The sequence below is a fragment of the Streptomyces sp. CB02959 genome, assembly GCF_002803155.1.
Classification (GTDB): domain Bacteria; phylum Actinomycetota; class Actinomycetes; order Streptomycetales; family Streptomycetaceae; genus Streptomyces.
In genome coordinates, this window is record NZ_NNBP01000045.1 from 1 (window position 1) to 53,881 (window position 53,881).

Here is a 53,881-nt window from a genome sequence, read left to right on the forward strand (position 1 = left end):
CCGCCGCAGTGCCGTCGAGCGATGCGTCAGCAAGTGGAAGCAGCACCGCGCAGTGGCCAGCAGGTACGACAAACGCGACTACATCTTCAACGGCACCCTCACCGTCGCAGCAATCGTCATCTGGCTCCGCGACACCGTCCAAGAGCCATCAGAAACGACCTAGGGCTGGAGGGCACCGTGCGCAGCGCCCAGGACCGAGCCCGCCTCGTTCGCGAGCTGTACCAGCACCTGGACCGCCTGGTCGACCTCACGCCGCACACCGCCGCGGCCCGTGAACTCCCGCGCGCCCGGGCGCGACCGATGAGTCCCTGGGTGCGCGGTGCCGCACAGCACCACGGCCGGCCCGCCGGGCCAGAGCACCGCGATGGAAGGGTCCGCCAGCATCTGCAGGGCTTCGGCGTCGGTGAGCAGGCGTTCAGCGGTCTCGGCCTGGGTGCAGTCGAGCCGGACCTCCTTGCTACGGCCGTGTTCGCGACGAAAGCCCAACGGTTGGCGACCACTTGCTGGAAAATACTTGTCGGGTTGGAAAGTTCTTGTCAGCATGATGGGCGTCGGAAACATGAACGACGAGGGGGGAATCGACATGGGGGAGTACGCCTCAAGCGATGCGGCTGCCACGCTGGCTCGCGCAGAGGAGCTGGGTTCCGTGGTCCGCAGAGGCACACGGTGGTTTGCCTGGTATCAGGTCGTGTTCGGCTGTGGTGCCGGACTGCAGTTGCTCATCGTCGGTCTGCTGAAACCGCCGTACGCGGCGTCGTTCAGTGGTGTGGTCTTCGGTGCCGTCATGGCGGGATTGGGGGTGTACGCGGGCCGACAGCCCGTCGTCCGACGGGGGTTCGGAAAGCGGATCGCCATCACGGTCGGCGCCTGGGCGCTGCTCTATGCGGCGGTGCTGGTGCCCGGCTTCATCTGTTTCCAGGGTGCCGCTGCCTGGTGGATGCCAGGTGCAGTGGCGGTCGCTCTGCCCGGCCTGATCGGCGGATACCTGGAGGCCCGACGATGACGGACCCGCACGACGCGATCACGGCACCGCCGGACGCCGACGCGGCGACCGGAGCCGCCGCACGCACCGGAAGCCACCCGCGCCACGGGCTGGACGAGGTCATCCACGCCCCGGTGCGCTTCTCCATCGTGGCGACCCTGGCAGCCGCCGAGAAAGCCGAGTTCGCGTTCGTACGCGATACGGTCGAGGTGAGCGACTCGGTCCTGTCACGGCAGGTCGCCACCCTGGAGAAGGCCGGCTATGTCGCGGTCACCAAGGGGTACGTCGGCAAGCGTCCGCGCACCTGGCTCGCCCTCACGGCAGATGGCCGGGCCGTGTTCGCCGACCACTGCCGCGCCCTGCGCGCCATAGCGGGCGGTGGCGACGGCTGACGCCGGTTGGGAGCCTCGCCATCGTGGCGAAGCTGAACGAACTCGCCGCCGAGGAGGGCGTTACCGCCGGCCAGTTGGCGCTGGCCTGGGTGCACCGGAGCGACGACGTCGTTCCGATTCCGGGCACCCGCCGCTGGGCGAACTACGCAAAGACCTCCTGGGCCGAGTACCTCGCAACGCTGCGGGCCGCCTCCAGCGGCCGGCTGGCGGGTGGCCGCGGGGCAGGGTGGGGGCGTGTGCGGCCGAGATGTCTCCACCCGCCGTCCACAGGATCTGGTCGACACATTCGGCGTCACCCGCAGGATCCTGACCAGGTTCTGGCTCCGGACTGGAATGTGGCCCCGACCAACGACGTATGGTCGGGGCTGGAACACATCGAGCGCGACGCCGACGAGGTCACCCGGCAACTGCAGCCTGGGTTGAGATGGTTGCCTGTGTCCGAACCGAAGTGGTCAAGCCCCAGTCCGGACACAGCACCTTCTGCAGTTACCCCAGCAATGGCTGCAGGTTGACGAGGGCGTCCTGGTACCGCTGTGCGGCCTGGGCGTTGAGGACCCAGTGCGCTGCGGCGTCGGTGAGTTCGCCGGCCAGGGTGGCGGACATGTCCTGTGCCTGGGCGTCCCAGAGATCCAGACGCTGCTTCTCCCGGTGCCACTCCTTCGCCATCGCGTCCAGGGCGGTCAGTGCGTCGTCGGTGCGCAGTGCCAGGCGTTCGATCTGGCCCTGGAGCGTGACGAACACTCCGACCTGGAGCTCATCGTTGGTCAGTTGCTTCAGTTCCCGGCCGTACTCCGCGATGTCCGCCGTTGCGGTGTCCATGGCGGCCTGGGCCTCGCGAAGGGAGGTGTCGATGCTCTCGAAGAGGGCGGGCTGGTTGACGGCCGTCTTGACGGTCTTGTACAGGTCCGGGATCTGCTGGGCCCCGTCGAACAGCTTGACGGCGTCGTCGGCCATCGCCTCGGGGTCCCACGCGGCGGTGGATTTGGCCAGTGACAGGCCGGCCTGGATGATGGTCTTGGCCGTGCCGAAGACGTCCTCGGCCGTGAGGGCCAGCTGGATGCCGGTGACCAGTGCTCCGGCGATCCCCTTGGCCGCACCCTGTGCGATCGTGGCGTTGGTCTCCTGGAGCCTGCGGTCCAGCGCGGCGAGGTTGTTGCGGATCGCGGCCATCTCGCCGTCGGGGCCGGTGTACTTCTCCTCCAGGGTCCGGGCGTGGGCGCCGAAGCGGGCGCGGTCGTCCTCGACCTGGTTCCTGAAGTCCGAGAGCCGGTTCTTCGAGGCGTCCGTGTGGCTCTGGAGCGAGGAGAGTGCCTGCCGCAGTTCGCTCAGCCCTTCACGGAACTCCGCCGCGGCTTCCTTGTCGCCTGCGGTGATGTTCCCGGCGAGTGTGATCAGGTCGGGCAGGTAGCTGGTGACGGCGTTGGTGTAGCCCGTGATGTCGGCCAGTGGCTGGAGGAGTGCCTCCTGGTACCTGCTGCTCCACAAGCCGGCGTGGTTGCGGGCGAGTGCCTGGCTCGCCGCCAGGTCGGGGACGAGGCCGAGGGCGAGGTCAGGCTGGGCGGTGATGCCGGTGGCCGCTGCGATGAGTACTTGGCAGGAGGCGAAGACCGCCTCGGTGGCGGAGGTGTCCACGTCCTTGGCGGCATTGTTGAGACCATGCCCGGGCACTGAAGTGGTCATCGTCATGAGTGAGCCCCTTCGGCGGTGGTCCCCAGCAGGTGGTCAAGCTGATTGCCGAGGTCGCGGAAGTTGTTTTTGATGACGTTGAGGCGCGCGGTGAGGAACGAGGGCGTGGCCGTCGCGCGGGTGACGGAGTCCAGGACGTTGTCCAGGATTCCCTGGGTCTGGCTCAGTGCGTTGCCGATCGCGACCAGGGCGTCCTCGGCGGCGGCGACGGATGCCACGAGCACGCCCAGGCGCTTGACCAGGGCCTTCAAGTAGCACTGCTCGGCGGCTATCTGCATGCTCTGGTTCATCAGCGAGCTGAAATCGGGTCCCGAGGCCAGCACATTGAGGTGCGTCAGAGCCTCCTGCAGTGCCTTGAGCTTGGCCAGTTGCTCCCCGATGTCGTGCCCGAGCTGCTTCTGCAGCTCCTCATCACTGGCGATCTTCGTGGAGATCGCGGTCATGTCCCCGTTGAAGGCCGCGACATCGGCGGCCAGGTCCCGGTCGAGGGTGTTGACCGCGTCATGTCCCCGGGACAGGCGGCTGCGCAGGTCCGCGAGAGCCGCCTTGGCGTCCTGCAGCTGTTGGACGAGTTGCGCCTTGGCAGACTGGGCACCCGTGCTGCCGGCCTTCACCGAGGCGGCGAGTTCCGCCAGGTGCGCAGCGGTGGTGTCCATGTAGGTGGCGGTGAAGGACCGGATCGCGTGCAGAGGCTCCTCGACGCTGTGCGAGGTCGAGTCCAGCCAGGTGCGTGCGTGCCCTTGGGCGTTCTTCACGTGGCTGGCGAGTTCCGGAGCGGCTGACGCCTCTTCCGGGGAGTTGGCGAGGATGTCCTTCGCCGCCTGTCCGACGGACGAGAGCAGTGAGGTCGGTGCGGTCATCGGATCAGGCCGCCTTGGCCAGGCCGTCACGCTGGACGGGCAGGGACGTCATCTGGGTGTCGATCAGGTCAGCGGTCTTGTGGACCTCTTCCCAGTCCGCCTTGGCGGTCTTGAGCTTGGCCTTCAGGAAGTGCTTGTCGGGAGTGACGTTGTCGTCGATGTAGTCGATGACGGTCTTGAACTTCGTCTGCAGAACGGTCCACGTGTTCGCCATGGCCGTGAGGCCCTGTGCCGCCAGCTCATTGGCATCCTTGAGCTTCTTGAACTGGTCTTCCACGGAATGCAGGACCGCGATCTCCGAAGTCAGGTCGGCGATCTGCCGGAGCGTGGCCGTCAGTTCGCGCTTTTTGTTCTCGTAGTCGACCGCACCCAAGATGTCCCCGGTCGCAGCACCGGCCACCACGAGGCCACCCGCGGTGATGACCGCGGTCGATCCGCCGGCGGTGGGGATCTCCAGCAGCGCACCCACGACGATCATGAGGCCGCCGACCACCGCGGCCGCCGTGCAGCCGGCGATGAGCGAGAGGTCCTTCGTCATGCCCTCGCTGAGCGCCTCCGCCTTCTTCTTGAGCTCGGCGATCTCCCCCTTGTCGCCCTCGTAGCTGGTATGGGCGTCGTTGGACAGGTCGACGAAGTGCCCGTGGTCGGTGTCCACATCCCCGCGGAACGTATTGAGGGCCTTCAGTGCGTCCTGCGCGTTCTGCTGGCGCTTCTCGATTTCGGACAGCAGGTCCTGGACGCCTTCGACGAACTCCGCACGCATACCTTCGGCGTGGATGTTCTCGGCGATATCCACCAGGTCGTCGTAGTAGCTGTCGAAGTTGTTGGCGAAGGCCAGCAGGTCGGTATTGGTCTGGATGAGCTTCTGCGACACGGTGTTCCGCCACGCCGTAGCGTGATCCTTGGCGGCGGTCTGGTACTGCTCAAGATGCTCGATCTTGTCGAGCTTCACGGTCGGCTGCTCCAGCACCATGGTGACGTATGCCTCGACCACGGCGCGGGCGGAAGCCGCGTCCTTGGCCTGCTGGTTGAGAACGTCACCGGCGCTGAACGCGCCCTCGTTTTCGCTGGCGATGAGCTGAGGCACTGCTGAGTCTCCCTATCTCGGGAAAGGCTGAACGGAAAGTGATCCGGAAGACGGTGGGCGCCATCGACACCACCGCACGGCAAGGGCATGACAAAGGGAAGGGAATGTGGGACGGCATCCCGGAACCGCATCCGGCCTCGCATACCCGCCGGTAGTTAAGCCTCCGGTTGACCCAGCCGAAGAACACGCGCACTGGTATCGGACACCAAATCCGGCCGGAACCGGCCAGCCGACCGACCTCCCCCACCCCGCCCGCCCCGTAACCGCCGGGCACTCGCCCCGGGGGCACCTCGCGCCGCTTCGGTCACCGGCCGAGTCGTGACCGAAAAGCGACAGGCGTCGACATGACTCAAGATCATCTGCCGGTGGAGGCGATGCGTAGGATCTCCACGCGCGGTCACGCGCCGAGAGCACGCTGACGACAGGCGCCGGCACAGAGCACCGGGACAGAGCCGCCTGGGGAAAGGTCCGTGCGTATCACCATCGGTGGCTGGTACGGATGCACAAGGTCCGGCAGCGGTACCCAAGCCGCCAGGAGCATCGGGTGATCTGGCGTGGGCTGGCGGGCGGAGACGAAGAAGGACGAGCCGCGGCTGCACCACTACCTCGTCGAGCAGAAGGGATTCACCACCTTCGCCCTGAAGATGAGCTGGTCGGCGGGGCTGCGGATCGACGACTACCTCCAGCACGGCAACGGCGACGTACGGCAGGTCGTGCACGAGACGATGGCAGGCTCCCCCTGGGACCGCGAGGAGTTCGTGACCCTCGTCCAGTGGATGCATGACCACAACCGCCAACACCCCCACCGACCCGTTCACTTCCTGGGCGACGACATCGGCGCGCCCAGCCTCTACGAGCCCGTCTTCGACGCGGTCACCGACTACGTCCGGCGGACCCATCCGGAGTCCCTGCCGCGCGTGAACGACCTCCTCACCGGGCTGCGCCCGCTCGACGACGCCATCGGCTACCTGAACCGACCGCTCGCGGAACGGCAGCAGAACGCAGTCAGGGCACGGCAGCTTCTCAAGCTGATGGAAAGCCAGGGCAGGCCGGGCGACGGCGACTTCGAGTTCGCCTTGCAGAACGCACGCGACATCGTCCAGACCTACACCTTCCTCATGTCAACGTCGACGACCAGGCCTCATTGACCGCCATGGAGCGCTACCGCGACCAGATGATGGCCGAGACCACGCTGTGGTGGCAGCGGCGCACCGGCGGCAGGATCCTGCTGTTGGCCGCCGACGGCCATGTCGGCTACACCGCCACCGACCCCACGACGTATCCGAAGACCCAGGGCTCGTTCCTCCATGACGCCCTGGGCGTGGACTACCTCTCCATCGGCACCACTTTCGACCGGGGATCCTTCCTCTCCAAGGACCAGGCGATCGGCGGCGACTGGAAGACGTTCAACGTCCCCCCTGCCGGTCCCGGCACGAACGAATACACGCTTGACCAGGTCCGGTACCGCGACTACTACACCGACCTGCGAAAGGTCCCGGCCACAGCCCGCAACTGGCTGGACATCTCGCGCCCCACGTACGACGTCGGCACGCAGTTCCCCAACAGCACGACGCCCGAGCTCGCCATCGGCCGGGCCTACGACGTCCTGTTCCACCTCCACACCGTCCGAGAGGCGAGCAAGCTGTAGTACCGGAGGCCGGCCGGCACGGCTACCGCGTCCAGGAGCCGGCCCGGCCTGAGGACGAGCCAGGTCCACCGGTCGGCGGCTTCGGGGCACGGTCCCACTGAACCGCCCAGTCTGGCCTCCGCCGCGCCGGCCTACCGTCCTCGACCGCGGGGTGCGCCCGCGAGGTGTCGAGCGGCACGGGGCGCCGGCATCGAACCCAGCCCGACGATGGCCCGTCCGGGGGATTGACCGCTCCCGGTCGGCGCGGGACGGTCAGGGCGCAACTGTGTGCAATTGATTCGACGCAGGAGGCAGCGATGAAGTTACGGTTCATCGGGATTGACCCGAGTACGGGAGGCGGTGGATCGCCGACGGTGTGGGTCGAGGAGGGGAGCGCGGATCTTGTCCTTCAGGGCCAGGAAGCCGAAGAGCTGCTGAAGTCCCAGGTAGCCGACACCGCGTGGGTGCCCGGCCACGACAGGGGCATCCCCGCGCATGAGACGGTGATCCGCATCCCCGCCCGCATGGTGCCGATTCTGAGGGAGGCATGTGATGTCGCAGAGCAACGTGCCGGACTTCGCTGAACTGCTGTCAGGAGCGCAGCGCACGGCCGTGCACCTGGAGATGCGCGACCAGTACGGTGTCGGGGACGAGGTCGAGGACATCGATCGGTTCACCCGCACCGGGGAGATCACCCTCGATCCCACCGCGTCCTTCTGGCCCGAGTGGCTCGGCATCGTGAAGGAGACCCTGGCCCGCGGCGTCGTCATGCGCCGGGCCCGCATCGTCTCCGAGCCCGTCACCGACTACATCCGGTGGGAGCACGCCGTCACCCCGCTGAACCTGGAAGGGGGCGAGCAAGTCCGCTGGCTCCCCAGGCGGCACGCCTCCGACATCCCCTTGCCGGGCAACGACTTCTGGCTGATCGACGACCGCCTGGCCGTCTTCCACTTCTTCACCGGCGACGGAGACTGGGCCGACCCCGGATTCGAGATCACACAGGACCCGGCCGCCGTGAACCTCTGCGCCACGGCCTTCGAGACGGTGTGGGAGCGCGGCATCCCGCACGAGAAGTACACCGTCTGACCACCATCTGATGACTGCCTCCCCGTCTTCCAGTGCCCAGGGAGCCCGTGAAGCTCTCGCGGTGCGCCTGCAGCACCTGCGCAAGGACGCCGGCCTCACCGGGAAGGAACTCGCCGCCCGGTGCGGCTGGCACCCCGCGAAGACCACCCGCATCCAAAAAGGCGAGGCGCCCCCCTCCGACACCGACATCCGCGCCTGGTGCGCGGCCTGCGGCGCGAGCGACCAGGTCGACGACCTGATCGCCACCGCCCGCGCCGTCGACTCGATGTACTTGGAGTGGCGCCGGCTGCACCGCACCGGGATGCGCAAGGTCCAAGAGGACTTCTACGCCCTGTACGAGCGGACCCGGGTGTGCCGGGCGTACGTGTCCAACGTCCCGCCCGGGTTCTTCCAGACGCCGGCGTTCGCCACCACCCTCATGGAACTGATCACCACCTTCCAGGGCACCCCCAACGACGTCTCCGAAGCAGTGGCCGCCCGCGTCGCGCGCAGCCGCTTCCTCTACGAGGGCGGCCGTCGCTTCGTCGTCCTGATGGAAGAGTCGGTCCTGCACTACCGCACCGCCGACCCCGACGTCATGGCAGGACAGCTACGCCACCTCCTGGCCGTCATGCCGCTGGCCTCCGTGTCCCTCGGCATCATCCCGTTCACCGCACCGCGCACCGTGTGGCCGCTGGAGGCGTTCTACCTCCACGACGACGTCCAGGCCGTGGTGGAGACGCTGACAGCGGAGATCAACGTCACCCAGCCGCGCGAGCTCGCCGACTACGCCAAGGCGTTCAACGGATTGAGGGCATCGGCCGTCTACGGCGACGCGGCCCGAGCCCGCATCCAGGCCGCGATCGACCACCTGGGCTGAATCTGCGCAACTACCCGCAATTTCGTTGAGTCCCGCACGACGGCCTGCGTAGCGTTGCAAGCCCCAACGCAGCCCCGAGAGGCGGGACCTGATGCGCGCACACGCCGATGACCGCGGCCCCAACCAGCCCGTCTACGGCGTCCCTTCCCCGGCCCTGCTGGCCCGCGCCCACCAGGGCTACGCCCGCTTCCTCAGCGCTCCCGGCGGCTGCCCTGACGCGGCCAGCAAAGAGACCTCCATGCCCAGCACCCACACGCTCCTGCACGATCCCAAGGGCCGTATCGAGGCGGAACTTCCTCTCGACCGCGGCCCCCACGAGGGCCTGGTCGAGGCCGTTCTCGCGTGGAACGGCGACGTAAGCCCGCAGGCGACGGACTGCGAGCAGATCGCGCTGCAGCTGACCGGTGCCGCCCGCGCGGTGGCCGACGACGTCCGCCGCGCCGCTGCCCTGCTGCCCGCCGAGCACCCGGCCCGCGCCCTCGCCGAGTACGTCCTGGAGGAGGCCGACCGACGGTTGGCCGCGGGGTTGGAGGGCACCTTGGGCTGTGCCCAGGGCCGCGCTCGCCTGGTTCGCGAGCTGTATGGGCGCCTGGACCGCCTTGCCGGTCTCACGCCGCACACTGCCACCGCTCCGTGAACTCCCGCGTGCCCCAAAGCCCTCTCCCGCCGGGCGGTTAGTGGCGGGTGCGCCAGGCGACGAACAGGCCGCCAACGGTCGTGGCAACCGCAGAGAGCCCTCCTGGGCCGAGGACAAGGTCGAGCACACCCGCTGCGATCAAAAGCGTGACCAGTGCGACCAGCTCAAGACGGGCCACCTGAGGGGGCCGGACGGGGGGGTGGTCATGGAGGTCTCCCTGCGGTTCGTGCGGCCGGCGTTCAGCCGCGGTCGGATCTGAATCCAGGCTCGTCCCGCAAGGAACGTGTCCGAGCAGAGTCAGATGCTCCTCGGTCGGATTCTGTGGGACTCCGCAGCGAATCCGCTGTTTGCGGCATACTTCTGACGATTTCTGACGACCGTGGGGGGACGCATGACGGGGGTGGCGCTGCCGAGGGAGGACGTCCTGCCACCGGGACGTCCTGCACAGCCCGTCAGTCGAGCTCTTCTGCGGCTGACCGACGTCGGCGCCGGGCCTGCTGTCGGCAGGCTCGGCGTCGCCCGGCGTCTAGGGAGTGTCGATGCGGACGACTCCGATGGACTCCGGTTCTGGCCCCAGCCCTTCGAGATCGTCGTCAGCGTCCTCGAAGCGTCGCACGGCCTCGGCGGCCTCGTGGTCGCTGGATTCGATGCAGAATTCGTTACCCTCCGGGTCAGCCAGCACCACCACCGCCAGCCCGCAACTCCGGTTCGTCCAACGCTTCTCGATGACTTTCGCGCCCAGGGCAGTGAGCCGGGCGACCTCAACTTCCAGTGCTCCGTCAACGGGGTTCAGCCACAGTCGCGTCCTGCTCCGCGGCCGCGCTGGGGCTCGTTCCTCCACCAGGTAGAGCCGCATCTCCTGGTCGCCGCGCGGAACGATGTTCACCCCGTCCATTCCAGGCCCGATGGGGGCGCCCAGGACGGCACTCCAGAATTCACCCAGCTTGAGCGGATCTGTGCACTCAAGCTCGACCACACGCATCGTCAGACCCATCTGCCGAATGTACGCCCGAACCCGCCCGCCCTGCTGGGAACACCAGCTCCCGGCCACCTGGACGCCCGGCCCGTGTCCACCGCGGTCAACAACGTGCGCAACAATGGCCCCACCTCCTGGACACGATCACCGACGCTCCCGACCGCACCGGCGCCTGAGCCGGAGCTCGTGTCGGTGGGCTGCCGGGGCGGATGTCTGCCGTGCATCGGGCGTACTGGTGGCCGCAGCCGGCGTGCCCAATAGGCGGTCGCGCGCTGCGGACGGGCACCTGAAACCGGCTGCCGGCCCCGACCGCCGCCCATCGCACCGCGGTCAACAGCGGCCCACTTTTTGGATGAGATCGCCGACGGCCACACCGACGCCTGATCGGATCCTGGGGCACAGCAGTCAGGGCTTGGCGTGCGCGGCCCGTACGCTCGCCTCCAGTGCCGCCATCAGATCCACCGGCGCCGGGGTCTCCGGCGGCTGCACCAGCTCTCTCTGGTCCGCCTTCGCCGCCACGAGCTGCTCCAGGGCGTGTGCGTACTCGTCGTGCAGCTCGCGCCCTTCGACGCCGGTCAGCTCCCTGATCAAGGCCTCGGCGAGTTCGAGCTCCCGATCGGTGACCGGCGCGGCCGGGGCTAGGTCGCCAGGCTCACGCAGCTCGTCCTGCCACAGCAGCGTCTGGACGATCAGCACTCCGTTGCGGGGCCTGAGCACGGCAAGCCTTTCGCGACTCCTGATGGCGATTTTGGCGATACCCACATATCCGGTGCGGGCGAGCGCCTCGACGAGTAGGGCGTAGGGCCTGTCGGCGCCCGCCCGTCGGGGCCGGCGAAGTAGGGCCGGCCGTAGCTGATCGGATCGATCTCCTGCCCAGGGACGAAGCCGAGGACCTCGACGACGCGCTTGGTCGGCAGCGGGAGGTGGGCCAGGTCGTCCTGGGTGAGCGGAACCATGCGACCATCCGGCATCGCATACCCCCGCCCCACCTCCCCGGCCGGGATCTCTCGCCCCTCGGCGCGGCAGAACCTCCGGTGCTCAACCCGGCTGGCATCCGCGGTGTGGATCTCGTGCAGGCGCACGGCGTGCTCTTCGGTAGCCGCGAACAGCCGGATCGGCAGCGCGACCATCCCGAACTGGATCAGCCCGGCCCACGTCGCTCTCACTCCTCCAGCCTCGACCGCTCCAGGACACGCCGCACCTCCACGGGCCGCTGAGCCGAACGGGGGAGATGTGGCGCGGACGAGCGCGACATCGTGGAGCGCCTGATGACCGCTGAGTTTCATGATCTGACAGGAGCGCCCCGCCGTGGCCGAGGACCCCATCGCACAGAACGAGGTCGCTGCTCATACCCGCCGCGTCGAGCAGGGGCAGGAGACGGCAGCCCGTGAATTCGGGATCGTCAAGTCCGACCTGACCGCCGTGCGGCTCTATAGGAGGGTGGTCGCCATGTCCGACCCCGACATCCCAGACTTCTCCGCGCTGGCCGGCGAGGGCGGCCAGGAGCAGTTGGCGCTGGATGCCATCCGAGCCGTGGTGGGCTGGTACACCACCCAAATCGTCGCCGAGCACCGGGCTGCGGTGCCTGACCAGGAGCGGATGGAGGAGCTGAAGGCCGCCCGGCAGGCAGCCCTGGCCGACCAGGCGCAGCTGGCGACCGCCGATGAAGAGGAGGCCGCCCGCGTCGCGGCCGCCTACGCGGCCCGGCTCAAGAAACTCACCAAGCCGTAGTCCCAGCCTCGGCGGGGAACCGGCAGCGGCCACAGTGGCGGGTGCGGCCGGTCGATCCGGGCCGGCTGCAGCCCGGCGGGCATCAGCGGCCGGGCAAGCGCGACGATCTCGTTCAGCTCGCGACGGTGCTGCGGCAGTGCCTTGCGCAGCGCGGTGTACAGCGCGATGAACTGGGCGGCTTCCTGCTCGGTGTACGGGCGGTGCCGCTCCGCCTGGAGCGCCCACACCGCTCGCCGGGCGTTGCCTTGTTCTTGGCGCAGCAGGGCTTGGCCGTCCCGACGGATCACGGTCACTGCCGCGAACGCGGGGTGGGAGGCGGCGCGCTCGACGACGTCCGGGAGGGCGTCGAAGCACGAGCTGTGGCCGCTCTTGGTGGTGAACCGGGCCGGGATGCCCAGTTGCAGGGCGCGGGCGTAGCGCAGTGCGGTCGCCAGACGGCTGTCGGCCTCCCTGACGGCCAGGGCGACGAGCTCGACGGGGTAGCCGTCCGCCGCGAACGGCAGCGCGCTGGTCAGGAGTTCCTGCGCGCTGCCCGGGGCGGCCTCGATGAGCACATCGCCGCGCCGGGCCCGTACGGTGGCCTCGGCCTTGGTGAACCAGGCGCGGTAGTCGGCGCGGATCGCCGCCCCCGCGCCCCGGGGATCGTTCCTGAGCAGGTGCAGGTAGTCGGGGTGTGCGGCTTTGAAGTCGTCGCCCACCAGCCTCGTGGTTCCCGGTCGCATCGCCCGGAGCACCACGTTCGCGGCCGTGGTCTTGCTCGCCCCGGGCTGCCCGACCACGTACACCGCGCGCGGATCCGTCCGGCGCACGATGCCGCCGAGGAGCGACGGCGCGATCAGCTCCTCGAAAATCCACCCATGCTCGGCCTGCGACAGCCGGTGGTAGTCGACTCCGGGCGCCGCGCGCCGGGGCTGGGCGATGCGGCGGACCGGCTCGGCGAGCGCGGCGGCGCGCTCGGTATCCCGCTGCACGGCCAGGCGCCGGTCCTCGCAGTCGCTTTCGCGGTGAAGCCGCCGGTCGGTGCAGGCCAGAGTTCGGCGAAAGACGGCTGTCTCCTGGGCACTCCACCACCGCAGCCGCTCCACCTGCACCGCCCGGTCGGCGGCCGTGCGCCGCCGCCACACCCCACCGGTGAGCTCGTTGTCGTAGAGGACGGTGCCGTCCCGGCGTACGACGGTGACGCGGTCGGCCAGCTGCTCGGCCTCGATGACCGCCAACGTCCGCAGCATCTCCTTCGCGCAGGTGTCGTGGTTGTCCCACGACACATAGCGGGGCTCCCTCAGGAAGCGGTCGGTGATCCCGAGCTGGCTCCATGCCTCAGCGGTCGCCACCGCCACCATCTCGAGTCGGCAGCCGGCCGCGCGGTACGCAGTCGCCGACGCGCGGAACTCGTCGGCATCGGCGAGGGCGGACTCCACCACCGCGTCATACCCACAGGCCCGGACCTGCTCTTCAACGGCCGCCTGCCAACGGCGGGTATCGGGGCGGACCTCGACTCCCGCGGTGCGGACGTCGGCGGCCAACAGCTCCGGGTATCGCCGGTGCGCGGCTTTGTACAGGTCCCTGCAGACGCGCGCTGCGCCGCCGCGGCGGTTCAGCGCCGCCTCGATGAGGTCGGCGATATCGGTCTTTCCGGCGCCCGGCTGGCCACCCACGATCACCACGACCGGGCGCTGCTGGGGCACCGCGCCGCGTACGGCGTCGGGGAGCACGTGATTGGCCAGGACCGAGTGGTGCCAGTCGTCGGCCGGATCCGGCATCGGCGGTGCGGGATGGGACGGCGAACGCACTGTTCCTCCACGAACAGGTCATGTGCAGCGCGGAATGGGGGAGCGGGCCGCACGTCAGAGGGGCGGTTAGGGGTTGTAGGGGTCGGTGATGGTGTGCGTGCGCCGCGCGATGGCCAGGACGTTCTGAGGGAAGCGAGGGCCGGCGATGTAGTGGCGGCCCTTGGTCTGCCCCACGGCAGTCAGCAACTCGCCCTTCGTCAGTGCCTGTAGGTCCCGCGTGGCCTGCTGGGTGTTGAGGGCCTCGGCCCTTTCGTAGCGCGAGCGACGTACCCGGCCCACCATCGCCACCTCATGCAGCGCGGTGATCTGCCGCTCAGTGATCCCGAGGCCGTCGGCGGCCTCCATCAGCTGCATCCAGCACTCGTTGGAGCGGTCGACACGGCGCTGCACCCGCTGGGTCTGCTGGTGGTAGGCGAGCAGATTGAACCGGATCCACGGCCCGGTGTCACGCTCGGGCGAGTAGACGGGGCCACCGACCTCGCGCAGCACCTTGTAGTACTCCCAGGTGTTGCCCGGCATGCCCAGCCACTCCTCGATAGAGGAGAACTCCGGCGCCAGCACACCCCCACGGGCGATCACCAGCGTCTGCAGGGAGCGGGACATCCGGCCGTTCCCGTCCGACCAGGGGTGGATCTTCACCAAGTTCAGGTGCGCCATCGCCGCCCGCACCAGTACGTGAGCATCGAGGTCCCCGCCGTTGAGCCAGTCCACCAGCTCCCCGGTCAGCTCCGGCAACAGTTCGACGTCCGGGCCCTCGTAGTCGGTGGCCAGCTCGTCCCCGGGGGCGGTGATGCGGATCGCGGTGCGCCGCCACTGGCCGGCCTTGCGCAGCGGATGGTGGTGGCCCTGCAGCATCCAGTGCAGCGCGTTGAGCAGTTCCTTGCTGTAGCGGAAGTCGCTCGCATCGCGCAGGGACTGGATGTAGGTCATGGCCTGCTGGTAGGCCAGCGTCTCGGCCTTGTTCTCCTCGCTGGCGTCCACCGCGTCGCGTTCGCCGTCCATCAGATCCGCGACGTCCTTGGCGTCGACCCGGTAGCCCTCGATGGTGTTGGACGCGGCGATCGCACTGGCCGTCAGCGCCTTGCGCAGGTCCTGCGTCCACTTCCTCGGCACCTGCTGCACCGCATGGCGCAGCTCATCGCGCAGGGAATCGATCTGATCCAGGACCCGACGGTCGGCGGCCTCGAGGCGAGGCGTCTGATACAGCATGAGTGAATGATACTTGACTCCTATCATTACCTCAATTGAAGATCCTCCGGGCGGCCTGCCATGCGGCTTCGGCACCACCGAGCAGTAGCTGACCGGGTCAGTCCTGGACCGGGCGGTCACCCAGCTCGCTGGCGTACCGCTGGTCCGCGGACACCTCGACTACGGCCTGCCCAACGTGCTCTTGGCCGGCGCCATCGACTGGCAGCATCACGACCTCGTGCCGTTGGGCTACGGCGTCGCGCTGGCCCTGGAGATCGTCCCGTTCAAGGACGGCACGAGAGGCGCCGGGGCCAGCGCAGAGCCTCGGCGCCGGTACCTGGAAGCGGTGGATGAGGTAGCTCGTACCGCCACCGGACAGCCCCTCAGTCAGCAACTGGTTCCTACCTCCTGGTCAAAAAGGCTGGTCGGGCGACGAGCGGTATTCGGCACCTTCCTGATCTGCGAGGACTGCTATCTCAAGGGCAGCCCTGACCCGGTCACTGGCCGGACGTGTTCGCAGGTGACTCGGCAGACGTCCAGGGCCTGGTGGATCGACCTGGTCGGCCGAGGAGCAGTCCTTGCCCCTGAGCCGTGCCTCGCCTGCGGGCTGGTGGTGGTGCGCCGGGCGGAGAAGTTGCTGCGGGGGGTGACGTGTTCACGGGCGTGCCGGACATCCCTCACGCGCAGGCGTAACGATGGGCGGGGGTCGGGCAGGCCGTGCGGCAGCTGCGGCCGGCCCGTGACGGCTGGGCGTGCGGATTCTGCATACTGCGACGCAGTGTGCCGTCAGCGGGCATACCGCCGCCGCGTCGCCGACCGCGCGACGGAAGCCGGCACCGACCGCGCGACGGACCGGTCGCGGAATGCTGACGGCGTTGACGCCCTTCGTCGTCCGGCTCGACCGGGGGCTTTCTCAGGCGCTCTACAAGGCGCTGTACCGCCTGTACGCCGCGCACGTGCGTGGCCATGACCCGGCGGAGCCCCTCGCGAAGCTGGCGTCCATGAACGCTGAGCGCGTCAAGATCCCGGACACCGACGACGGCCGCCGACTCCGGGACGCCCTCCGCGTCTCGCAACTGGCCGCGCGCCCGGCCGTGGCTGGCGTCGTGGGCACGGATACCGCGGCTGTCGGCGTCGCGAGCGTGGGGAAGTGGCGGGGCCGGGCGCTCGGGGCTATGCAGCGGCTGCTCGCGCCGCCGGGCTCGGCGGCCGCCCCGTCGCCCCGCCTCCACCGCGCTGTTTTCAGCTTCGCTGCCGCGCCGCCGCGCCGCGAATTCGAGGCCGTCGCGTCCGTCGCGCGGCGTCTGGTCTTCGATGTCGACCTGGACGAGGTACGCCTCCGCGACCTGGCTGCCTTCCTGGGCTGCTGCTGGCCCGTGTGGTCCTCGACGTCGCTGCGGCGGATGCCGCGTTGGCCTTTCGCTGGCCGAGGGGTTGTGGGCGTGGCTGCGGATCGTGGAGGTGGACCCGCAGTTGCACGTCCGGTTGTTCGCAGCTGGCCGTGTTCCTGCCCGGGTGCCGGCACCCGGGCATCCATCCGCTGGCGCCAGCGTTCGCGTTCCCGTGGCGCAGCTCCTGGAGCGACAGTGGGCTCGCCCGGCTGAACCGGACGGTGCGGCACCGCCTCTCCGGTCGGTTGCCTGGTTGCCTGGTTGCCTGGTTGCCGGCGGCCGGTCCGCGGCCGCGGACTGTTGTCGTTCGGGATCGACGGGCCTGGCTTCAGGTCTCCAGGACGAGCACGCCGGACACCGGCTGCTGACCGACCGGAGTGTGGCAGGGTGCCCCGGTTCGTGTGACTGCTGACGGCGCCAGCCGTTGCGCTGCTCTGAACCGGCTGGCGTTGACCGACCGTTGGGATCCGGCCCCTGGCTGCTGCCCGGCCGCTCGCCTCCCTTGGATGAGCGTAGCGGCCCCGGAGCGGCGGGGTTGGGTCGCTGTGTGGTCAGGGCCTCTCACGTCATGCTCATGTGCCCATCGTGACGATCAGCTTGCCGCGGGTGTGTTCTTGGACCAGTTCGCGGTATGCGCGTGGGCCGTCGTCCAGGCGGTAGCGGCGGCCGATCGCCGCGGGCAGCGTCCCGTCGTTCGCCTGTGCCGCCAGGTCGTCCAGGTCTCCGGGCCGGGCCGCACTGTAGATGGTGTCCATGGTGAGATCGTCACGTTCGTAGGTGCCCGGTTCCGGGGCGGGATAGGTCGCATTCATCACGCGGCCGCCGCGTCGTACCACTCGGCTGACGTCGATCAGCCGGTCGGCCGGCAGGGCGATGTTCACCACGGCGTCAACGCCGTCGGGGTAGCGCCGTGACACCTCGGCGACGATGTCGGTGGTGAGGTAGTCGATGACCTCGTCGGCGCCCAAGCCGCGGACATGGTCTTCGTCGTCGTCGGCGCGCGCGGTGGCGATGACGTGTGCCTTCGTGGCGGCCAGGAGGGGGACCACCACGCTGCCGACGCCTCCCGTCGCGCCGACGACCAGGACCGTTTCACCGGGCTGCACTTGCCCCTCCCGAAGCAGCGGCAACGCGGTCAGCCCGGCTATGGGCAGGGCGGCGGCCCGCTCGGCGTCAACCGTTGGCGGGCGATGCGCGAGCGCGGGGGTGTCGGCTTCGAGGACCGCGTACTCGGCCATCGCTCCCGTGGTCAGGGATACCGGGCTGGAGAAGACCGCGGCGAAGGGGGCGGTCGAACGGGGGAAGCCGGTCCCGAAGACGGCATCGCCCACGGCGAACCGGGAGACCCCTTCGCCGACCTCGGTGACCGTGCCGGCGAAGTCGCTGCCCGGCACATGCGGGAATGGTGCTGACCATCGACGCTTCCATGAGAGCGGTAGCCGACGCCTTCCACCGCCAGGAGGTCGAGCTCAACGTGGTTGCCGGGGGCGCCACCCGCGTCGTGCTCACGCTCGACACATGGCAGTGGCTGCTGCCGGCACTGGCCTTTCTCGACGCTGACTTCACCATCGAGGAACCCGAGGAGTTCCGGGCCGCGATGCGACACTTCGGCGCCCGTCTGAGCCGCGACCGAACTTGAGCGGCGCAGCGCTCCCAGTCAACGCCGTGATCACGGACAACGTGTGGCATCGGTACGGGATACCTGGCGTCCTCTTCCGCGTGGATTCTCGTCGGGAGCCACGGCGAATGGACTGACGAGCCACAGCATGAGACGCCAGTGCGTGACTCCTGCCGCCTCACGGCTTTTGAATGCCTCGGAAGCCACTCAGGGACCTGCTTCGAGTGCGGTGTTGATCTCGTTCCTGGTCGCGGTGCGGAGCGCACCGGGTTCGGCTTGCCAGGCCGGTTCGCTGCCCGTGAGGGGTACTACCAGGGTGTGGGAACCGTTCACGCACGTGTGCGGGTACGCCTCGGGGTCTGCGACCCGCCCGTCCGGATGCGTTCGGATCGTGTCCTGCGCCGTGTCGCCCCACCGCGAAAGCCCCATACGATGGGCCGCCCGCCGCGTCACGGCGGCGAGTTCGCCTTCAGCGACCGGTCCACCTGGGACATCCCGGACGCGCAGACCGTCACGCAGACCCGTCTGTATGGCACCGCCACCGCCCAGGCATGGGACCGCCTCCACCCACGGCTGACACACCGCTCCGCCTGGGTCGCCGAACTGGGAACCCTCCCCGTCATCGAGGGAACTGTCATCCACCTGCAGGTCGAGCACTTGCCCAGCGGCGCCATCCCGAAACCGGTGTGGCTCTGGTGGTCGGGCACCGACGCCACCCCCACTCAGGCCGACCTGCTCTGGCAGGTCTTCCTACGACGCTTCGACATCGAGCACACCTTTCGGCTGTTCAAGCAGACCCTCGGCTGGACCCGCCCGAAGATCCGCACCCCCGAAGCCGCCGACCCATGGACCTGGCTCATCCTGGCCGCATACACCCAACTACGTCTGGCCCGGCTGCACCGGCTCGGAGTCGCCCCCCGACCGCTGCCGTTCCATGAGCTCACCGCCGAAGCCCTCGGGGCGGCGATCACTGCCTGTGTGACCGAGCCGGCCCACCGGCAGCGAGCAGCCGAGCTCGCGCGCCGCATCACCGCGGAGGACGGCGCCGCCGCAGTGCTCGCCCACGTCGACGCCGCATGCGACGGCTGAGGACGACCGGTCCGATACCGCTCAGCTGGCCGGGGCGCCGACGAGCCGCACAGCAAGATGCACAACCGACGCCTCGGCGAAGACCCCGAACACGGCCTCCCCACCCGCTGCTACGCCCTCTCCGGCGACCGTCGGGCAGAGCCGTTGCCACCCGCTATGACAATCACGACTACACCTTCTTCGGCGTCATCACCGTCGCGACAGCCCTGATCATCTCCCTCCGCACATGGTCGCCCAGACACGTCCAAGCACGGCTGGCAGACTGGTGGCGCAAGCAGGGGAGGGATCGTCGTGTTGGGGTTGCTCGGTTTCCATGACGAGTTCGAAAGGCATCCCGGGCAGCCGAATGGTCCTGTGCGTAATGCTATTCGACCCGTCGGAGAAGCAGACGAGGCAGCACTGGCCTCCTACCTCGATGCCCGTCATGTGCGGCTTGACGTCATGGAAGGTGGCAATGACGTCATCACCGGAGCAGCCCACCGCCACGGCCGTGCCAGGAGGGCGGAGTCGGTCAGGTCAAATTCGAACTCGGCGACATCGCCGGATCGATCGAGTCGTTGGAGGAAGCCGACCGGATGCGCGAGCCTGCCTTCCGGCGGACCCGCGTGCGGTACAACTCGATGCTCGCGGAGCGAAAGCTGAGAGTCGGCCGCCTCGAAGAGGCTTGCCGGGACTGGCACAAGGTGCTGGATGACTGCCAGCACGTACAGAGCGGCCGGTGCGACGACCGGATCTCGGCGATGATGTCCGCCATCCGCCCCCACCTGCGCAACGGGCACGCGCGAGCCCTGTATGAGCGCGTTCGTCCCCTCGCTCCGGCGGCCTGACGCACCTCCTGTCCTGCCTGCCAACTCCGTTTCGAGGCCGAGCGTATGGTCGACGGCGCCGACCATACGTGCGGGCTGTCTGCGGTTTCGGGCAGTGTCAGGGGTGGGCAGCCTCGCGCGGCGACTTCGCCCGGATCGTTTCCGTCGGGGCGTGCAGCCATAGGTGCTGACCGTGCGCCGTGACCGTCAGACCGAAGGACTGGGTGTCCGGACGGCCGCGGGCGGCATACTCCGCCTCGACCTCTTTAGCCTCCGCCCACAGGTCCCGCGGGCCGTACACCGTGATCGTTCCACCGCCGGCTACGGCCGCCGAGCCGTCGTCGGCCTGAAGCCACACGGTCCGGACGCCTTGGTGGAACCCGTGCGTCATCCGTACGCCCGGCAGACGGACGCTGCCGAACAGGGCGAAGCCCAGCGGGTAGAGCCGCTCGGGATCGAGGCCGGTCTCGCGGCGCCGTGCCGTGGTGGTCCGGCGGCCCCAGCTTCGCCAGCCGGTGGGAGCGCATCGGCATGTAGGAAGCGCCGTGGAAGAAGCGGCCGACGAGGTCCCCGTTGTAAGTGACCGCCGAGGACGGTCTCCCGCCGCCCGAGCTACTCCCGCCCGGTTCCCACGAGATCCTGGCCGCCTTCGAGAAGGCCGACGGCGCACTCCGTGCGAAAGACGTCTGCCAGGCGCTGGACACCGGGAAGGAGCCCCGTCATGTCGACGGTATCCGGGCCAAGCTGAAACGCCTGGTGAGCCGGGGCATCCTCACCGAACCCGAGCCCGGCCTCTTCGCCCTGACGCGCTGTCCCCGACCCTACTGAAAAGTCAAGCGGCGCCCTGCGACCTGCGGACCATCACCACGGCGCACGTGCCCGGGCCCGGGCCGTCCAGCACAATCGGATCTGGGGCATCGTCTGCGCGGGGCTGCCGCGCGCAGTGCGCTCACCACACGGGCCTGAACGAAACGTCCTGATCCGGGTGAACCGCCGCGATGTAGGTCCGCAGGTCCCAGTCGAGGGCGGCCAGACGTTCGGCGCCGATGACGTCGGCCAACTGCCCCTCGACCGTCGCCCACAGCTCGTCGGCCAGTTCCAGGTACTCACGTCCGCGGGTGGTCAAAGTGAGCACCTGGGCCCGCTTGTCGGTGCTGTGCGGGCGCCGTTCGACGTAGCCCCAGTCCGTCAGCTCCGCGACCGCCTTCGAAGTCGCCTGCTTCGTCACCCCGAGATGGGCCGCGAGGTCGACGGTCGTCGCCTCCGGATGTGATGCCAGATACCGGAAGGTGTACCCGTGTGCCGGACGCAGCGGCTCCCGGCCCAGCTCGGCAAGCAAGGCGTGGAACCGGTCGGTCATCGCGCGGTACGCCACGGCCAGCAGCAGCGGTACCTGGCCTGGGCGCACTTCGGCGAAGTCGGGACTGGGTGGCATGACGGCTCCCCAAACAAAGTAGTCAATTCGGTTGACCGATTCCGGAATCGGCTCTATCTTCAGGTGGTCAAGCGAGTTGACTATATCTCTCTGGGAGAGTGACCATGCCCCTGACCCCCCTCGCCGACGCGCCCACATTCGAGCGCGACGGCTTCACCTTCCGCCCACTCGCCGTCCCCTCCCGCGGCAGCACCGAGCTGGCCATCTGGGCGCTGGAACTGGCACCCGGCGTCCACAGCGAGACCCACAGCATGGACCGCGAAGAAGTCTTCGTGGTCATCGAAGGCAAGGTCTCGGCGACTGTCGCGGGCAAGGACATACTCGCCGAGGCGGGCGACGCGATCATCGTGCCCACACACGCGACCCTGCAACTACGCAACGGCTGCCCACACCATCCCGCCAAGCTCACGGCCGTGACCAGCGCCGGCATGAAGGCAACCGCCGGCGGGGTCACCTTCGCGCCGCCGTGGGCCCAGTGAACCGGCAGCAGCGACCATGAACGACGTCACCGCCGTGGCCCAGCTGGTCCTCCACGAACGGCGGGCCCGCGACCGCGGTTGGTGGGACCTCATGCGTGAGTGCCTGGCCCCGGACGCCGCGATCCGTCTCAGCTGGTTCCGCGGACGGGGAGCGGCGTTCGTTGCCGCGTCCCAGGAGATGGCCGCGCGCGGTGACGCCGCCACCCACAGCCTCTCCTCGCCGACGGTCGACGTAGCCGGCGACCGCGCGGCCGTCGAGATCGGCGCGGCCATCCACCTGCGCAGCGACCTCCACGGCGTCGAAGTGGACCTCACCTCCCATGCGCGACTGCTGTACCGCACCGAACGCCGCGCCGGGCGCTGGCTGATCACCTCGCTCGACCCCGTGTACGAGTACGACAGCCTGGCCCCCAGCATCCCCGGCACGCCCGTGCGGCTCAACGCCGACGTTCTGGCACGAGCCCGACCCTCGTACCGCATGCTGACATGCCTGCTCGGCGCCAAGGACTACACCATTGCCGACGACCTCTGCGGCGACGACCGGCCCGAGCCGGTCCGGCAGCTGTACCGGACGCTGTTCGACTGGCTTCGCGCCGACACCAAGAAATGACCAAGATCCCGGAAGCCTTGGCGCATGGCAGGGCCCCTGCCGCCTTCGCAGTCAAAGCCACCAGCCGGGGACGGGCCCTGAGCGACCGGCGCCTCCACCTCCCCGAGCACTCCTGGTCCAATGACCCCGAACGCCGCACTGCGGCCGGGATACCCGAGACGGTGCAGTTCGCCACCAAGCCACGTCTGGCTGCGGAAATGATCGAGGCCGCGCTGGACGCCGGGATCACCGCCTCCTGGGTGACCGGCGACGAAGCCTACGGCCAGGACCCCCAGCTGCGCGCCGTCCTCCAGGCGCGCGGCATCGGCTATGTCCTGGCTGTCGCCTGCTCGACACGGGTGAGGATCAACCAAGGCCGTACGCCCGCCCGCGCCGATGCCCTCGCCGGCCGCCTGCCCGCCACGGTCTGGCACCGCCAAAGCGCCGGATACGGCGCGAAAGGCCCCCGGTACTACGACTGGGCCTGGGTCCACATCGACACCGGCAGCCATCGGCACCTGCTCATCCGACGCAATCGGTCTACCGGCGAACTCGCTTTCTACCTGTGCTGGTCCCCCGTAGAAGTGACCCTGTCCGAACTGGTCCGCGTCGCCGGTGCCGCTGGAGCGTCGAGGAGTGCTTCCAGGCCGCCAAGAACCAGGTCGGACTCGACCACTACCAGGTCCGCAACTGGACCTCATGGCACCGGCACATCACGCTTGCCATGCTCGCCCTGGCCTCCCTGACCGTCCTCGCCGCAGACGCGCCCCCCGAACCGCCCGCAGATACATACCACTTCGCCCGCAGCCGCCATCCGATCACGCTGACCGTCCCGGAAATCCGCCACCTACTCGCCGCCGTCTTCCACCCACCAGCCGTGACAGCGACCGAGCTGCTGCACTGGTCCAACTGGCACCGACGCCACCAAGCAACAGCCCGACGCAGCCACTACCGACGCCGAATCGCCAGCGAACCCGCTGGATAGATCACGAAGCGCACTGGAGTACCAGGTGATCGGGTCCGGGTCGCCGGGCGGGCGCGTGCGACCCGAGGCGGACGGACAGCTCCTGCTGGGGCATGACCCATTTCCGACCGCAAGCCGACGCGGCGCGGCCGGCACTGCGGCCAGGATCGTCGCCATGCCGATGTTCTCCGCCTTGCAGACCCTGCCCGATGTCCCGCGCTGGGCGCGCAACGCAGCGCGCCTGGCGGTCCTGACGCCGCTGCCGTCCAGCCTATGGCGGCTCCCGATGGCCTGGGGCTGGATGATGGGCTTCGGGCCGGAGGCCAAAAGGACGCTCCACGTGCCCGGCTGGGGGTCGCTCTACATCGTGGGCCTGACGGTGTTCTCGGAGGTCTTCGCCTTCCTGACGCTCGGCCTGGTGCAGTCCTGGGGCGAGGTCTGGCCGCGCTGGGTGCCGGGCCTGCGCGGCCGCCCAGTGCCGGTCCCGGCCGCAGTGATCCCCGCCCTGGTCGGAGCCGGCCTGGTCATGCTGTACTCCGTGGGCCTGATCCACAACATGTTCGTCAATCCGGACCCCGACGCTCCCCACGGCATCTCCGTCGTGGTCCTGAACCTCTGCTACGCGCCCGTCATCCTCTGGGGGCCGCTGCTACTGGCAGTCACCGTGCATTACTGGCGCCGCCGACGCCGGACGTGACCCGCCGGCCGCGGCCCGCACTCAGGCACGGTCGAAGCACACACATCACAAACTCGCGCTGGAGTACTGGTCCTCTGGTGGCCGGTATCGACACGGCCATGCCTGGCGCCTCCGTCAAGGACAGTTTCGCCGATCTCGACCTGACGGAGGACGGCTTCCAGGTGTTGTTCGAGGCACAGTGGATCCACCGCCCGGCCAGTCCGCCCGTCATCCCGTCGGATCTCGCCTGGGACGTGGCGGGCGACCCGGACACGCTGCGCGCCTGGGGAAGGTGTGACCGTGCCGGCTGACCGTGTCTACATCAATACCGGGCTCGTTCTCCCGCACCGCAAACGCCCCGGCCGAGCCCTGCTGCCCGGCGAGGAGGAGGACAACGCCGAACACCGACGGATCCGGGCACGTGTCGAGCACGCCTTCGCCCGCATGAAGTTATCCACGGGGCTCAACCACATCTCATCGCCACCGGCGGCACCGCCGCTTCGCTGAGCAATTCGAGCTCATCGGGGGACATGGGCGCGATGAGACTGCCGAAGTCTCCGCCCTGGACCGCATAGCGCTCCTATCCCAGGTCGCTCATCAGTTGAGCCCAGGCGCGGGCGGTGCGGTGGACGCCCCAGCCGCGCTCGTGGGTCGGGCCGGAGAAGGCGTGCCCGGGCAGTGAGGGCGCGACGGCGTGGAAGGCGTCGGCCGGGGTCGCCGCCGTGTGCGCGGGGATCGGCCAGCGGCCCGAGGACGGCCTGGAAGTCGGCGGTCGTGCTGGGCCACCCGCGCGTGACGGTCAAGGGGGTCGCGTCCGGCTCGGGGGAGCGGAGGTGCAGGACGTGGATGTTCTCCCGTCGATCTCGACGGTGGACTGCGGGTGCGCGTTCAGAGCTGCCTCGTGCGCCCGCCAGTCGTAGCCCTCGCGCCAGTGATCGGCCAGATCCCGCAGCCACGCCTTGCTGACGCCGTAGGACCCACCGGTCCCGGGCAGCTCATCGCAGCGCTTCACCTCACTTGACGATCTCCATCACCGCCATCATGCCTGCGTCCTCGTGGTTGAGGATGTGGCAGTGCAGGACGCTCTTGCCCGTGTAGGTGTTGAAACGGATCCGGATGACGAGCTGTCCCTTGGCGGGAACGCTCGCGGTGTCCTGCAGGCCATGGCCCTGGTGTGGACGGCCGTTGATGCTCATCAACTGGAACTTGTTGACGTGCACGTGGAAGGAGTGTTCCTCGTTGCTGTCGTTGCGTACGGTCCACTCCTCGACCGTGTTGAGCTTGGGCCGGATGTCCACCCGGTTCGGGTCGAATTGTTTGCCGTTGACATAGTACTTGCTCCCGTCGGCGTTCTCGGAGAACACGATGGTGCGCCGCGCGGCGATCGGGTCGTGGCTGAAGTCCAGTCTCGGGGCGAAGGACGAGGCCGGCAGCGGTGCCGGCCTCGTTGAGGGGCCCTCGGAGTCCAGGGTGGCCAAGGTCGCCTGCGGGAAGGAATTGCCGCCCGGACCGGTGTTGTAGGCGAGTGTCTGGAGCTGGGTTCGGCCTCGCGGACCGCCTTGGACCAGCACGTCGAAGCGGGTGCCGGCCGCCAGCAGGAGGGAGTCGGCCGTCCAGATGCGGTCGGAGGGAGCGCCGTCGTGGGCGATCACATGGAACTGCTGCCCCTGGAGGTGGACGTTGTAGTAGATGTTGGCGCTGATGTTGGCCAGCCGCCACAGTTGGGTCTCGCCCGGCCGGATGCGGATGACAGGGTTGATCTGGCCGTTCACGGTGCGGTTGGTGGGTGCGCTGATGTGCAGGCCCTGGGCCTTGACCGCGTCGCCTTGAAGCTGGAAGTCCTTGAGGCCGATGACGTGTTCGCTGATGTTCCGCAGGTCCGCCGGCAGATACTGCTGAAGCCCGTCGACGACGATGACGCCCGACAGGCCGCCGGCGACCTGCGGTGCGGAATCGGGGTGCGCGTGTGAGTGGTACCAGTAGGTGCCGGCCCGAAGGGTGTCCGGGAACCGGTAGGCGTAGTGGTGGGTCTCTCCGGGACGGATGTGGATGAAGACGTTGTCGGAGTCGCCGGACGGCGAGACATGAAGTCCGTGGACGTGCAGATTGGTGCCCTGGCTCAGCCTGTTCGTCATCGACAGGTAGAGCGTGTCCCGGGGGCGGATCCGCAGCGTGGGCGGCATGTACCGGCCGTTGTAGGTGAGGGCCCACAGCTTTCGGCCGGCCACGTCCACCTGCCGTCTCTCCACGACGAGGTCCACCCGCAGGACGCCGTTGCGGCTCACCATCTGCTCCGGCTCCCGCAGCGGGGCACCCGCGGGGAACGACGGCGTCTGCGAGGGGGAGGACGACCGCCGCGAAGACGACCCGCCGCCGGTGCAGCTGCTCACCAGTGCAATCACGGCGAGGATCAGGACGGTGGCACGGCGGAGCAGCCTGCGCGGACACCGCATCACGCCTCCACAGCCTGTCCCGACCCGACGCTTCGATCACCAGCAGTAAACCTACGGTGGAACCCGTACGCGATCCGGGCGAATCGTTCGCGTGAAGGCGCTCCTCCATGCCACCCGCGGCGGGAGCCTCAGCACCACGGCGGTTTCGACGATGCCGGGCAGAGGAGAGGTTGCGGACCAGGGCGCGATGTCCGCGAGATGAACTTCGGACTGAGCCGCGACCCGGGCACCCAGCGAGTGCACATCGAGGTGTCCGATGGAGGCCCTGCCGCCATGGACGGCGACTGGGCAGCCAGCTGCACCCCCGACGAACACGGCCGCGGACTGGAGATCGTCGATCAGCTCACCGCCGCGCACGGCGACCGTGAGGAACCCGAACGCGCTGTCCACTGGGCCGACGTCACCAGCGTGCCCTGACTCGACCGCGCGGCAGCAGGCTGCGCCGGATGACGGCACCAGCTGTCGCATGGAGCGGCGGCTGCCGTCGAGCACTGCGATTCTCATAAATGACGAGTTCTGAGAGGACTTCTGCGAGTGGCGAGCTGGGCGAATCCGGGCGGTTTACCCGTCGCCGGGCGCCTCTCTCAACTGGCCGTTTGTAAGAGACCCGAACCGAAACCGGCCTACCGCTCACCACGGTTCCGGTGTTCCCCCAGGCCGGAACAGGCCGGCGGCCGCGGAATCTCAGGCGTGTACCGCTACTCGCAAGTTCTCAACGCCGCGCTCATCCTGTGGTTGATCGCCGGACCGCAGAAGACGACCAGCCCGACGACACGCACGAGCCCGCCACCACGGTGGCGGGCTCGTGCGTGTTCGACGCCTTTTGAGGCTGTCACCCAGAGCAGCCATAGGTCCTCCTTTCTTCCCCGGGGCCCAATTCCCCGCAGCTCGCCCAAAAGCTCGTCATCACCTCGGGCAGAAGCGCCCTTCAGTCGTCACGGCCTACCGCATCCTCGCCGAGGGCGAAACAGTGGAGCTCCCGACCGGACTCTCCTCGATGCCTACGACCCTTGCTCTGCGAGTGTGACCTTCCGGCCCGCGCGCGCCGCCTCTCGGACCTGCTCCAGCATGGCGTGCCGCCGGACGGCGTGCCGGAAGTCGGGAACGCCGTCCTCGTCCGGTGCAAGGTTCCCGGTGATCTGGTCGCGCAGGAGCGCGTACTCGTGGGCGACGTTGTAGGCAGGCTCGGCACCTCGCTCCGTCCATTGTGTCAGCCAGCGCTGATAGCGGGCGGGAACCGGAAGTTCGGCCAAGGCACCTTCTTCTCCCCGGGCGCCGTACAGCCGCAGCCGCCCCTGGAACCACAGAGCCTGGTCGGCCTTGACGACGAGATCGCCGTCCGTGCCGTTGATCTCCCAATGAAACGCGGTGGCGCGGGACGTCCCCCCGCGGAAGTGCATCGCCGCCACGGCCCCCGACTCCAGCACACCAGTGACGACGATCTGGTCCTCCGCGCTCTTGGCCGCAACCGCCCCGCTCGTGACGTTCGTGACCTCAGGGCGCAGGTTCTCGATGAGAGCCGACACCTCGCGGAACTCCCCGAGCACCATGGCCAGCGCGTCGACCGAGTGCCCGAAGGGGATCGACAGCAACGTGGCGCCGCCCCTGACGTCCAGCACGTACGCATAGTTGTCGTCGTAAGTTGCGCCCCCGATCCAGCCCGACCCGAGCATGCTGGTCGACAGCACCCGCCCCACGTAGCCGTCGGCGACCAGGTCCCGCAGATACCGAAGCGGCGGAGCCGACCGGGCCTGCAGGCCGACTCCTGTGAGCACACCCCTGCGATGCGCGAGGTCGGCCAGTTCCTCGGCCTGCGCGAGGTCGGTACCGAGCGGCCACTCGCTGAACACCATCTTCCCCGCCTCCAGCGCGGGTCGGATGAGCTCCAGGTGGTGCGGAACCTTCACCGTCACCACCACGAGATCGACTTCCTCACTGCGGGCCAGCCCCTCTGCGCTGTCGAAGGCCAGCGGCACCGCATACTTCTCGCCGGCCGCACGCGCCGACTCGGCGCTGCTGGCGCTCAGCGCCCGCAACTCGTATCCATCGAGCCCGGCCAGCGCCGGCACATGGGCGGTCGCCGCCCACCCGCCGCTCGCGCTCAGACCTACGACACCGACACGAATCAGCTCTCCGTGAGGGGAAGTGGACGTCATGTGCACCCCAGTGTTCGCGACCGCCTGCTCTCACCTCAAAACGGCCAATAGCCACGGAGGACACGGTCCAAGCATCATGTTCAGCTATGTCGATTGGTTCGCCGTTGGTCAACGGCACCACACTCGGCGAGTTCGCTTCCCCGCACCCTGCCCTGCGGCTCGTCGGAGCCGCCAAACCGGCCGAGGAACAACCCAGCGAATGACCGGCGCTATACCCCGCCGAAGTGCGGACGGCACCAGGCCGTGATGCCATCGGACCCTGCCAGCACGGACGTCACGCTGCCACGCGTCCCCGGCATCGAATGCGTCGGCGTGATCGACGAAAGGCCCGCCAGCAGCGGCCTGCGCCCCGGTCAGCAGATGGCCACCATGAGGGGCGGGATGGGCCACTCGTACGACGGGGCGTACGCGCAGTACGCCCTGGCCCCAGTCGGCCAGGTGATCCCGTTCGCGCCCGAGTTGCCTTCCCTGTCCCCTCCAGCGCAGCTTCGTGACGGGCATTCCGAACGCCGATGGCTGGCTGTTGAAGCATGCGCCGGCCTCACGGGCCTTCGGGGTTCGGCGCATCACCGTGTGGGGCGGGGGAACGGCAGCACACTGTCCCGGACGGCTGCAGGCTTGCACTCTGTGGCGATCCGGTCGACAAGAACAGCGCTGGCGAGGGTCAGCTTGGTGACCAGCTGGCGGAGCTCTTCGATCTCGGCCTTCTGGTTCGTAATGGTCCGTAGTTGGAGAGCGTGGGCGTCGGTGCGGACCGTGTTGCCGCAGCCGGGCTGACAGGCGTACTGCCGTGGGGCGGTCGCGCCCGAGTAATCGTCAAGACTTGTGGATGAGCTGAAGGAAAATCGGGTTGCCATCCCCACGTAGCAGGCCGAACGATTGCGCCTTGTGACGACTGCTGATGAGAAGCCGCTGTTCGATGCCGCCAGGCCGATCGCGTTGGTGACCGACGTCGGCCGGTCCATCGGAATCGGCGCGGGGATCGCTTGCCGGCTGGCGGAGGCAGGCTGGAACGTCGCCTTCACGTACTGGACACCGTACGACGCGCGCATGGCCTGGGGCATCGAGACTGACGCCGCGGACACCATCGCCAAGGCCCTGGAGGAACGGGGCGCCGACACGGTGGCGGTCGAGGCGGACCTCGCCGATCCTGAGGCCCCAGGGCGAGTCTTTGACCAGGCTCAGGGCGGTCTCGGCGACATCACCGCGTTGGTGATCTGCCACTGCGAGTCGGTGGACTCTGGCCTGCTCGACACCACCCTGGAGAGCTTCGACCGCCACTTCGCGGTCAATGCCCGTGCCACCTGGCTGCTGATCCGGGAGTTCGGCCGTCGCTTCCGCGGGACTCCGGGGACCGGACGCGTGATCGCCCTCACCAGTGACCACACTGTCGGCAACGTGCCCTACGGGGCGAGCAAGGGCGCACTCGACCGCATCACCCTGGCCGCTGCCCACGAACTCGCCCACCTCGGGATCACCGCCAACGTGATCAACCCCGGCCCGATCGACACCGGATGGATGTCCGACGACATCCGCGACCACGTACTGCGCCAGACACCGCTGGGACGTCTGGGCAGCCCCCAGGACACCGCTCACCTCGTGGACTTCCTGTGCTCACCGCAGGGCCAGTGGATCAACGGCCAACTGCTCAAGAGCAACGGCGGTCTCGCCCACTGACCAGCCGGACCGGCTACGCGGCCTCCGGCCGCTCAACCAGTACACCGTTCTCGAAGCGGGCCCCCGCCCGGACGAGCGACACCAGGTGAGCACCGGTGATCGCCCGCCATCGGGCCTGGGCAGACTCAACAAGCTTGAACACCATCGCCAAGGCGGCGGCCGGGCTGCCGGCCCCGCGGGTCACCTTCGTGCGGAGCTTGACCGTGGAGAACGTCGACTCAATAGGGTTGGTGGTCCGCAGGTGGACCCAGTGCTCGGCTGGGAAGTCGTAGAACGCCAGCAGCTCGTCCGCGTCATCGGTGATCTTCGCGACAGCCTTCGGCCACTTCGTGCCGTAAGTGCGGGCGAACGTCTCGATCGCCTTCTCAGCGTGGGCACGGTCCTCTGCGTTGTAGATCTCCTGCATCGACTTCGTCGCGCCTGGCTGCACGGACTTCGGCAGGCAGTTCGCGACGTTCCGGGCTTTGTGAACCCAACATCTCTGATGCCTCGCGGCGGGGAACACCTCGGCCAGGGCTTTCCACAGGCCCATCGCACCGTCTCCGACCACCAGCTCCGGGTCGCGCATACCCCGGCGGCGACAGTCGCGCAGCAGATCGGCCCACGACTCCGTGCTCTCCCGCAGCCCCTCGGCCAGGGCGATCAGCTCCTTGGTGCCGTCGAGACGGACGCCGAGCAGGACCAGGACGCACGAGTGCGCCTGGCCGAGCCGCACTTTGGGATGGACCCCGTCCGCCCACACATAGACGAAGTCGCGGTCGGACAGGTCTCGGTCCTGGAATGCGACGTGGTCGTCGCTCCACTGCTTCGTCAGCCGGGTCACGGTCGCCGGCGACAGCCCCGCCGTGCCGCCGAGGAACTGCTCCAGCGCGGGCACGAAGTCACCGGACGACAATCCGTGCAGGTAGAGCAGCGGCAGCACCTCGGAGATCTTCGGCGACTTGCGGCACCACGGCGCCAAGATCTTCGAGGAGAACCGCTTGCGCTCACCGGTCTCGTCGTCGACGCGGCGGTCGTTCACGCGGGGCGCGATGACCTCGACCGGGCCGGCCGCAGTGACCACGGCCCGGGGTCGGTGATGGCCGTTGCGGACCACCAGGCGCCGTCCAAGCTCGTCGGTTTCCGCAGCCAACTCGGCTATGTACTGGTTGACTTCCGCCTCCAGCGCGGCGGCGAGCATCCGGCGAGCTCCCTCGCGGACGATCTCGTCGATCAGGGAGCCGGACTGGGTGGAGCCGTCGTCAGTCACTACGCTGAGCATGGGCGTGCCTTCCCGACCCGCGCTGCGAACGCGGGCCTACTCGGACATCACAGGATCATCGGGAAGGTACGCCTTCTGCGTCCCGCCCGGGGCGGATCCACAAGTCCTAAGCATTGCTCGTCGCGCCCGGCTCGGGGTCGCAAAGATGTGAGCGCCGGCGACCTGCTCACCGTGGTGCGACCCGGGCTCCCTCCGCCAGACGGCGGCAACACACCCACTGTGGCGACCGTTGGTGATTCGGGCTCAGTTGCGCGGGGCACGGCCTGGCCCGCCGACGGCCAGCAGCGCGCGGGCGCCATGGCCTTCGCCCGCCGCACCGCCCCCGCGCTGGCTGGGCGAGGGCGATGCCGCGTTGGAGCCGGTCGCCTTCGCCCCCCAGCCGGCCCGGACAGCGAGGGCGCGGACGCTGGCGGCTGCGCTCGCGGCCGGGCTGCCGCTCGGCGCGCTCGTCGGGGCTGCCCTGGCGGACGAGATCTGGCTGCCTCTGGCCTGCGCCAGCGCCGAGCACCCCGTGCCCAGGACAACGCCTGTCCGGCCACCGAGCGCGTTGCCGCCCGCGCGGCCATCAGTGACGCCGTGATCCTGGCCGCGTACCTGCTCGTCCGTCCTGCCGCCGGGGCGTGGCGAACGACTCCGGAGGTCCGCCGGTACGCCCAGGCGCCTGCTGAGGTCGCCGAGGCCCTACCCACGACCGCCCCTCCCGCCGAGGTGGAGCAGCTGCGCCGGGGCCGGTCGACGCTGTCCGGACCCGACCGACCAGCCCCTGCCGGGTCCTCTTGCCACACACCGTGTTCCACCGCAAGAGTGGGCAGATGGACCCCCTGGATGCAAAGGGACCCCAAGTCCCGCCCTCCTACCCCCCAAAGACACCTCCGCCTCCGAAGCGGCCGGTCGAGCTTCCGCGACCTGAGACACTCGCTGGTCTACCGCTGCCCAGCCCGCAGACCCGGCGCCTCGCCACACGCACACGAGCTCGTATGACAGTTCGCAACCGCCAGGTCTGCAACTTCACGATCACGTCGGATCGATGGGCCGCCGGCAAAGTCGGCGGCCGCGTGGTGGAGGCCCTTCGGGGCTGGGGCTACCGAACGGACGAGGAAGCGGTCACGAGCGTGTGCCAACTCCTGGTCGAGGCGGCCGTGGCGGATGAGGGAAAGAGGATTAGCGTCCATGTGGCAGACCAGGACGCGATGGCGCTCGTCGTCGTGCTCAGCCACCGTCCCGACCCTGCCCCAGACGATGACGTTCTTGCCCGCATCGCGGCAACCGCCGTCACATCCTCCTGCGGAACAGACGCAGCGCCGGACGGGCGCCGCGTATGGGCACTGCTGGACACCCGCATCAAGACCACAACCAAGGCTCAGCTGTAGCTACAGCACCTCCGTACCGACGCCCGACGATCACTGTTTAGCGGTCGACCGCGCACAGGGCAGCAAAAGCCTTCCACCGGAGGCGCCACGCCTCGGCCGGGCCGTTCCGCCTACTCACGTACGCCGTTCGACTGTGCAGCGCTCCCCGCCGCCGTTCGGCGGTGCCCCGGCGCCCCCGGTCCTTCGGCGCCCGCACGCCCGTGTCGCCATTCGTCCCCAACTCCCGCTCGGTGCAATCCCGTTCACCCCGCTGCCGTCCGGCCCATTCAGCGGCCGGGCCGCGCCGTCCGGTCAGGGCCACTCGTTGCGTCCCCCTGGATGACCGGACAAGCCGGCCTGAAGGTCACGGTGCGCTTCATGCCCCACCGTGCGACCACTGCTCTGTTGCGTCACCCGCTTCACGCTGATCAGCGTGTTGCTGCGGCTTCGCAGCATGAGCTTCTGCAAGTTGCGGACCTTCTTGAGGTCCCCGTCCTGCGTCGCCTTGAAGATCCTCTGCCTCAGTCGCCGTACGTTCTCCTCGCAGGTGGCCCAGTCGATGCCGTGCCAGTCGAGTAAGTCGTCCTCGGGTCCGTTCACCGCAGGCGACGGCATCACGGCAGGTGCCGTGATCTCCATGTTCGCCTCCGGTGTCTGACTTGCCCCTCGGTTCCGGCTTCCTTGCAGTGGTGACTTCAAAGGCTCACCTGATCCACGTGGGCACCCTTTCGGGCCGGGCCACCAGGACCCGTATCCGGCGAGTTATGCAAGAGATGAGTGAAGGTCCCGTCTCCCGGTTTCCTCTGGCCTTTCGGCCCGCCGGCCTTCGCTTCTTGGATCTTCCTTCTCCCGCCGGGGACTTCAGCCTTCCTTGCGGTCGGCCTACCAAGCCTGGGCTTGGACCCCGTCGGGGTTTCCACGTTCCGCACCAGTAAGACGCGGCTGGGGTGGGCGCCCCCTCTACCACGGGACCAGCGGTGTCCTCCCTCCGGGCTCAGTTACCCGAAGGTCGCTTGGTGCCTTGCAGCACCGGGTCCTGTGACCGCCGCCAACACGCCATCGACGCGGCCTTAAAGCCACGAGGCATCATCAAGGGTTCACTTGCGTTCGCCCGTCCAGCCTTCCCCTCACCTGTTGCACCCCGATGGCCGGGACGCTCTTGGGCTTGAACGCTCCGCTTCACACTCCGCCGTTACCAGCGACGCATGGGAGCGCGGGGACGGACCTTGGACACTGGTCCGAAGTTCAGCCGATCGATACCTCCTTCACGTGGCTGGACTTACTTACCTGGAGCGACTTCGTGTCGCACACTGAGCGCTTCAGTTGGCGAGCTTCGCCAACTGAAGCGCTCGGCGCGGGCGTGTCCGTTACCGTCTCGGTCCTGCTGTGGCGTACAGCACGGTGCCGGTCGCCAGCAGGGCCCACGCGGTCGCGGCGGACGCCGTCGTGGCGGGGGAAAGGATCATCCAGCCGCCCACCTCTCCCACGATGCCGGGCGGAAACGGGACGACGAGGGTGAACGCGAGCCAGCCGATCGGCAGGGTCCATGCGAACTGTGCCCCGCACAGCACCGCCCCGAGCGCGGCCAGGCCGGCCAGGCCCGCGCTGTCCCGGACGACGAGCGCAGCCGGGGCGAGCTTCGGCCCGGCCGCCTGGACCGCCAGCAGCGCCGCCCCGGCGACCGCGCCCATCAGCAGCACGTGCGCGGCCCGCCGAGGCATCCACCGGATCGCGGCCGTCCGGTCCAGCGCGGCATCCTGCCCGCCGAGCCCGACGGAAGCGGCCGCCACGTTCGCGGTGAGGACCAGGATCACGATCCCCAGGTCCACCGGTCCTGGGCCGTCGAGGGCCCACACCGCCAGCGCGACGAGCGCGACCGCGGCGGCAGAGGTGGGCACCTGCCGTGAACGCGCATACAGCATCAGCCATCTCATGAGGATGTCTCCCCCGTCAGCGCCGCGAGCGCGTTCTTGCAGGAGAGCGCGGCGGCATGCGCCTGGGCGATCCGCGAGCGCTGCTCGGCCGGCGGCAGGGCCGTCAGCTTCTCCCAGGCGACTTCGGCGTTCGCCGATGCACCCTGCGGATGCGCGGCCTGCGGACGCGCGTCGGTGTCCGGCTGCTGCAGCGGTTCGAGCTGGTGATCGCCCAGGGCCCAGCTCGCGGCGACGCTCTGTGCGGGGATGTCGACCTGCCCCCCGCCCTCCCAAGGGGTGCGCGGTGCGCAGTTGGGTGCCAGGCCCTGGGCGACCAGGAGGCGGGTCAGTTCGGTCCCCGTCGCGTGGGCGATCAGCGGGTCGTCGAAGTCGATCAGCACCACGTTGCCGGAGAGTTCGCGTGGGTCGCCGATCGCGCGCAACTCGGTGTCCTCCCGCACCGAGTTGGGCGCCTTGTCACCGAGGGCGTCGTGCAGCACGCGCAGCGCCTCCTTGCCGCGCGGCGCGAGCTCGGGCAGGCGTGAGCGGTTTGCCTGCGTCACGCACACCGGGCCATCGCAGACCAGGGTGGCGGCGGCCTTGTCGACGACGTAGGCGTCGCGCGGAGCGGCCGGGAGGACCAGCAGGGCCAGGGCGGCGCCGGCCAGGACGGGGGCCACCGCGAGCAGCCGGGCCCGGCGGGTGGCGGCCGACAGCAGTGCGAAGCCGGTGGCGAGCAGGCCGAGCAGCCAGAGCGTCTGACCGAGGTGCACGGAACCGGACAGGGTCAGCAGCATCTCCCGCGGCTCCGCGGTGGCCGGGGACAGCAGGGCGAACCGGTTCGGCGGGATGCTCGAAGGCAGTTCCCCGTCATTGGCCTGCCGCAGGAGGAGGGACGTCAGCAAGAGGAACACGGTCAGGGCCGGCGGGGTGAGCACGGAGGGCACGGCCCGCGCGACGCCCATGCCGAACACGGCCCCCGCGGCGAGGGCCAGCGCCGCCACGAGCGAGATCGGCAGCCAACCCAGAGGCATGTACGTGGTGGCGCCGAGGGCCACCTGGACTCCGCCCACCAGGATGAGGAGGCCGAAGCCCGATGCCAACGCGAGCGCCATCGCACCGGCCGGCAGCGCCGCACGGCGCCAGGCCGGCAGCGGCGTGGTCGTCAGCAGTTCGGCCGTCCGCGAGCGGGATTCGCGCAGCCCGTAGACCGCTCCCATGCCCACCACGAGCGGCCACCAGAAGACCAGCAGGTACCGGGTCCACAGGGCCATGGAGGTCCACTGGGCCGTCCACCCCGCGTCGCCCCTCCACCAGATCCCGTCGATCAGACAGAAGACCGCCAGGCTGCCTGCCAGGACGACGATGCCGAGCCACGGGGCGAGGGAGCGCTTCAGTTCGATGCGCAGGACACGTCCGTTCACCAGGTGCCTCCCTGCCGACCGGAGCTCTGGAGCAGCGCCGAGTAGCCGCGCTCCAGGGGGCTGTCGCCCGGGTGGTCGGGGCTGCCCGCCGCGGCCAGGTCGTCCGGCGTGCCCTGGAAGACGAGGCGGCCGTCGGCGAAGAGCACCACGTCGGAGCAGGCGGCCGCGACGTCCTCGACCAGGTGGGTGGAGACGACCACACAGGTGTCGCGGCCCAGTTCCTGGAGCAGCTCGCGAAAGCGCAGTCGCTGCGCCGGATCCAGGCCGACTGTCGGCTCGTCCAGCAGCAGCACCGCGGGATCGTTGACGATGGCCTGGGCGATGCCGGCCCGCCGCACCATGCCGCCGGACAGGGTCTTCATCCGATGGTCGGCGCGGTCCGCCAGGCCCACCCGTTCCACGGCCCGCTGGACGGCCCCGGGGACGACCGCCTTCGGAACCTCCTTCAACCAGGCCATGTACTCGACGAACTCACGCACCGTGAAGCGCTTGTAATAGCCGAAATCCTGCGGCAGGTAGCCGATCCGGCGACGCAGGGCCCGGTGGTCAACCATCCCGCCCACGGAGGTGCCGAGCATCTCCAATTCGCCCTCGGTGGGGCGCAGCACGGTGGCCAGCGTCCGGATCAGGGTGGTCTTCCCCGCTCCGTTGGGCCCCAGGAGGCCGTGGGTGCCGGTGCCCAGGGACAGGTCGAGCCCGTCGACGGCCATCTTCTTGCGTCCGACGCGTACTTTCAGGCCGTCGGCCCGGATCTCCCAGGCGTAGGTTTTCGGCGCGGCGTCGGCCGCGCTAGTGGTGGGCGTCATGCGGTAGTCCCTTGCGAGGGTCGACGATGGTTTCACAGCGTTGAGTACGCGTTTCTGCGGGCGATCACGGCGCCGATGCCGAGCACCAAGAACAGCCCCCACGCGGGCAGTTGGTCCGGCTGTAGGGCACGCTCCAGGTCCACGGGGCCGTGGTCGGTGGCCCACGCGAGTACCACGACGGCGACCCAGGAGCCCGCCAGCCCGGTGGCGGCGCGGGTCACGCCGACCACGCTGCCCAGCGCCAGGGCGGTGGAGGTGAAGGCCAGGGAGGGCAGCAGCCACTGCGCGGCCGACATCGTGCCGGTCAGCCATCCCCCCACCAGGAGCCCGGGCAGGACCACCACGAGAACCGCCGCGGTGCGCCGCAGGAGCAGGGGCAGGCCGGCTCGGGCGGTCGAGGCCGTCAGTTCGTGCGCCGGGTCCAGGCCGCGCGACCACGATGCGGCGACGCCGCACAGCGGCAGCACGGGCGCGATCAGCACCACGGCAGAGACGCCGCCGAAGAACGTCGGCGACGCGACCGCGTCCAGCAGCAGCGCCATCAGGGTGACGAGGACGGTCATGGCCAACCACGGGGCCATGACCGGGGTCAGCCAGGCAGCGACCCACCTCGGGCGGTGTCGCCGCGAGGGTGCCCTGACGGCCGCGTCCAACTGCGGTTCCAGACCGGCCCGGACGGTGTCGACGAGCGCGGCGATGCCGGGCGCCTCGGTGGCCACACAGGCCGCCAGGTGGCTCCGGCACAACGCGCAGGTCTCCAGATGGGCCTCCAACGCCCATACCGTGTCCGCAGCCATCGTCGCGTCACCACGTGCGTAGTCGTCGATCAACTGCCTCGACGCGTGTTCCCCGCTCATGTCAGCGCCTCCCGCATCGCGATCCGGGCCCGGCGGGCGCGGGTCTTGACCGTGCCTTCGGGCAGTTGGAGCAGGACGGCGGTCTCTCGGATGGAGAGCCCGTCGAGCACCGTGGCCTGTAGTACCTGGCGGAGTTCCGGCGCCAGTTGCCGCAGGGCGTCGCCGACGTCGCCGCCGACGGTCCCGGCGAGTGCCTCTTCCTCCGCCGCGGGCACCACCGCCCGCTCGGCGGCGGCGACCGGCGGTTCGGCGTGGTGGGCACGGCGCCGGAACGCGTCGACGAGGCGGCGCGCCGCGATCGTCCACAGCCACCCGACGGCCGTCCCGCCGACCGCACTCCCGGCGAACGCGCCGGCCGCGCGCCACACCGCCAGATAGGTCTCCTGCATGACCTCGGCGACGATCTGCTCGTCCGCGCAGCGGCGGCGCAACCGCACCGCCAGCCACGGCGACGTACGCCGGTACAACTCGTCGAACGCCCTGCGGTCACCTCTGGCCACCAGCCGGACGAGGCGTTCCTCGTCCAGCTCGTCCAGTGCTCTCCTGCGTGATCTCACACCAGCCAGACGCCCGATGCGGCGCGCAGGTTTTGCATCTACCGTGAGCTGCGTCACAGTGTCGCGCGCGGAGGATTGCGATCCCCGCGAAACCCGGTCGCCGGCTTCGACCCGGCTCGTGGTGAACCCTGGCGTCTCGAGGTGCTTCACCCTCCTCGGCGCAGCCTTGGGCAGTACGCCGACCGACTCGCAGTCGCCATCGATGCCGAAGGTCCAGCCCGCCAACCGAAGCACTCACTCGCCAACCGAAGCGCTCAGTCACCTTCTCGTTCGAGTGCCCCCAGGCCCGACTTGCACTCGAAAACAAACACGTGCACCTATTGGCGTATGCGCGACCTCACCGACCGCCAGCGCCGCATCCTCGCAGCCATCCGCAGCCACATCGCCAAGACTGGTGATGCCCCGACCGTGCGCGAGATCGGTGCTGCAGTGGGGCTGAGCAGCAGCAGTTCCGTGCTCTACCAGCTCCGACAGCCGGAAGAGGCCGGCATCCTCACTCGCTCCCGCTACCGCACCTGGTCGGTCCGGTGGGCTTGATCCGCTTTGGCGGACATCGGAGATCAGGGGCTTCGGCCCCGGAAGGATGATGTCCATCATGGAGAGCATGGGGAAGAAGAAGCCTCGCCCTCGCCGGTCGTTCACGCCGGAGTTCAAGGCCGAGATAGTCGAGCTGTGTCGGCGGGGTGACCGCTCGGTCGGTCAGGTCGCCAAGGACTTCGACCTGACCGAGACCGCGGTGCGGGACTGGGTAAAGCAGGCCGAGGTCGACGCGGGCGAGCGGGACGGCCTGACCAGCAGCGAACGCGAGGAACTTGCCGCACTGCGGCGGGAGAACCGCAGGCTGCGAGAGGACGTGGAGATCCTCAACCAGCACTGTTGCTCTGACCGGTTGAATCTAAGGCCGCTTTTTTCAAGATTTCGATCGTCTTCTGCTGCTCGGCGTTCTGCCTGCGCAGCCGCCTCAGCTCCTCGCGCTCCGCGCTCGTCAGTTCGCCCGACGTGCCCCCGCCCCGGGCGATTCGGTCACGATTCACCCAGCCACGCAGACTCTCCGGGCTCACGCCCAGATCCCGCGCGACCTCTGTGATCGTCTTGTCGGAGGAGCGGGCCAACACGATCGCGTCCCGCTTGAACTCCTCCGAATACCGCTTCGAGTACTGACTACCCACCTGGCACTACTTCCTCTGGAACCTCACGCCCCAGTTTCCAGGTGTCCAGTCACAAGGGGGAAGCTTCACCTGGGATCTTGCCCCTCTGGCGTGATCGCACTACCCGGATGCCATGGGCTGCCCAGGGAGGCCAGCGTGTCCCGGTCGTCGAGCGGGATCAGGTTCGCCTGCGCCCAGGGGGCGGCGTGGCCGCACAGCCGACGGATTGGCCCGGTACGGCCCGGGCCCTGGTGATCAGCTCCGAGGGCGCGGCTGCCCCGGGACCGGGTCAGCGGCGGTACAGCCCGGCCTTGTCGGCAGCTTCCTCGGCGGCCTGCAGGTGGCGGCGGGCGTCCTCACCGAGGGTGTTGAGGACGCCGGCGACGATCATCTCGGTGACGGCAAGGGTCGGCACGAAGCTGTCGTAGGGAGAGGGCGCGGTGACCTGACTGGGCAGGACGACCTCGGCGTGCTGGGCGACCGGGGAGAGCCAGGTGTCGGTGAACAGGATGACGCGGCTGCCCTGTTCCTGCGCCATCTGAGCCATGACCAGTTTGTCGGCCTCGTAACGCCGGTAGTCGAACACGACCAGGACGTCGCGGCGGCTGAGCGTGGTGAGGACCGCGGTGCGCTCCACATGGCGGTCGGGCAGGAAGCGCACGTCGTCGCGCAGCTGCATCAGATGCAGTCCGAGGTACTGGGCGAGCAGGTGGGTGAACCTACCGCCGGCCAGCGTGATCCGGCGCTTGGAATCGGCCAGGAGCGCGATGGCGCGTTCCAGGTCGTGGGGCGGCAGTTCAGCGAGCGTGCGGGTGACCGCCGTGCCGAGTATCTGGTCCGCGGTGAGCTCGCGCGCCTGCGGTTCGCGGCCATATCCGGGTGTGGTGTACAGCGACAGAGGGGAGGCGTTGCGTTCGTCGAGCTCGGTGCGCAACGCAGCCTGGAAGTCGGGGAAGCCCCGGTAGCCGAGGCGGTTGACGAAGCGGATGACGGTGGGAGCGCTGACCCCTGCGCGTTCGGCGAGCACCGCGACGGTCTCGAAGCCGGCGGACGGGTAGCCGGCCAGCAGCACGCGGGCGACCTTGCGTTCAGCCGGGCTGAGATCCCCCAGTTTCTGCCGGATCTCCGCGGCGAGGGCGCTGGAGTCCATCGTGGTGCCTTCCTTTCGTGAGCGAGATCGTTGTCCGTCGAGCCTAGTGCCCGCCTCGCCGCCGCGGCCGTGGCGCGGCTGCGTGCACGAGGCAGGGATCACGGCGGCAGGTGTGGGCTCCCGCACCGGCCGGCGGGTACACCGCCGGTGCGGGAGGCCGATGGGTCAGCCGGTGCGGGCATCGCCGAGGCGGGCGATGAGGGAGGCGAGCAGGGCGATCCGGGCGGGAACGGATGTGACGTCGAGCCATTCCTCCGGTGAGTGGTCGGCCCCGCCGACCGGCCCGAGCCCGTCCAGCACTGGTACACCGCATCCGGCGATGAGGTTGGCGTCACCGACGCCGCCGGTCGCCGCGGCGCCCATCGGCAGGCCCAGCTGCTGCCCGGCCCGCAGAGCGTGCGCGAAGATCCGACGGGAAGCGGGCGTGTCCGGCATGGGCGGGCATACCTCCAGCTCCTGGACCTGAACCGTCGTGCCGGGAACGGTGGGGCGGGCCGCGGCGGCTTCGATCGCGGCGCGAGCACGGTCCAAACCCGCGGCGGTCGGCGACCGCACCTCGACGCGCAGTTCCGCCTCGGGGCAGACGATGTTGGCCCGGCTGCCCGCACGCACGACGCCGACGTTGACAGTCACGTCTCCCCCGTCGTCGTTGAGTCCCTCGAGGGCGAGGACCAGGTGAGCCGCCGCGAGGGCGGCATTCGCCCCCCGCTCGGGTTCGATGCCGGCGTGCGCGGCGCGGCCGGTGACGCGGAGCAGGCAGTCCGCCACGCCCTTGCGGGCGACCACGAGATCCCCGTTCTCCCGTGCGCACTCCAGCGCCAGCGCATAGTCCATGCCGTGCGCGGTGCGTTCGGTGACGGGGCGGCTGGCCGGCGATCCGATCTCCTCATCCGGGGTGGCGAGAAACACCACCTCGGCATAGTCGTCCAGGCCGGCGGCGTGCAGGATCTCCAGGGCGGTCAGGCCGGCCAGCAGCCCTCCCTTGTCGTCGCTGACGCCGGGTCCGTGGGCCAGCGAGCCGGCGATGCGGAACGGCCGTGCGGCGGCTGTACCGTCCTCGAAGACGGTGTCCATGTGGGCCGCCAGCAGAATCCGCCGGCCACCGTCGGCCTGCGGCAGGCGGCCGGCATTGCGGGCCACCAGGACGTCACCGGACCGGTCGCCACGGGCCGGCCGGAGCGCGATCCGTTGCGTGGCGAAGCCGATCGCCTCCAGCCGGGCCGCGGTCCACGCGGCGACGAGATTGACGCCGTCGGGGCTGTAGGAGCCGGAGTCGATCGACACCAGCTCGGCCAGATCCCGGAGGTAGCCGTCGAGCCGGGCTTCGGCCTGGGCCAGCAGCGCGGCCGTGACGGCCGGGTCGTTGGCGGATGTGTCGCGGTGCTGCCGCGAGGGGGCGGTCACAGGACCTTGGACAGGAACAGGCGGGTGCGCTCCTGCTGCGGATCGGCCAGGACCTGGCGCGGCGGGCCGGATTCGACGACGACGCCTTCGTCCATGAAGACGGCGGTGTCGGCGACCTCGCGGGCGAAGGCGATCTCGTGGGTGACCACGACCATGGTCATGCCGTCCGCCGCGAGTTGCCGCATGACCTGAAGGACGTCCCCGACCAGTTCCGGGTCGAGGGCGGAGGTGGGCTCGTCGAAGAGCATGAGCTTGGGTTTCATCGCCAGGGCGCGGGCGATGGCGACCCGCTGCTGCTGGCCGCCGGACAGCTGGGCCGGATAGTGGCCCGCCCGGTCGGCCAGGCCGACCCGGTCCAGCAGGCGTTCCGCGTCGAGCCGCGCCTGTGAGCTGTCAACACCGGCTACCTTGACCGGGGCATCCATGACGTTCTGAAGGGCCGTCATGTGCGGGAAGAGGTTGAAGCGCTGGAAGACCATGCCGATGTCGCGGCGACGCCGGGCGACTTCCCTCTCCCGCAGCTCGTACAACTTGCCGCCCTGCTGCCGGTAGCCCACGAGGTCACCGTCGACGGCCAGCCGCCCGGCGTCGACCTTCTCCAGGTGATTGATGCAGCGCAGGAAGGTGGACTTCCCAGAACCCGACGGCCCGAGCAGACAGCAGACCTGACCGCGTTCCACGGTCAGATCGATGCCCTTGAGGACGTCGAGCCTTCCGAAGTGTTTGCGCACGCCCTCGGCGTGCACCATGGGGGTTGTCACGGTCATCCCTTCTGGTGGTTCGGGCCGGCTCCGAGGGCGGGCAGACGAGTTGCGGCCCCGGTGAGCAGTCGCCGTAGCGGGCTGGTGCGCCCGCTACGGGTGGTGCCGCGTCCGTAACGGCGCTCCAGCCAGGACTGCGGGAAGCTCAGCAGAGTGACGAGGATCAGATACCAGATGCTGGCCACCACGAGCAGGGGAATGACCTGGTAGTTCTGTGCGTACACGTCCTGGATGTTGGACATCAGGTCGTGCGCGGAGATCACCGACACCAAGGCGGTCATCTTCAGCATGTTGATCGATTCGTTGCCCATGGGCGGGATGATGACCCGCATCGCCTGCGGCAGCACGATGCGCCGCATGGTCAGCGCCGGCCGCATGCCGAGCGAGTACGCGGCCTCCGTCTGCCCTTCGTCGACGGACTGGATGCCGGCGCGGATGATCTCGCTGGCGTATGCGGCCTCATTGAGCCCCAGGGCCAGCAGCGCGGCCACCGCCGGCGTCAGCAGGCTGTTTGTGTCCGCCTGGAGGAAGGTGATGTGCGTGAACGGGACACCGATCATCACGTGCTTGTACAGGGCCCCGGCATAACCCCAGAAGATGATCTGGACAAGCAGCGGGGTACCACGGAAGACCCACACGAACGCGGTGGCCAGGCTGTACAGGACGGGATTGGTCGAGCGCCGCATCACGGCGACGAGTGTGCCGAGCGCCAGGGCGAGGACCATGGCCGCAGCGGTCAGCCACAGTGTCGTGACGAGGCCGTCGAAGACCAGGCCGGCGAAGAGGTAGCGGCCGACGATGTCCCAGTGCAGATTGGCGTTGTTGGCCAGCGACCCGACGAGTCCCGTGAGCGCGGTCACCGCCGCCACGGCGGCGATCCACCGGCCCCAGTGCCGCACGGGCACGGCCAGGAGGTCCTGCGGCGGCGCCTCGTCGGACCGGACGGGATCGGTGCTGGCGGGTACGGGTGCGGTAGCGGGTGCCATGTCAGGACACCGCCCCGTTCTTGGTGGCCTGTTTCACTGCGATCGACGCCGCGCCGTACTTGTCACAGATCCTGGTGAGCGTGCCCTCGTCGATCAGTTGCTGAAGTGCCTTGCGGATGGCTTCGGTGAGCTGTGGAAGTTTCTTGCTGACGCCGATGCCGTTGGGCGTGGCTCCGTAGCCGGCGCTCGCCGAGGGGTCGTCGACCACCTCGAACGCGCCGCCGCCGTCGGCGGTCTTGGCCGTCCAGCCGGCGGCGGGCTTGGTCAGCACATCGGCCACGACCTTGCCCGAGCGCAGCGCGAGCTGCGCGTCGGAGTCCTTGGGGAACGTCTGGATGCCGATCTGCGGTCTGCCCGCGGCTGTGCACGCGGCCTGGTGGGTCTGGAGCAGCTGAAGCTGGTGAGTGGCGGCCTCGACACCCACGTGGCGGCCGCACAGGTCGTCCAGTTTCGTGATCCGGGCCGGATTGCCCTTGGCGACCAACACCCCCGAGCCGGAAACCGAGTAGTCCACGAAGTCCAGGACCTGCCTGCGCTCCTTGGTGTCGGTCAGCGCCGACATGGCGACGTCGAACTTCCCCGCCTGGACTGCCGGCACGATGCCGTCGAACTTCTGCGGCGTGAAGGCGAACCGCACGCCGAGCTTGGCGCCCAGCGCCTGCCCCAGGTCGTAGTCCAGACCGGTCAGGTCCGGCTTGCCCTCGGTGACGAACATCGCGAACGGCGCGTAGGGCACATCGGTCGCCACCCGCACCGTGCCGGTGTCTTTGATGCCGGCCGGCAGCGCGTCGTGGAGCGCCGCATCCCGGGTGATCTGCGCCCCCGCGACGGCGACACGGGCGGGCGGCGCCGTACTGGCGGCTTGACCGCCGCACGCCGTGAGTGTTGCCACGACCACGGCCGACAGAACGGCTGCGGCGGTCACGTGACGGGTCAGGCAGGTGTGCACCACGGTCGAATCCTTCCTCTGACGTACTGCCGGCGGGAGACGCCGACGACGAGCACGAAGAGGAAATTACATGGAGCCAATGAGATTGGATAGATGTTATGCACATTACGGCCTCGTGATGCATTGCGCCGACCGGCCATCCATCCGCAATGTGGCGATTGCGGCCCTTCTTGGGGGAGCGCGAAGGCAGCCCCCCCCAAGGGTGACGTTACGCAGCCACGCTGCTGAGTAGTGTCTGTAATACCTGTTTCCGCACGACCTTCCCAGCCCGACGCACCCGCGACACCCCGTCCGGTGCAGTGGTCATGCTGTGCCGGTGCACTGACGAGAACGACCGCACCGCCACCGTGAACCCCGTGTGCTCCCGAGCCATACCGGTGCCCTGAAAGGTCTGCACCTGACCCCAGGGACCATGTGCGCACTCACCCGGCAATGCCTCGACCGCCGCATCGACGACCTCAACACACTCAACACCGAACTCACGGCCTGGCAGAACGCCACCAACACCGACCAACGCCAGGTGAATTGGCAGTTCACCACCCACGATGCACGCATCAAACTGCGCCACCTCTACCCCAAGCATTAGCCGCGACGATCTACTAGGACTACGAGGCCAGTGTGCGGCGTGCGAGGTGTGCGGGCCCCTCCGCTGCGATGTACCAGAGCAGGGCTGCGCACACGAAGGCCGCGGCTGCGTCGACCAATGAGCCCACGAGGGTGTCGCTCCGTGCGCCGGCGGCGAGCGCGACGGCCGCGGACAGTGCCAGGGCGACGGGCGGGAGCGCGCGGGGGCTGCGGGTGATGTCCGGTGCGGCGGCGGTGGGCAGCAGCCAGGTCACGAGGCTGTAGCAGGCGCAGGCCAGCAGTGTGGACCCCAGCACGTCACTGGGCCGGTGGTGACCGAGGGCTTGGACGGCGGCGGCGATGCAGGCGTGCCACAGCACGCCGACCGTGGTGACGTAGGGGCGGATGCGGGGGGAGGCGACGAGGATGACGCCGAGGGTCAGCGCGGCGGGGATGATCGCGTGCCCGCTGGGGAAGCTCGACTCGATGAGCATTTCTCTTGCGTTTATCAGGTCCGGGCGGGGCAGGACCGCCCTGAGCACCTCCTTGCCCCCGATCGTGGCCACAACGACCCCGACCGCCGCACACCCCTGCCACCAGCACCTGCGCACCAGGGTCACGACCGCGATGACGCCCAAGCCCACGATCAGGGTGCCGGTGTGGCTCATTTCCAGCGGTGGCAGGGGCGTCGAGCCGTAAGCCGCTCCCGACCAGGGATAGATCCATGCAGTCCTCATGTCGTGTAGTACACCGAGGTCGAGCACGGCGTTCTCCGCCCGTTGCCCGAACGGGGTGCAGACAGCGATCAGGTAGACCGCCAGGAACCCCAGGAAATACAGCAGAGCTGGGGTCCACGGCCGTGTCGTCCGCGAGGGGCTGGGGCCGGCCGGGGCTTCTGAGGCCTGGCCGGGGCCGTCCGGACGGTGCGTGGACAGGGTCGAGTGATCTTGCTGAGTCATCGTCCTTCTCTGCCTTCGTGGGCGAGCAGTGCGGTCACGCGCCGCTTTGGGCGCGAGGTGGGCCGGCAGGTCCGGTCGGCCCATCGGGGATTCGCTCCTATTCGGGGAGCGCCCGGCTCTGCCGGCGCTGGGCGGCGATCGCCAGGGCAGGGAGGGGGGCGATGAGGAGCACGAGGACGACCAGGTGCGGCAGGGACTGCATGAACCCGTTCGGCTGGATGACGGTCGCCTGTGTGCGGATGAACGCAAACGCCGCGACGGGGATCAGCCACCGGTAGTCGCCGGTGGCGGCCGTCGCCGCCCACGCGGCGATCAACGCAGCGACTTCGAGGGTGAACAGGCCGCGTTGGAAGGCCGGACTGATGGAGGTGAGGTGCAGGTCCCCGGCCACGAACATGGCGAGCACGACGGGGACCAGCCAGCGGTACGAGTGGCGCCGCAGCCGGGCAGGACGGCAGGCCGCCAGCACGGCACACGCGGTGCACAGTGCCCCGGACAGCACCAGGTCATGGGCCGTTATCGGGGCTCCCAACCCGTAGTAGCCCAGGCCCGCCTTGCCCTCGTCGCCGAAGAACGTAGTGCTGTTGAACGTGGCACCGGCGTAGATCATCGCTGCTGCGGCCGGCAGGGCGATCCACGGCTTGCCGCGCAGCAGGGCGATCAGGCAGACCAGCGGAAGCAGCCCGTAAGGCAGGAGCCGTGTCCGCGTGCCGGGACCTTGCGACCAGGGGTACCACCCGGAGAAGTGGAAGGCGATGGCATTCCGGCCGGGATCGACGTGCAGTGCCCAGTGCCACACATCCTGCAGGTACGGCACCAGCGCCAGCGCGGCGAGGACGAGAGCGGACAGATGGATGCCGTCCAGCCACCACGGCCGGGCCGTGTCGTCGACGACGGCACGGGCTCGGGCCTGCGCCCCGGCACGCGCCAAGGCGACGACCTCCCGCGGCGGGGGCCAGGAACGGCCGGGATACGCCTCGGACAGGCAGGTCAGCAACTCCTCTCCCTGCCGGGAACGGTAGGACTCGGGATAGGCCGCAAGCAGCAGACGGTTCATGCCGGGGCCGCTCCGATATCCCGCGAGCGCCCGATGACGACAGCCGCCGCCTGCTGCATCCGCAGTGCCTCCCGGCTGAGCATCGCGGCGCCGTCCTCCGTGAGCCGGTAGTAGCGCCGCGCCCGCCCGTCCACGATCTCCTCATGACCGGCGGCCACCAGCCCGGCCCGCTCCAACCGCTCCAGCGCGCCGTAGAGAGTGCCGACAGCGATCCGGAGCCGCCCGTCGGTGGCCCGCTCGGCGGCCTTGATGATGCCGTAACCGTGTAACGGTCCGTCCATGAGCGAAGCAAGGATGAAGTACTGCGGTTCCGTCAAGGACTGGGACTGCCGTGTCATGCATCAAGCATATATCGAGCAACGAAATATATCTGCCGGCCCTGGGTGGTCATCGGCAGCGTCTCCACGCACGCGGCGAGCGTCGCCCTCTCGCGACCTGCGGGCGCGACGGCGGGCTCCTCGACGCATCCGCGCGGCGTTGGCGGATGCGTCGAGGAGACCTGGTCCGGGCCGAGCGGAACGTCAGTCCCGCTCGATCAGCCACTGGATCGCATCGGTGATCTCCAGCTCGCCCCGCCGCGACGGCGTGACAGCGGCCGCGGCCTCGTGGATCGCGGGCGTGAACACAGAGATGCCGACCAGCGTCAGGTCACTCTTCGGCTCCTGAGGCTTCTCCTCCAACCGCACGACTTTCCCGCCGCTGTCGATGTCCGCCACCCCGAACGCCGACGGGTCGGCGACCTTGGTCAGCAGGATCCGCGCGTCGGGCCGCGAGCGCTCGAACTCCGCAACGATCGGCGTGCCCGCCTCCAGCGAGCGGAACACCACGCCGCGTCGGCCGTGCCGGTCCATCCCCGCCGGGCACCCCTCAGGGCCGTCCCGCCTGGCGAGCGGGACGGCCCTGAGGTTCAGTTAGCGCTGATGCGAACCGGCCTACTTCTTGAGGGCAGGCTTGGCGGGCTCGACGGGCTCGGCGCAGAACTTCGCACCCTTGCCGTTCTTGTACTTGCCGATCATCTTGGTGGAAACCTTCAGGCCCGGCTTGTCGGCACTGTCGGACACGAAGGTCGCTCCGGCCGGCACATCGACCGGCTCGGCGCAGAACTTCGCCCCCTTGCCGCTCTTGTGCTTGCCGGTCACCTTGGTGGAGAAGGACGCGGTCCTGTCCGTGAACTTGGCGGTGGCCGCGGGCTTGGTGGCCGCGGGCTTGGTGGCGTCGGAGGTGTTGGCGCCATCCGCATGGGCGGTGCCGATGGCGGCGCTGACGCCGAGAAGAGCGGTGGCGCCGATCATGACAGCGCGCTTGAGGGTCTGGGGCTTGCGCATAGCAAGTCCTTCCGGTCCGGTCACCGCTCGATCCGCGGTGGCGACTGGGCATCACCGTGCCGGCGTGCCGCTGAAGCCACACTGAAACCCTGAAGCAGACTTCAGCGTTGGCGCCGTTCAAGCCGCCGGTGAGGCAGGCTGCACCTCATGCGCATGCTGATGGTGGAGGACGATGCACGTCTGGCGGCTCTGCTGCGCCAGGGGCTGGCCGACGAGGGCTTCGAGGTGGACTGGGTCGCCGATGGGCGCAAGGGACTGCGGCGTGCGCTGTCGGGAACGTACGACGTGATCGTGCTGGATGTGATGCTGCCGGGTCTGAACGGCTATGCCGTCTGCGCCAGGCTGCGCGCAGCGGGCAGCAGCACGCCGGTGCTGATGCTCACCGCCAAGGACGGGGAGTACGACGTGGCCGAAGGTCTGGAGACGGGGGCGGACGACTATCTGTCCAAGCCGTTCTCCTTCGTCGTGCTCACCGCCCGCCTCAAGGCCCTCATCCGCCGTTCCGGACGCCGTGCGACGGCGGTGCTACAGGTGGGAGATCTGCGCATCGAGCCGCTGTCACTGCGCTGCTGGCGCGGCCCGGACGAAGTGGCGCTGACCGCGAAGGAGTTCGCGGTGCTGGCCTGTCTGGCCGAGCGGGCCGACGAGGTAGTCACCAAGACCGACATCGCCGGGCGGGTGTGGGACGAGTACTACGAGGGCGACTTGAACATCGTGGAGGTGTACGTCAGTGCGCTGCGCCGGAAGATCGACGCGCCGTTCGGGCGCCGGAGCATCCGCACCATCCGGGGCGCCGGCTACCGGCTGTCCCCCGAAAGCTGAGGGCCTGATGCCCGGATCATCCGTACGCCGCTGGTCCCCGCGCCGCATATGGCCCTCCACAGTGCGGGGCCGGATGACCCTCGCCGTGGCCGCGGTGCTGACCCTCGCGCTGACCGCGGGGGCAGACATCCTGCTCACCACCGTACGCGGCGACCTGTGGCAGTCGGCCCGCAACTCCTCGCAGCGGCAAGTCGATTTGGCAGTGGAGCTACTGCACCACGCAGGGAAGAGTGGCAGCGGCGCGTACACCGTCGACGGCCTCAAGGTACGCGAAGCCCAATTCAAGCTGGTCCCCGTGCCGGGCATCACCCCTGGAGCGTCCCCCGGACCGTCCCGGGAGCCGAAGTCCCCGGCACCGCAGGCCCCGGAAGGCACCAAGGTGTACTCCTTCTCGGCCGACGGCCGCTACAGCGTCCAGGGCACGGTCGACTTCACCGCCGCCGAGGACACCCTGCGCAGCGTGCTCGTCCTTGTGGCGACCGGTGTGCTGCTGATCGTGCTGCTCGGAGCGCTGCTGACATGGGTGACGGTTGGCCGGGCCCTGGCCCCGGTCGAAGCGGTGCGCCGCGAGGCCGCCGAGATCACCGCCAACGACCTGCACCGCCGCCTCCCGGTCCCACCCGCACGGGACGAAATCTCCCGCCTGGCCACCACCCTCAACGCCACCCTGGACCGCCTGGACCGCGCCGTCACACGACTGCGCACCTTCACCGGTGACGTCTCCCACGAGCTGTGCAGCCCGCTCACCACCCTGCGCACCCGCCTCGAACTCGCCCTCGCCCGCCCCGACAGCGCGCACTGGCCCCAGGTCGCCGCCGAAGCCCTCGAAGACGCCGACCACCTCCAGGACCTCGTCAGCGACCTCCTGCTACTGGCCCGCCTGGACGCCCACCACGAACCACACCACCGCCAGGTCGACCTCACCCCCCTCACCCACGATCTGGCCCGCCAACCAGGCGCCACCCTGCCCGTGGAGATCGACGCCCCCAGCCCCGCGCCCGTACTCGGCAACGCCGCCCATCTGACCCGACTGCTGACCAACCTCATGGAGAACGCCCGCCGCCACGCGGCCACCACCATCCAGGTCCGCGTGGCCATCGACGGCCACGACGTCGTACTGGAAGTGACCGACGACGGCCCTGGAATCCCGGCCGACGACCGCGAGCGCGTCTTCGACCGCTTCACCCGCCTCGACGACGCCCGCACCCGCCAGGACGGCGGCACCGGACTCGGCCTGGCCATCGCCCGCTCCATCGCCACCACCCACGGCGGCACCCTCACCGCCCAAGCCCCCACCGGCCCCCAGGGCGGCGCCCGCCTCGTCCTACGCCTGCCCAAAGCACCGTACGCTGCGCCTCGGGCTCCAGGGGAGAGCAGCCCCGCAGGCCGCAACTCTTAGAAACCTCTTAGTACTCCAGCTGCAGTTCGCTATTGCCGCTGGTCAAAGGCTTGTTTTCGAGTGTAGCGAGCTGACTGGCCGTCATGTTGCCGGAGTTCGTGACCGGCGGCATGCGATCACTGTTGTGCTGATCGTGCAAGATGATGTGCGGCCCGATGTCTGGGCTTCGGAGCTGGAGGAGGTGCTGCTGCGGATCGGTCACCGGTTCGGCCGGGTCGATCTGCGGCGGCGGATGCGGGACTACGTGCGCGGGCTGCTCGGTCCTGTCGGCAGGAAGAACGGCTGGCAGCTGGCCGAGTGCGTCGGCCATGACGTGCCGGCCGGTCTGCAGCACCTGCTTGACCGGGCCCGGTGGGATCCGGACGAAGTCCGTGATGACCTGCAGGAATACGTGGCCGAACGGTTCGGCGAGCCCGACGGCGTCCTGATCATTGACGAGACAGGCTTCCTCAAGAAGGGCACCACTTCGGCGGGCGTGCAGCGGCAGTACTCGGGCACGGCGGGACCTACCGAGAACTGCCAGGTCGCCGTGTTCGCGGCCTATGCCTCGACGCGGGGCCGGACCCTGGTCGACCGGCAGCTGTACCTGCCGAAGTCCTGGACGTCGGACCGGGAACGGTGCCGGGCGGCAGGGGTGCCCGACGGCCGGGCGTTCGCCACCAAGACCGAGCTCGCCCGACACCTGGTCACCCGGGCACTGGCCTCACCGCTGCCCATCGCGTGGGTGACCGCGGATGCGCTCTACGGCCAGGACTGGCACAGCCTGCTCGCCTTGATGACCGGTGCCGCCCCAAACGCGTGATCCGCAGCCACGCGTACAGGGGGTCCGGCCAAGATGCCTGCAAAAGCTACATTGAAATGATCTTGTAGACAGGTCCGCCGTCAGTTGGTCTGGAGGGCGGTGAAAGTCGGCGTGGGCCTGGCGACGGCTTCGGGGTACGCCTGGCGCTTCTCGTGCTCGGCGAGCGCCCGGTAGATGCTGGCCAGGCCCGGGTTCTGGCCCTTGCGCTTGCCGGTGGGGATGATCAGGTCGAGGCGGATCTGCTCGACGGACTCGCCCGCTGCCCGGGGCCGCAGCACGGTTGTCCAGCATGTCGTCGGTGATGACGGGCGGCCGGCGCCGTGCTTGCCCTTGCGGGCGGCGGCATCGAGTCCTTCGAGGGTGGCTTCGCGGATGCTCTCGCGCTCGGTCTCGGCCATGGCGGCGAAGACCCCGAACAGCATCCGGCCGGGGCCGGACGGGTCGTAGATGCCGGGCAGCGGGCCGGCCAGCATCTGCAGGACCAGGCCGTGGGCGGTGAGGTGGTCGGCCAGCGCCGTGAGCTCGGCGGCGTCCCGGCCGAGCCGCTTCATCTCGTAGACGGTGAACAGCACGCGGCAGCGCGCCTGTGCGACAACGCCCTCTCCTACGACCATCGCACCGACTATCCACTCCCCATCCACCTGACGATCCAGATGGACGAAGACCACCCCAACTACCGGCGCACGCTGCATGAAGAAGAAGACGCTCGGTGAGCGATGCCGTGCGAGGGGGCTAGGGGCTGTCCGACGGGTCGGGGCAGGCGTCAGCTGCGGCCCTGACCCGTGGCGGCGACAACGGCGTACAAGCCGTCCCTGTTGGCGACGTACACCAGGCCGTTGGCCACGACCGGTGCACCGATGTCGCCCACCGCGGACCCGGTCCTGAAGGACCATCGCTTGCGGCCGGTCGACGCGTCGACGGCGCAGAGGGTCCCGTAGGGCTCCGCTCGGTTGCCCACGTAGACCGTGCCGTCCGCCACGGCCGGTGTCGTTGGCCTGAAGTCGCCGGAGATGCCGTAGGTCCACTTGGTGCGGCCCGTCTTCGCGTCCAGGGCGTGGAGGAGGTTGTCGCGACCTCCGACGTAAACCGTCCCGTCGGCCACCACCGGGCAGGACGGGAAGTCGTTGGCGTCGGGCTTGGTGCCGCCGCCCAGGGGGACGGCCCAGTTCTTCGCTCCGGTGGCCGCGTCCAGGGCGTACAGGGTCTGGTCGTTGTTGGGGACGTAGACGACGCCCCGGTCCACGGCGGCGGTCGCCCGGAACGTGCTGCCGGCCCGGAACGCCCACTTCCTGGCGCCGGTGGCCGCGTCCACAGCGTAGAAGTTCCGGTCGTCGCTGCCCACGAAGACCGTCCCGTGAGCCACCGTCACCGGGGACAGGACGAAGCCCCCCGTGGCGAAGGACCATTTCTCGGTGCCGGTGGCGGTGTCCAGGGCGTGCAGCGACTTGTCCAGGCTGCCGACCAGGACCAGCTTGCCGGCCACGGTGGGAGCGCAGCCGATGTCGTTGCCGGCGGTGAACGTCCACGTCGGGCTGCCGCCGGTGCTCCTCACCGCGTACAGCTTGCCCTTGGCACCGCCCACGAACAGCATTCCGCCGGCCGCCGCGAGGAACCCGTTGGGCAGCTCGGCGCCGTACACGGTGACGCTCGACCGCTTCTCGCCGGTGAGGGCGTCCACGGCGTGGATCCAGATACCCTCCTCGAAGAGGTAGAGCACGCCACCGGAGAGTGCGGGCCCGCGCGGAACGAGCGTGGAGGCGTAGTAGTGCCAGGGTTGGGCGCCGTGCGCCGACGTACCGGACGGAGCGCCGGCTCCCGTGCCGGTGCCGCCTGCCGCCGAGCCGTCCTGCCCGTCTCCCCAGGGAAACAGCGCCAGTCCGGTCACTCCGGCCGCAAGGGCCGCTCCGAGACCGAGCCGTAGGGCGCGGCGCCGGCCGGGGAGCGGGCCCGGTGCCGGCTCGCCGCCGGCGGCCGGCCGGTGCGCGGGCTCGGGCGGCGGCGCCGTCTGCGTGGGGAGGTGGTGCCGGTCGGCGAACGGCCCCGGACCGGCGTCCGCGGCCGGGCCGCCCGGGGTGTGCTCGGTCGGCGTGCGCTCGACCGGGGGCGGCGTGTGGAGGGGTGGCGTATCGCGGGCCGGTGCGGTGCTGGGCGCCT

At 69.3% G+C, this 53,881-nt stretch carries 57 protein-coding genes and 12 pseudogenes (1 of these 69 cut by a window edge); 33 read left to right on the top strand and 36 right to left on the bottom strand.

Going from position 1 to position 53,881, the window contains the following annotated elements:
• Positions 1-159: 159 nt before the first annotated feature.
• Entirely contained in the window at positions 160-585 is a 426-nt protein-coding gene (locus CG747_RS43030; protein WP_146022264.1) for a hypothetical protein, read from the bottom strand.
• Here CG747_RS43030 and CG747_RS43035 point away from each other — a divergent pair.
• The 3 genes and pseudogenes from CG747_RS43035 to CG747_RS50380 all read left to right on the top strand — a co-directional run.
• Complete coding sequence (locus CG747_RS43035; RefSeq protein ID WP_100607387.1) at positions 584-1,003, top strand: hypothetical protein; 420 nt, start codon at positions 584-586, stop codon at positions 1,001-1,003. The genes CG747_RS43030 and CG747_RS43035 overlap by 2 nt on opposite strands.
• Positions 1,000-1,374 carry a transcriptional regulator gene (locus CG747_RS43040; protein ID WP_257981131.1) on the top strand — a complete coding sequence of 125 codons (375 nt, stop codon included), beginning with the start codon at positions 1,000-1,002 and terminating at the stop codon, positions 1,372-1,374. Before CG747_RS43035 ends, CG747_RS43040 begins: the two co-directional genes overlap by 4 nt.
• Positions 1,375-1,385: 11 nt before the next feature.
• Positions 1,386-1,508 (top strand): annotated as a pseudogene (locus CG747_RS50380) (aldo/keto reductase); the annotation flags it as partial.
• Positions 1,509-1,860: 352 nt separating this feature from the next.
• On the opposite strand, the gene CG747_RS43050 reads toward CG747_RS50380, so the two are convergent.
• Genes CG747_RS43050 through CG747_RS43060 form a run of 3 tightly spaced genes read right to left on the bottom strand, consistent with a single transcriptional unit; the run spans position 1,861 to position 5,007 of the window.
• Positions 1,861-3,060 carry an HBL/NHE enterotoxin family protein gene (locus tag CG747_RS43050; protein ID WP_100607341.1) on the bottom strand — a complete coding sequence of 400 codons (1,200 nt, stop codon included), beginning with the start codon at positions 3,058-3,060 and terminating at the stop codon, positions 1,861-1,863.
• On the bottom strand, positions 3,057-3,920 hold the full coding sequence (locus tag CG747_RS43055) for an HBL/NHE enterotoxin family protein (protein ID WP_100607342.1): 864 nt from the start codon (positions 3,918-3,920) through the stop codon (positions 3,057-3,059). Before CG747_RS43055 ends, CG747_RS43050 begins: the two co-directional genes overlap by 4 nt.
• A 4-nt stretch (positions 3,921-3,924) precedes the next feature.
• On the bottom strand, positions 3,925-5,007 hold the full coding sequence (locus tag CG747_RS43060; RefSeq protein WP_100607343.1) for an HBL/NHE enterotoxin family protein: 1,083 nt from the start codon (positions 5,005-5,007) through the stop codon (positions 3,925-3,927).
• Positions 5,008-5,561: 554 nt separating this feature from the next.
• Between CG747_RS43060 and CG747_RS51195 the strand changes: the two genes are divergently transcribed.
• The 6 genes from CG747_RS51195 (at position 5,562) to CG747_RS43090 (ending at position 9,216) form a co-directional block, all read left to right on the top strand.
• Positions 5,562-6,155: an erythromycin esterase family protein gene (locus CG747_RS51195; RefSeq protein ID WP_100607344.1), complete on the top strand. Its 594-nt coding sequence runs from the start codon at positions 5,562-5,564 to the stop codon at positions 6,153-6,155.
• A gap of 5 nt (positions 6,156-6,160) precedes the next feature.
• A complete protein-coding gene (locus tag CG747_RS51200; RefSeq protein ID WP_374701896.1) occupies positions 6,161-6,655 on the top strand; it encodes an erythromycin esterase family protein in 495 nt (164 codons plus the stop codon).
• A 296-nt stretch (positions 6,656-6,951) separates the two neighbouring features.
• The gene (locus tag CG747_RS43075; RefSeq protein ID WP_100607346.1) at positions 6,952-7,218 is read left to right on the top strand and encodes a hypothetical protein; all 267 of its coding nucleotides are present in this window, start codon (positions 6,952-6,954) and stop codon (positions 7,216-7,218) included.
• A complete protein-coding gene (locus CG747_RS43080) occupies positions 7,187-7,720 on the top strand; it encodes a DUF6879 family protein (RefSeq protein ID WP_100607347.1) in 534 nt (177 codons plus the stop codon). Before CG747_RS43075 ends, CG747_RS43080 begins: the two co-directional genes overlap by 32 nt.
• 10 nt (positions 7,721-7,730) lie before the next feature.
• A complete protein-coding gene (locus CG747_RS43085; protein ID WP_100607348.1) occupies positions 7,731-8,579 on the top strand; it encodes a helix-turn-helix transcriptional regulator in 849 nt (282 codons plus the stop codon).
• Between the two features lie 91 nt (positions 8,580-8,670).
• Positions 8,671-9,216: a DUF6415 family natural product biosynthesis protein gene (locus CG747_RS43090; protein WP_374701895.1), complete on the top strand. Its 546-nt coding sequence runs from the start codon at positions 8,671-8,673 to the stop codon at positions 9,214-9,216.
• 526 nt (positions 9,217-9,742) lie between these two features.
• Here the strand turns inward: CG747_RS43090 and CG747_RS48610 are convergent.
• Positions 9,743-10,210, bottom strand: a complete 468-nt coding sequence (locus CG747_RS48610) for a VOC family protein (protein ID WP_180985976.1) — start codon at positions 10,208-10,210, stop codon at positions 9,743-9,745.
• Between the two features lie 27 nt (positions 10,211-10,237).
• On the opposite strand from CG747_RS48610, the pseudogene CG747_RS50390 reads away from it, so the two are divergent.
• Positions 10,238-10,321, top strand: a pseudogene (locus tag CG747_RS50390) (SOS response-associated peptidase); the annotation flags it as partial.
• Between the two features lie 276 nt (positions 10,322-10,597).
• On the opposite strand, the pseudogene CG747_RS48975 reads toward CG747_RS50390, so the two are convergent.
• A pseudogene (locus CG747_RS48975) lies at positions 10,598-11,517 on the bottom strand (Ku protein).
• Between CG747_RS48975 and CG747_RS43110 the strand changes: the two are divergent.
• Positions 11,501-11,923 (top strand): hypothetical protein, encoded by a 423-nt coding sequence (locus tag CG747_RS43110; protein ID WP_257981132.1) that lies wholly within the window; start codon positions 11,501-11,503, stop codon positions 11,921-11,923. The pseudogene CG747_RS48975 and the gene CG747_RS43110 overlap by 17 nt on opposite strands.
• Here the strand turns inward: CG747_RS43110 and CG747_RS43115 are convergent.
• The 3 genes from CG747_RS43115 to CG747_RS48620 all read right to left on the bottom strand — a co-directional run bounded on the left by CG747_RS43115 (position 11,887) and on the right by CG747_RS48620 (position 15,295).
• Positions 11,887-13,713 (bottom strand): zeta toxin family protein, encoded by a 1,827-nt coding sequence (locus CG747_RS43115; protein WP_257981133.1) that lies wholly within the window; start codon positions 13,711-13,713, stop codon positions 11,887-11,889. The two genes, CG747_RS43110 and CG747_RS43115, sit on opposite strands and share 37 nt — an antisense overlap.
• Positions 13,714-13,779: 66 nt before the next feature.
• Complete coding sequence (locus CG747_RS43120; protein WP_100607352.1) at positions 13,780-14,922, bottom strand: Fic family protein; 1,143 nt, start codon at positions 14,920-14,922, stop codon at positions 13,780-13,782.
• 97 nt (positions 14,923-15,019) lie between these two features.
• Positions 15,020-15,295, bottom strand: coding sequence for a hypothetical protein (locus CG747_RS48620; RefSeq protein WP_180985977.1), 276 nt, complete (start codon positions 15,293-15,295; stop codon positions 15,020-15,022).
• A 469-nt stretch (positions 15,296-15,764) separates the two neighbouring features.
• Here CG747_RS48620 and CG747_RS47660 point away from each other — a divergent pair, with 469 nt between their 5' ends.
• Entirely contained in the window at positions 15,765-16,505 is a 741-nt protein-coding gene (locus tag CG747_RS47660; protein WP_146022265.1) for a hypothetical protein, read from the top strand.
• Positions 16,506-16,864: 359 nt separating this feature from the next.
• Here the strand turns inward: CG747_RS47660 and CG747_RS43130 are convergent, their stop codons facing one another.
• Positions 16,865-17,686 (bottom strand): NADP-dependent oxidoreductase, encoded by an 822-nt coding sequence (locus CG747_RS43130; RefSeq protein WP_100607353.1) that lies wholly within the window; start codon positions 17,684-17,686, stop codon positions 16,865-16,867.
• An 8-nt stretch (positions 17,687-17,694) separates the two neighbouring features.
• On the opposite strand from CG747_RS43130, the gene CG747_RS43135 reads away from it, so the two are divergent.
• The 3 genes and pseudogenes from CG747_RS43135 (at position 17,695) to CG747_RS43145 (ending at position 19,826) form a co-directional block, all read left to right on the top strand.
• Positions 17,695-17,931, top strand: a complete 237-nt coding sequence (locus tag CG747_RS43135; protein ID WP_180985978.1) for a WYL domain-containing protein — start codon at positions 17,695-17,697, stop codon at positions 17,929-17,931.
• A 354-nt stretch (positions 17,932-18,285) separates the two neighbouring features.
• Positions 18,286-18,999 (top strand): annotated as a pseudogene (locus CG747_RS43140) (transposase); the annotation flags it as partial.
• 575 nt (positions 19,000-19,574) lie between these two features.
• Complete coding sequence (locus CG747_RS43145; protein WP_100607354.1) at positions 19,575-19,826, top strand: hypothetical protein; 252 nt, start codon at positions 19,575-19,577, stop codon at positions 19,824-19,826.
• A 97-nt stretch (positions 19,827-19,923) separates the two neighbouring features.
• On the opposite strand, the gene CG747_RS43150 is transcribed toward CG747_RS43145, so the two are convergent.
• Positions 19,924-20,196, bottom strand: a complete 273-nt coding sequence (locus tag CG747_RS43150) for a hypothetical protein (RefSeq protein ID WP_100607355.1) — start codon at positions 20,194-20,196, stop codon at positions 19,924-19,926.
• Between the two features lie 188 nt (positions 20,197-20,384).
• Here CG747_RS43150 and CG747_RS43155 point away from each other — a divergent pair, with 188 nt between their 5' ends.
• Complete coding sequence (locus CG747_RS43155) at positions 20,385-20,633, top strand: hypothetical protein (protein ID WP_100607356.1); 249 nt, start codon at positions 20,385-20,387, stop codon at positions 20,631-20,633.
• Positions 20,634-20,754: 121 nt separating this feature from the next.
• Here the strand turns inward: CG747_RS43155 and CG747_RS43160 are convergent, their stop codons facing one another.
• Entirely contained in the window at positions 20,755-21,240 is a 486-nt protein-coding gene (locus tag CG747_RS43160; protein WP_100607357.1) for a MarR family winged helix-turn-helix transcriptional regulator, read from the bottom strand.
• Between the two features lie 104 nt (positions 21,241-21,344).
• On the opposite strand from CG747_RS43160, the gene CG747_RS43165 reads away from it, so the two are divergent.
• The 6 genes and pseudogenes from CG747_RS43165 to CG747_RS51210 all read left to right on the top strand — a co-directional run.
• Complete coding sequence (locus CG747_RS43165) at positions 21,345-21,719, top strand: cupin domain-containing protein (protein ID WP_100607358.1); 375 nt, start codon at positions 21,345-21,347, stop codon at positions 21,717-21,719.
• Positions 21,720-21,735: 16 nt separating this feature from the next.
• Positions 21,736-22,329: a nuclear transport factor 2 family protein gene (locus CG747_RS43170; protein WP_100607359.1), complete on the top strand. Its 594-nt coding sequence runs from the start codon at positions 21,736-21,738 to the stop codon at positions 22,327-22,329.
• Positions 22,326-22,715: pseudogene (locus CG747_RS51205) on the top strand (transposase); the annotation flags it as partial. The gene CG747_RS43170 and the pseudogene CG747_RS51205, both read left to right, overlap by 4 nt.
• A gap of 158 nt (positions 22,716-22,873) precedes the next feature.
• The gene (locus CG747_RS50395) at positions 22,874-23,293 is read left to right on the top strand and encodes a hypothetical protein (RefSeq protein ID WP_257981134.1); all 420 of its coding nucleotides are present in this window, start codon (positions 22,874-22,876) and stop codon (positions 23,291-23,293) included.
• 154 nt (positions 23,294-23,447) lie between these two features.
• Positions 23,448-23,969, top strand: coding sequence for a hypothetical protein (locus CG747_RS43180; protein ID WP_257981135.1), 522 nt, complete (start codon positions 23,448-23,450; stop codon positions 23,967-23,969).
• A 183-nt stretch (positions 23,970-24,152) separates the two neighbouring features.
• A pseudogene (locus CG747_RS51210) lies at positions 24,153-24,398 on the top strand (IS5/IS1182 family transposase); the annotation flags it as partial.
• A gap of 133 nt (positions 24,399-24,531) precedes the next feature.
• Here CG747_RS51210 and CG747_RS43195 read toward each other — a convergent pair.
• Together CG747_RS43195 and CG747_RS43200 are read right to left on the bottom strand one after the other, a co-directional pair.
• Positions 24,532-24,948 (bottom strand): annotated as a pseudogene (locus tag CG747_RS43195) (epoxide hydrolase family protein); the annotation flags it as partial.
• Between the two features lie 13 nt (positions 24,949-24,961).
• The gene (locus CG747_RS43200) at positions 24,962-26,401 is read right to left on the bottom strand and encodes a multicopper oxidase family protein (protein WP_100607362.1); all 1,440 of its coding nucleotides are present in this window, start codon (positions 26,399-26,401) and stop codon (positions 24,962-24,964) included.
• Between the two features lie 198 nt (positions 26,402-26,599).
• Between CG747_RS43200 and CG747_RS43205 the strand changes: the two genes are divergently transcribed.
• Entirely contained in the window at positions 26,600-26,818 is a 219-nt protein-coding gene (locus CG747_RS43205) for an ATP-binding protein (protein ID WP_100607363.1), read from the top strand.
• Between the two features lie 584 nt (positions 26,819-27,402).
• On the opposite strand, the gene CG747_RS43210 is transcribed toward CG747_RS43205, so the two are convergent.
• Positions 27,403-28,557 (bottom strand): Gfo/Idh/MocA family protein, encoded by a 1,155-nt coding sequence (locus CG747_RS43210; protein ID WP_100607364.1) that lies wholly within the window; start codon positions 28,555-28,557, stop codon positions 27,403-27,405.
• A gap of 273 nt (positions 28,558-28,830) precedes the next feature.
• On the opposite strand from CG747_RS43210, the pseudogene CG747_RS50405 reads away from it, so the two are divergent.
• Positions 28,831-29,022 (top strand): annotated as a pseudogene (locus tag CG747_RS50405) (alcohol dehydrogenase catalytic domain-containing protein); the annotation flags it as partial.
• A gap of 101 nt (positions 29,023-29,123) precedes the next feature.
• On the opposite strand, the gene CG747_RS50410 reads toward CG747_RS50405, so the two are convergent.
• Positions 29,124-29,522 carry a hypothetical protein gene (locus tag CG747_RS50410; protein ID WP_257981136.1) on the bottom strand — a complete coding sequence of 133 codons (399 nt, stop codon included), beginning with the start codon at positions 29,520-29,522 and terminating at the stop codon, positions 29,124-29,126.
• Between CG747_RS50410 and CG747_RS43220 the strand changes: the two genes are divergently transcribed.
• On the top strand, positions 29,446-30,234 hold the full coding sequence (locus CG747_RS43220) for an SDR family oxidoreductase (protein ID WP_100607365.1): 789 nt from the start codon (positions 29,446-29,448) through the stop codon (positions 30,232-30,234). The genes CG747_RS50410 and CG747_RS43220 overlap by 77 nt on opposite strands.
• Before the next feature lie 13 nt (positions 30,235-30,247).
• Here CG747_RS43220 and CG747_RS43225 read toward each other — a convergent pair whose 3' ends face one another.
• The gene (locus tag CG747_RS43225; RefSeq protein ID WP_100607366.1) at positions 30,248-31,495 is read right to left on the bottom strand and encodes an IS256 family transposase; all 1,248 of its coding nucleotides are present in this window, start codon (positions 31,493-31,495) and stop codon (positions 30,248-30,250) included.
• A gap of 977 nt (positions 31,496-32,472) precedes the next feature.
• Here CG747_RS43225 and CG747_RS43230 point away from each other — a divergent pair.
• Positions 32,473-32,865: a hypothetical protein gene (locus tag CG747_RS43230; RefSeq protein WP_257981137.1), complete on the top strand. Its 393-nt coding sequence runs from the start codon at positions 32,473-32,475 to the stop codon at positions 32,863-32,865.
• Between the two features lie 369 nt (positions 32,866-33,234).
• Here CG747_RS43230 and CG747_RS43235 read toward each other — a convergent pair.
• From CG747_RS43235 to CG747_RS43260, 6 genes and pseudogenes are all read right to left on the bottom strand, one after another.
• Positions 33,235-33,483: pseudogene (locus CG747_RS43235) on the bottom strand (reverse transcriptase N-terminal domain-containing protein); the annotation flags it as partial.
• A 728-nt stretch (positions 33,484-34,211) separates the two neighbouring features.
• On the bottom strand, positions 34,212-34,778 hold the full coding sequence (locus CG747_RS43240; protein ID WP_100607368.1) for a hypothetical protein: 567 nt from the start codon (positions 34,776-34,778) through the stop codon (positions 34,212-34,214).
• Positions 34,775-36,181, bottom strand: a complete 1,407-nt coding sequence (locus CG747_RS43245; RefSeq protein WP_100607369.1) for a hypothetical protein — start codon at positions 36,179-36,181, stop codon at positions 34,775-34,777. Before CG747_RS43245 ends, CG747_RS43240 begins: the two co-directional genes overlap by 4 nt.
• Positions 36,178-36,987 (bottom strand): ABC transporter ATP-binding protein, encoded by an 810-nt coding sequence (locus tag CG747_RS43250; RefSeq protein WP_100607370.1) that lies wholly within the window; start codon positions 36,985-36,987, stop codon positions 36,178-36,180. Before CG747_RS43250 ends, CG747_RS43245 begins: the two co-directional genes overlap by 4 nt.
• Before the next feature lie 32 nt (positions 36,988-37,019).
• Positions 37,020-37,844 (bottom strand): zf-HC2 domain-containing protein, encoded by an 825-nt coding sequence (locus CG747_RS43255; RefSeq protein WP_180985979.1) that lies wholly within the window; start codon positions 37,842-37,844, stop codon positions 37,020-37,022.
• On the bottom strand, positions 37,841-38,401 hold the full coding sequence (locus tag CG747_RS43260; protein WP_180985980.1) for an RNA polymerase sigma factor: 561 nt from the start codon (positions 38,399-38,401) through the stop codon (positions 37,841-37,843). The genes CG747_RS43255 and CG747_RS43260 overlap by 4 nt, the downstream gene beginning before the upstream one ends.
• 327 nt (positions 38,402-38,728) lie before the next feature.
• Here CG747_RS43260 and CG747_RS43265 point away from each other — a divergent pair, with 327 nt between their 5' ends.
• Positions 38,729-38,938, top strand: a complete 210-nt coding sequence (locus CG747_RS43265) for a hypothetical protein (RefSeq protein WP_100607373.1) — start codon at positions 38,729-38,731, stop codon at positions 38,936-38,938.
• Positions 38,939-39,005: 67 nt separating this feature from the next.
• Positions 39,006-39,239: pseudogene (locus CG747_RS48980) on the top strand (transposase); the annotation flags it as partial.
• Positions 39,240-39,264: 25 nt separating this feature from the next.
• Here CG747_RS48980 and CG747_RS43275 read toward each other — a convergent pair.
• The 6 genes from CG747_RS43275 to CG747_RS43300 form a co-directional block, all read right to left on the bottom strand.
• Complete coding sequence (locus CG747_RS43275; RefSeq protein ID WP_100607374.1) at positions 39,265-39,570, bottom strand: transposase; 306 nt, start codon at positions 39,568-39,570, stop codon at positions 39,265-39,267.
• A 268-nt stretch (positions 39,571-39,838) separates the two neighbouring features.
• A complete protein-coding gene (locus tag CG747_RS43280; RefSeq protein ID WP_100607375.1) occupies positions 39,839-40,699 on the bottom strand; it encodes a MurR/RpiR family transcriptional regulator in 861 nt (286 codons plus the stop codon).
• Positions 40,700-40,864: 165 nt separating this feature from the next.
• Positions 40,865-42,103, bottom strand: a complete 1,239-nt coding sequence (locus CG747_RS43285; protein ID WP_257981138.1) for a M20 family metallopeptidase — start codon at positions 42,101-42,103, stop codon at positions 40,865-40,867.
• Positions 42,100-42,870: an amino acid ABC transporter ATP-binding protein gene (locus tag CG747_RS43290; protein ID WP_100607376.1), complete on the bottom strand. Its 771-nt coding sequence runs from the start codon at positions 42,868-42,870 to the stop codon at positions 42,100-42,102. The genes CG747_RS43285 and CG747_RS43290 overlap by 4 nt, the downstream gene beginning before the upstream one ends.
• Complete coding sequence (locus CG747_RS43295) at positions 42,867-43,850, bottom strand: amino acid ABC transporter permease (RefSeq protein ID WP_100607377.1); 984 nt, start codon at positions 43,848-43,850, stop codon at positions 42,867-42,869. The genes CG747_RS43290 and CG747_RS43295 overlap by 4 nt, the downstream gene beginning before the upstream one ends.
• 1 nt (position 43,851) lies before the next feature.
• Positions 43,852-44,802, bottom strand: coding sequence for an ABC transporter substrate-binding protein (locus tag CG747_RS43300; RefSeq protein WP_257981139.1), 951 nt, complete (start codon positions 44,800-44,802; stop codon positions 43,852-43,854).
• A gap of 409 nt (positions 44,803-45,211) precedes the next feature.
• Here CG747_RS43300 and CG747_RS50415 point away from each other — a divergent pair, with 409 nt between their 5' ends.
• Complete coding sequence (locus CG747_RS50415) at positions 45,212-45,385, top strand: hypothetical protein (RefSeq protein WP_257981140.1); 174 nt, start codon at positions 45,212-45,214, stop codon at positions 45,383-45,385.
• Positions 45,386-45,404: 19 nt separating this feature from the next.
• Here CG747_RS50415 and CG747_RS43310 read toward each other — a convergent pair whose 3' ends face one another.
• The 5 genes and pseudogenes from CG747_RS43310 to CG747_RS43330 all read right to left on the bottom strand — a co-directional run bounded on the left by CG747_RS43310 (position 45,405) and on the right by CG747_RS43330 (position 48,704).
• Entirely contained in the window at positions 45,405-46,322 is a 918-nt protein-coding gene (locus tag CG747_RS43310) for a phosphatase PAP2 family protein (RefSeq protein ID WP_100607378.1), read from the bottom strand.
• A gap of 97 nt (positions 46,323-46,419) precedes the next feature.
• Positions 46,420-47,379 (bottom strand): hypothetical protein, encoded by a 960-nt coding sequence (locus tag CG747_RS43315; protein WP_100607379.1) that lies wholly within the window; start codon positions 47,377-47,379, stop codon positions 46,420-46,422.
• Positions 47,376-47,717, bottom strand: a complete 342-nt coding sequence (locus tag CG747_RS43320; RefSeq protein WP_100607380.1) for a PadR family transcriptional regulator — start codon at positions 47,715-47,717, stop codon at positions 47,376-47,378. Before CG747_RS43320 ends, CG747_RS43315 begins: the two co-directional genes overlap by 4 nt.
• 189 nt (positions 47,718-47,906) lie before the next feature.
• Positions 47,907-48,176 (bottom strand): annotated as a pseudogene (locus tag CG747_RS43325) (sugar phosphate nucleotidyltransferase); the annotation flags it as partial.
• Positions 48,177-48,311: 135 nt separating this feature from the next.
• Positions 48,312-48,704: a hypothetical protein gene (locus CG747_RS43330; protein WP_100607382.1), complete on the bottom strand. Its 393-nt coding sequence runs from the start codon at positions 48,702-48,704 to the stop codon at positions 48,312-48,314.
• A gap of 147 nt (positions 48,705-48,851) precedes the next feature.
• Here CG747_RS43330 and CG747_RS43335 point away from each other — a divergent pair, with 147 nt between their 5' ends.
• The 3 genes and pseudogenes from CG747_RS43335 to CG747_RS43345 form a co-directional block, all read left to right on the top strand.
• The gene (locus CG747_RS43335; RefSeq protein WP_100607383.1) at positions 48,852-49,526 is read left to right on the top strand and encodes a response regulator transcription factor; all 675 of its coding nucleotides are present in this window, start codon (positions 48,852-48,854) and stop codon (positions 49,524-49,526) included.
• A 73-nt stretch (positions 49,527-49,599) separates the two neighbouring features.
• Positions 49,600-50,925 (top strand): HAMP domain-containing sensor histidine kinase, encoded by a 1,326-nt coding sequence (locus tag CG747_RS43340; RefSeq protein WP_180985981.1) that lies wholly within the window; start codon positions 49,600-49,602, stop codon positions 50,923-50,925.
• Positions 50,926-51,070: 145 nt separating this feature from the next.
• Positions 51,071-51,676 (top strand): annotated as a pseudogene (locus CG747_RS43345) (IS701 family transposase); the annotation flags it as partial.
• A 131-nt stretch (positions 51,677-51,807) separates the two neighbouring features.
• Here CG747_RS43345 and CG747_RS43350 read toward each other — a convergent pair.
• The gene (locus CG747_RS43350) at positions 51,808-52,341 is read right to left on the bottom strand and encodes a recombinase family protein (RefSeq protein ID WP_257981141.1); all 534 of its coding nucleotides are present in this window, start codon (positions 52,339-52,341) and stop codon (positions 51,808-51,810) included.
• Here CG747_RS43350 and CG747_RS50420 point away from each other — a divergent pair.
• Positions 52,312-52,440: an RNAseH domain-containing protein gene (locus CG747_RS50420; protein ID WP_257981143.1), complete on the top strand. Its 129-nt coding sequence runs from the start codon at positions 52,312-52,314 to the stop codon at positions 52,438-52,440. The two genes, CG747_RS43350 and CG747_RS50420, sit on opposite strands and share 30 nt — an antisense overlap.
• A 50-nt stretch (positions 52,441-52,490) precedes the next feature.
• Here CG747_RS50420 and CG747_RS43355 read toward each other — a convergent pair whose 3' ends face one another.
• On the bottom strand, positions 52,491-53,881 hold the 3' portion of the coding sequence (locus CG747_RS43355) for a serine/threonine-protein kinase (RefSeq protein WP_100607385.1). It continues 847 nt past the right edge of the window; the window shows 1,391 of its 2,238 coding nt (coding positions 848-2,238); its start codon lies beyond the right edge, outside the window; its stop codon occupies positions 52,491-52,493.

Excerpts from the sequence above, each read along its gene's own strand:
- CG747_RS43240 (WP_100607368.1), bottom strand. The coding sequence starts at position 34,778 with ATGAGATGGCTGATGCTGTATGCGCGTTCACGGCAGGTGCCCACCTCT.
- CG747_RS43280 (WP_100607375.1), bottom strand. The coding sequence starts at position 40,699 with ATGGACTCCAGCGCCCTCGCCGCGGAGATCCGGCAGAAACTGGGGGAT.
- CG747_RS43150 (WP_100607355.1), bottom strand. The coding sequence starts at position 20,196 with ATGACGCACGGGTTCCACCAAGGCGTCCGGACCGTGTGGCTTCAGGCC.
- CG747_RS48610 (WP_180985976.1), bottom strand. The coding sequence starts at position 10,210 with ATGGGTCTGACGATGCGTGTGGTCGAGCTTGAGTGCACAGATCCGCTC.
- CG747_RS43320 (WP_100607380.1), bottom strand. The coding sequence starts at position 47,717 with ATGACACGGCAGTCCCAGTCCTTGACGGAACCGCAGTACTTCATCCTT.
- CG747_RS43090 (WP_374701895.1), top strand. The coding sequence starts at position 8,671 with ATGCGCGCACACGCCGATGACCGCGGCCCCAACCAGCCCGTCTACGGC.
- CG747_RS51200 (WP_374701896.1), top strand. The coding sequence starts at position 6,161 with ATGGAGCGCTACCGCGACCAGATGATGGCCGAGACCACGCTGTGGTGG.
- CG747_RS43265 (WP_100607373.1), top strand. The coding sequence starts at position 38,729 with ATGCGCGACCTCACCGACCGCCAGCGCCGCATCCTCGCAGCCATCCGC.
- CG747_RS43210 (WP_100607364.1), bottom strand. The coding sequence starts at position 28,557 with ATGACGTCCACTTCCCCTCACGGAGAGCTGATTCGTGTCGGTGTCGTA.
- CG747_RS43170 (WP_100607359.1), top strand. The coding sequence starts at position 21,736 with ATGAACGACGTCACCGCCGTGGCCCAGCTGGTCCTCCACGAACGGCGG.
- CG747_RS43075 (WP_100607346.1), top strand. The coding sequence starts at position 6,952 with ATGAAGTTACGGTTCATCGGGATTGACCCGAGTACGGGAGGCGGTGGA.
- CG747_RS43290 (WP_100607376.1), bottom strand. The coding sequence starts at position 42,870 with ATGACCGTGACAACCCCCATGGTGCACGCCGAGGGCGTGCGCAAACAC.
- CG747_RS43315 (WP_100607379.1), bottom strand. The coding sequence starts at position 47,379 with ATGAACCGTCTGCTGCTTGCGGCCTATCCCGAGTCCTACCGTTCCCGG.
- CG747_RS43035 (WP_100607387.1), top strand. The coding sequence starts at position 584 with ATGGGGGAGTACGCCTCAAGCGATGCGGCTGCCACGCTGGCTCGCGCA.
- CG747_RS43050 (WP_100607341.1), bottom strand. The coding sequence starts at position 3,060 with ATGACGATGACCACTTCAGTGCCCGGGCATGGTCTCAACAATGCCGCC.
- CG747_RS43135 (WP_180985978.1), top strand. The coding sequence starts at position 17,695 with ATGGTGCTGACCATCGACGCTTCCATGAGAGCGGTAGCCGACGCCTTC.
- CG747_RS43080 (WP_100607347.1), top strand. The coding sequence starts at position 7,187 with ATGTCGCAGAGCAACGTGCCGGACTTCGCTGAACTGCTGTCAGGAGCG.
- CG747_RS43180 (WP_257981135.1), top strand. The coding sequence starts at position 23,448 with ATGCCGATGTTCTCCGCCTTGCAGACCCTGCCCGATGTCCCGCGCTGG.
- CG747_RS43225 (WP_100607366.1), bottom strand. The coding sequence starts at position 31,495 with ATGCTCAGCGTAGTGACTGACGACGGCTCCACCCAGTCCGGCTCCCTG.
- CG747_RS43165 (WP_100607358.1), top strand. The coding sequence starts at position 21,345 with ATGCCCCTGACCCCCCTCGCCGACGCGCCCACATTCGAGCGCGACGGC.
- CG747_RS47660 (WP_146022265.1), top strand. The coding sequence starts at position 15,765 with ATGCTGACGGCGTTGACGCCCTTCGTCGTCCGGCTCGACCGGGGGCTT.
- CG747_RS43350 (WP_257981141.1), bottom strand. The coding sequence starts at position 52,341 with ATGGTCGTAGGAGAGGGCGTTGTCGCACAGGCGCGCTGCCGCGTGCTG.
- CG747_RS50415 (WP_257981140.1), top strand. The coding sequence starts at position 45,212 with ATGTGCGCACTCACCCGGCAATGCCTCGACCGCCGCATCGACGACCTC.
- CG747_RS43160 (WP_100607357.1), bottom strand. The coding sequence starts at position 21,240 with ATGCCACCCAGTCCCGACTTCGCCGAAGTGCGCCCAGGCCAGGTACCG.
- CG747_RS43230 (WP_257981137.1), top strand. The coding sequence starts at position 32,473 with ATGACAGTTCGCAACCGCCAGGTCTGCAACTTCACGATCACGTCGGAT.
- CG747_RS43030 (WP_146022264.1), bottom strand. The coding sequence starts at position 585 with ATGTCGATTCCCCCCTCGTCGTTCATGTTTCCGACGCCCATCATGCTG.
- CG747_RS43335 (WP_100607383.1), top strand. The coding sequence starts at position 48,852 with ATGCGCATGCTGATGGTGGAGGACGATGCACGTCTGGCGGCTCTGCTG.
- CG747_RS50410 (WP_257981136.1), bottom strand. The coding sequence starts at position 29,522 with ATGGACCGGCCGACGTCGGTCACCAACGCGATCGGCCTGGCGGCATCG.
- CG747_RS43205 (WP_100607363.1), top strand. The coding sequence starts at position 26,600 with ATGAACTTCGGACTGAGCCGCGACCCGGGCACCCAGCGAGTGCACATC.
- CG747_RS43255 (WP_180985979.1), bottom strand. The coding sequence starts at position 37,844 with ATGAGCGGGGAACACGCGTCGAGGCAGTTGATCGACGACTACGCACGT.
- CG747_RS43040 (WP_257981131.1), top strand. The coding sequence starts at position 1,000 with ATGACGGACCCGCACGACGCGATCACGGCACCGCCGGACGCCGACGCG.
- CG747_RS43120 (WP_100607352.1), bottom strand. The coding sequence starts at position 14,922 with ATGCTGTATCAGACGCCTCGCCTCGAGGCCGCCGACCGTCGGGTCCTG.
- CG747_RS43250 (WP_100607370.1), bottom strand. The coding sequence starts at position 36,987 with ATGACGCCCACCACTAGCGCGGCCGACGCCGCGCCGAAAACCTACGCC.
- CG747_RS43145 (WP_100607354.1), top strand. The coding sequence starts at position 19,575 with ATGCGCGAGCCTGCCTTCCGGCGGACCCGCGTGCGGTACAACTCGATG.
- CG747_RS43200 (WP_100607362.1), bottom strand. The coding sequence starts at position 26,401 with ATGCGGTGTCCGCGCAGGCTGCTCCGCCGTGCCACCGTCCTGATCCTC.
- CG747_RS43330 (WP_100607382.1), bottom strand. The coding sequence starts at position 48,704 with ATGCGCAAGCCCCAGACCCTCAAGCGCGCTGTCATGATCGGCGCCACC.
- CG747_RS43085 (WP_100607348.1), top strand. The coding sequence starts at position 7,731 with ATGACTGCCTCCCCGTCTTCCAGTGCCCAGGGAGCCCGTGAAGCTCTC.
- CG747_RS43055 (WP_100607342.1), bottom strand. The coding sequence starts at position 3,920 with ATGACCGCACCGACCTCACTGCTCTCGTCCGTCGGACAGGCGGCGAAG.
- CG747_RS43310 (WP_100607378.1), bottom strand. The coding sequence starts at position 46,322 with ATGACTCAGCAAGATCACTCGACCCTGTCCACGCACCGTCCGGACGGC.
- CG747_RS43340 (WP_180985981.1), top strand. The coding sequence starts at position 49,600 with ATGACCCTCGCCGTGGCCGCGGTGCTGACCCTCGCGCTGACCGCGGGG.
- CG747_RS43295 (WP_100607377.1), bottom strand. The coding sequence starts at position 43,850 with ATGGCACCCGCTACCGCACCCGTACCCGCCAGCACCGATCCCGTCCGG.